Origin of the sequence: Acetobacteroides hydrogenigenes (genome assembly GCF_004340205.1) — a bacterium.
GTDB classification, from domain to species: domain Bacteria; phylum Bacteroidota; class Bacteroidia; order Bacteroidales; family ZOR0009; genus Acetobacteroides; species Acetobacteroides hydrogenigenes.
The window spans coordinates 1-57,671 of record NZ_SLWB01000007.1; the positions used below are offsets into that span (position 1 = coordinate 1).

Annotated in this window: 51 protein-coding genes (1 of these 51 running past the window's edge); 29 read left to right on the forward strand and 22 right to left on the reverse strand. The window is 44.0% G+C overall.

The genetic code is table 11. The features are described from left to right. Nucleotides 1-559 precede the first annotated feature (559 nt). Nucleotides 560-1,438 carry a DNA adenine methylase gene (locus CLV25_RS08320; RefSeq protein WP_131839182.1) on the reverse strand — a complete coding sequence of 293 codons (879 nt, stop codon included), beginning with the start codon at nt 1,436-1,438 and terminating at the stop codon, nt 560-562. Between the two features lie 85 nt (nt 1,439-1,523). Here CLV25_RS08320 and CLV25_RS08325 point away from each other — a divergent pair, with 85 nt between their 5' ends. From CLV25_RS08325 to CLV25_RS08395, 15 genes are all read left to right on the forward strand, one after another. Further along, on the forward strand, nt 1,524-1,772 hold the full coding sequence (locus CLV25_RS08325; RefSeq protein ID WP_207895607.1) for a helix-turn-helix domain-containing protein: 249 nt from the start codon (nt 1,524-1,526) through the stop codon (nt 1,770-1,772). Then, a complete protein-coding gene (locus tag CLV25_RS08330; RefSeq protein WP_131839184.1) occupies nt 1,759-2,604 on the forward strand; it encodes a DUF7687 domain-containing protein in 846 nt (281 codons plus the stop codon). The genes CLV25_RS08325 and CLV25_RS08330 overlap by 14 nt, the downstream gene beginning before the upstream one ends. Nucleotides 2,605-2,844: 240 nt before the next feature. Then, the gene (locus tag CLV25_RS08335; protein ID WP_131839185.1) at nt 2,845-3,435 is read left to right on the forward strand and encodes a Maf family nucleotide pyrophosphatase; all 591 of its coding nucleotides are present in this window, start codon (nt 2,845-2,847) and stop codon (nt 3,433-3,435) included. A 303-nt stretch (nt 3,436-3,738) separates the two neighbouring features. Beyond that, nucleotides 3,739-5,889 carry a S46 family peptidase gene (locus CLV25_RS08340; protein WP_131839186.1) on the forward strand — a complete coding sequence of 717 codons (2,151 nt, stop codon included), beginning with the start codon at nt 3,739-3,741 and terminating at the stop codon, nt 5,887-5,889. Between the two features lie 247 nt (nt 5,890-6,136). Beyond that, nucleotides 6,137-6,481, forward strand: a complete 345-nt coding sequence (locus tag CLV25_RS08345; protein ID WP_131839187.1) for a hypothetical protein — start codon at nt 6,137-6,139, stop codon at nt 6,479-6,481. Nucleotides 6,482-6,484: 3 nt separating this feature from the next. Beyond that, the gene (locus CLV25_RS08350) at nt 6,485-6,910 is read left to right on the forward strand and encodes an ATP-binding protein (RefSeq protein WP_131839188.1); all 426 of its coding nucleotides are present in this window, start codon (nt 6,485-6,487) and stop codon (nt 6,908-6,910) included. A 2-nt stretch (nt 6,911-6,912) separates the two neighbouring features. Then, on the forward strand, nt 6,913-8,289 hold the full coding sequence (locus CLV25_RS08355; RefSeq protein ID WP_131839189.1) for a [Fe-Fe] hydrogenase large subunit C-terminal domain-containing protein: 1,377 nt from the start codon (nt 6,913-6,915) through the stop codon (nt 8,287-8,289). Further along, nucleotides 8,276-8,614: a DRTGG domain-containing protein gene (locus tag CLV25_RS08360; RefSeq protein ID WP_131839190.1), complete on the forward strand. Its 339-nt coding sequence runs from the start codon at nt 8,276-8,278 to the stop codon at nt 8,612-8,614. Before CLV25_RS08355 ends, CLV25_RS08360 begins: the two co-directional genes overlap by 14 nt. A gap of 23 nt (nt 8,615-8,637) precedes the next feature. Next, entirely contained in the window at nt 8,638-9,378 is a 741-nt protein-coding gene (locus CLV25_RS08365; protein WP_131839191.1) for a PHP domain-containing protein, read from the forward strand. A gap of 70 nt (nt 9,379-9,448) precedes the next feature. After that, nucleotides 9,449-9,991 (forward strand): ATP-binding protein, encoded by a 543-nt coding sequence (locus CLV25_RS08370; RefSeq protein WP_131839192.1) that lies wholly within the window; start codon nt 9,449-9,451, stop codon nt 9,989-9,991. A 285-nt stretch (nt 9,992-10,276) separates the two neighbouring features. Further along, nucleotides 10,277-10,669, forward strand: coding sequence for a (2Fe-2S) ferredoxin domain-containing protein (locus CLV25_RS08375; RefSeq protein WP_131839193.1), 393 nt, complete (start codon nt 10,277-10,279; stop codon nt 10,667-10,669). Nucleotides 10,670-10,689: 20 nt separating this feature from the next. Beyond that, on the forward strand, nt 10,690-12,483 hold the full coding sequence (locus CLV25_RS08380) for an NADH-quinone oxidoreductase subunit NuoF (RefSeq protein ID WP_131839194.1): 1,794 nt from the start codon (nt 10,690-10,692) through the stop codon (nt 12,481-12,483). Between the two features lie 14 nt (nt 12,484-12,497). Next, on the forward strand, nt 12,498-14,282 hold the full coding sequence (locus CLV25_RS08385) for an NADH-dependent [FeFe] hydrogenase, group A6 (protein ID WP_131839195.1): 1,785 nt from the start codon (nt 12,498-12,500) through the stop codon (nt 14,280-14,282). Nucleotides 14,283-14,297: 15 nt separating this feature from the next. After that, nucleotides 14,298-14,786: an NADH-quinone oxidoreductase subunit NuoE gene (gene nuoE, locus CLV25_RS08390; protein ID WP_131839196.1), complete on the forward strand. Its 489-nt coding sequence runs from the start codon at nt 14,298-14,300 to the stop codon at nt 14,784-14,786. Nucleotides 14,787-14,909: 123 nt separating this feature from the next. Further along, the gene (locus tag CLV25_RS08395; RefSeq protein ID WP_131839197.1) at nt 14,910-15,356 is read left to right on the forward strand and encodes a peroxiredoxin; all 447 of its coding nucleotides are present in this window, start codon (nt 14,910-14,912) and stop codon (nt 15,354-15,356) included. An 86-nt stretch (nt 15,357-15,442) separates the two neighbouring features. Here CLV25_RS08395 and CLV25_RS08400 read toward each other — a convergent pair whose 3' ends face one another. From CLV25_RS08400 to CLV25_RS08440, 9 genes are all read right to left on the reverse strand, one after another. After that, the gene (locus CLV25_RS08400; RefSeq protein ID WP_131839198.1) at nt 15,443-16,081 is read right to left on the reverse strand and encodes a SagB/ThcOx family dehydrogenase; all 639 of its coding nucleotides are present in this window, start codon (nt 16,079-16,081) and stop codon (nt 15,443-15,445) included. A gap of 2 nt (nt 16,082-16,083) precedes the next feature. Next, a complete protein-coding gene (locus tag CLV25_RS08405) occupies nt 16,084-17,109 on the reverse strand; it encodes an endonuclease/exonuclease/phosphatase family protein (protein ID WP_131839199.1) in 1,026 nt (341 codons plus the stop codon). Nucleotides 17,110-17,141: 32 nt separating this feature from the next. After that, nucleotides 17,142-19,901 carry a M6 family metalloprotease domain-containing protein gene (locus CLV25_RS08410; protein ID WP_131839200.1) on the reverse strand — a complete coding sequence of 920 codons (2,760 nt, stop codon included), beginning with the start codon at nt 19,899-19,901 and terminating at the stop codon, nt 17,142-17,144. A 250-nt stretch (nt 19,902-20,151) separates the two neighbouring features. After that, a complete protein-coding gene (locus CLV25_RS08415; protein ID WP_131839201.1) occupies nt 20,152-20,793 on the reverse strand; it encodes a hypothetical protein in 642 nt (213 codons plus the stop codon). Between the two features lie 87 nt (nt 20,794-20,880). Continuing rightward, nucleotides 20,881-21,123: a hypothetical protein gene (locus CLV25_RS08420; RefSeq protein WP_131839202.1), complete on the reverse strand. Its 243-nt coding sequence runs from the start codon at nt 21,121-21,123 to the stop codon at nt 20,881-20,883. Nucleotides 21,124-21,218: 95 nt separating this feature from the next. Further along, a complete protein-coding gene (locus tag CLV25_RS08425) occupies nt 21,219-22,175 on the reverse strand; it encodes a DUF6359 domain-containing protein (RefSeq protein WP_131839203.1) in 957 nt (318 codons plus the stop codon). A gap of 67 nt (nt 22,176-22,242) precedes the next feature. Further along, a complete protein-coding gene (locus CLV25_RS08430) occupies nt 22,243-23,727 on the reverse strand; it encodes a DUF5689 domain-containing protein (RefSeq protein WP_131839204.1) in 1,485 nt (494 codons plus the stop codon). Between the two features lie 22 nt (nt 23,728-23,749). Beyond that, nucleotides 23,750-26,410 carry a TonB-dependent receptor gene (locus CLV25_RS08435; RefSeq protein ID WP_131839205.1) on the reverse strand — a complete coding sequence of 887 codons (2,661 nt, stop codon included), beginning with the start codon at nt 26,408-26,410 and terminating at the stop codon, nt 23,750-23,752. 40 nt (nt 26,411-26,450) lie between these two features. Next, nucleotides 26,451-27,932, reverse strand: coding sequence for an endonuclease (locus tag CLV25_RS08440; RefSeq protein WP_131839206.1), 1,482 nt, complete (start codon nt 27,930-27,932; stop codon nt 26,451-26,453). Nucleotides 27,933-28,158: 226 nt separating this feature from the next. On the opposite strand from CLV25_RS08440, the gene CLV25_RS08445 reads away from it, so the two are divergent. Then, nucleotides 28,159-29,022, forward strand: coding sequence for a DNA/RNA non-specific endonuclease (locus tag CLV25_RS08445; RefSeq protein WP_207895608.1), 864 nt, complete (start codon nt 28,159-28,161; stop codon nt 29,020-29,022). Nucleotides 29,023-29,115: 93 nt separating this feature from the next. Here CLV25_RS08445 and CLV25_RS08450 read toward each other — a convergent pair whose 3' ends face one another. After that, a complete protein-coding gene (locus CLV25_RS08450; RefSeq protein ID WP_131839207.1) occupies nt 29,116-30,306 on the reverse strand; it encodes a SpoIIE family protein phosphatase in 1,191 nt (396 codons plus the stop codon). A 12-nt stretch (nt 30,307-30,318) separates the two neighbouring features. After that, nucleotides 30,319-32,184, reverse strand: a complete 1,866-nt coding sequence (locus CLV25_RS08455) for a [Fe-Fe] hydrogenase large subunit C-terminal domain-containing protein (protein WP_131839208.1) — start codon at nt 32,182-32,184, stop codon at nt 30,319-30,321. 205 nt (nt 32,185-32,389) lie between these two features. On the opposite strand from CLV25_RS08455, the gene CLV25_RS08460 reads away from it, so the two are divergent. The 3 genes from CLV25_RS08460 (at nt 32,390) to hydG (ending at nt 34,869) form a co-directional block, all read left to right on the forward strand. Next, nucleotides 32,390-33,028: a redox-sensing transcriptional repressor Rex gene (locus CLV25_RS08460; RefSeq protein ID WP_131839209.1), complete on the forward strand. Its 639-nt coding sequence runs from the start codon at nt 32,390-32,392 to the stop codon at nt 33,026-33,028. A gap of 120 nt (nt 33,029-33,148) precedes the next feature. Next, the gene (locus tag CLV25_RS08465; RefSeq protein WP_131839210.1) at nt 33,149-33,421 is read left to right on the forward strand and encodes a TM1266 family iron-only hydrogenase system putative regulator; all 273 of its coding nucleotides are present in this window, start codon (nt 33,149-33,151) and stop codon (nt 33,419-33,421) included. A 17-nt stretch (nt 33,422-33,438) separates the two neighbouring features. Further along, nucleotides 33,439-34,869 carry a [FeFe] hydrogenase H-cluster radical SAM maturase HydG gene (gene hydG, locus CLV25_RS08470; RefSeq protein ID WP_131839211.1) on the forward strand — a complete coding sequence of 477 codons (1,431 nt, stop codon included), beginning with the start codon at nt 33,439-33,441 and terminating at the stop codon, nt 34,867-34,869. Nucleotides 34,870-35,280: 411 nt separating this feature from the next. Here the strand turns inward: hydG and hydE are convergent, their stop codons facing one another. The 3 genes from hydE to CLV25_RS08485 form a co-directional block, all read right to left on the reverse strand. Next, entirely contained in the window at nt 35,281-36,363 is a 1,083-nt protein-coding gene (gene hydE / locus CLV25_RS08475) for a [FeFe] hydrogenase H-cluster radical SAM maturase HydE (RefSeq protein ID WP_131839212.1), read from the reverse strand. Between the two features lie 254 nt (nt 36,364-36,617). Further along, nucleotides 36,618-36,995, reverse strand: a complete 378-nt coding sequence (locus CLV25_RS08480; RefSeq protein WP_131839213.1) for a RidA family protein — start codon at nt 36,993-36,995, stop codon at nt 36,618-36,620. A 20-nt stretch (nt 36,996-37,015) separates the two neighbouring features. Further along, nucleotides 37,016-39,595 carry a putative LPS assembly protein LptD gene (locus CLV25_RS08485; RefSeq protein WP_131839214.1) on the reverse strand — a complete coding sequence of 860 codons (2,580 nt, stop codon included), beginning with the start codon at nt 39,593-39,595 and terminating at the stop codon, nt 37,016-37,018. A 36-nt stretch (nt 39,596-39,631) separates the two neighbouring features. On the opposite strand from CLV25_RS08485, the gene CLV25_RS08490 reads away from it, so the two are divergent. The 3 genes from CLV25_RS08490 (at nt 39,632) to dnaA (ending at nt 43,725) form a co-directional block, all read left to right on the forward strand. Beyond that, complete coding sequence (locus tag CLV25_RS08490) at nt 39,632-40,870, forward strand: N-acetylmuramoyl-L-alanine amidase family protein (protein ID WP_131839215.1); 1,239 nt, start codon at nt 39,632-39,634, stop codon at nt 40,868-40,870. Nucleotides 40,871-40,910: 40 nt separating this feature from the next. Then, a complete protein-coding gene (locus CLV25_RS08495; protein ID WP_131839216.1) occupies nt 40,911-41,825 on the forward strand; it encodes an MlaD family protein in 915 nt (304 codons plus the stop codon). 472 nt (nt 41,826-42,297) lie between these two features. Beyond that, nucleotides 42,298-43,725: a chromosomal replication initiator protein DnaA gene (gene dnaA / locus CLV25_RS08500; protein ID WP_131839217.1), complete on the forward strand. Its 1,428-nt coding sequence runs from the start codon at nt 42,298-42,300 to the stop codon at nt 43,723-43,725. Nucleotides 43,726-43,786: 61 nt separating this feature from the next. Here dnaA and cysQ read toward each other — a convergent pair whose 3' ends face one another. Further along, entirely contained in the window at nt 43,787-44,608 is an 822-nt protein-coding gene (gene cysQ / locus CLV25_RS08505; protein WP_131839218.1) for a 3'(2'),5'-bisphosphate nucleotidase CysQ, read from the reverse strand. A gap of 206 nt (nt 44,609-44,814) precedes the next feature. On the opposite strand from cysQ, the gene CLV25_RS08510 reads away from it, so the two are divergent. Beyond that, a complete protein-coding gene (locus CLV25_RS08510; protein WP_131839219.1) occupies nt 44,815-46,269 on the forward strand; it encodes an aminoacyl-histidine dipeptidase in 1,455 nt (484 codons plus the stop codon). A gap of 29 nt (nt 46,270-46,298) precedes the next feature. Here CLV25_RS08510 and rd read toward each other — a convergent pair whose 3' ends face one another. Beyond that, nucleotides 46,299-46,460: a rubredoxin gene (gene rd, locus CLV25_RS08515; RefSeq protein WP_131839220.1), complete on the reverse strand. Its 162-nt coding sequence runs from the start codon at nt 46,458-46,460 to the stop codon at nt 46,299-46,301. Between the two features lie 142 nt (nt 46,461-46,602). Between rd and CLV25_RS08520 the strand changes: the two genes are divergently transcribed. Next, nucleotides 46,603-47,076, forward strand: a complete 474-nt coding sequence (locus CLV25_RS08520; protein WP_131839221.1) for a DUF4293 domain-containing protein — start codon at nt 46,603-46,605, stop codon at nt 47,074-47,076. Nucleotides 47,077-47,127: 51 nt separating this feature from the next. On the opposite strand, the gene pyrI is transcribed toward CLV25_RS08520, so the two are convergent. The 5 genes from pyrI to CLV25_RS08545 all read right to left on the reverse strand — a co-directional run bounded on the left by pyrI (nt 47,128) and on the right by CLV25_RS08545 (nt 51,645). Further along, complete coding sequence (gene pyrI / locus CLV25_RS08525) at nt 47,128-47,589, reverse strand: aspartate carbamoyltransferase regulatory subunit (RefSeq protein ID WP_131839222.1); 462 nt, start codon at nt 47,587-47,589, stop codon at nt 47,128-47,130. A 6-nt stretch (nt 47,590-47,595) separates the two neighbouring features. Further along, a complete protein-coding gene (gene pyrB / locus CLV25_RS08530) occupies nt 47,596-48,516 on the reverse strand; it encodes an aspartate carbamoyltransferase (RefSeq protein WP_131839223.1) in 921 nt (306 codons plus the stop codon). A gap of 35 nt (nt 48,517-48,551) precedes the next feature. Next, entirely contained in the window at nt 48,552-49,157 is a 606-nt protein-coding gene (locus CLV25_RS08535) for an IMPACT family protein (RefSeq protein ID WP_131839224.1), read from the reverse strand. Continuing rightward, nucleotides 49,158-49,919 (reverse strand): hypothetical protein, encoded by a 762-nt coding sequence (locus tag CLV25_RS08540; protein WP_131839225.1) that lies wholly within the window; start codon nt 49,917-49,919, stop codon nt 49,158-49,160. A gap of 268 nt (nt 49,920-50,187) precedes the next feature. Continuing rightward, the gene (locus CLV25_RS08545; protein ID WP_131839226.1) at nt 50,188-51,645 is read right to left on the reverse strand and encodes a TlpA family protein disulfide reductase; all 1,458 of its coding nucleotides are present in this window, start codon (nt 51,643-51,645) and stop codon (nt 50,188-50,190) included. Nucleotides 51,646-51,934: 289 nt separating this feature from the next. Here CLV25_RS08545 and CLV25_RS08550 point away from each other — a divergent pair, with 289 nt between their 5' ends. The 5 genes from CLV25_RS08550 to CLV25_RS08570 form a co-directional block, all read left to right on the forward strand. Then, nucleotides 51,935-53,977 carry a thioredoxin domain-containing protein gene (locus tag CLV25_RS08550; RefSeq protein ID WP_131839227.1) on the forward strand — a complete coding sequence of 681 codons (2,043 nt, stop codon included), beginning with the start codon at nt 51,935-51,937 and terminating at the stop codon, nt 53,975-53,977. 39 nt (nt 53,978-54,016) lie between these two features. Then, nucleotides 54,017-54,835, forward strand: coding sequence for an aminotransferase class IV (locus CLV25_RS08555; protein ID WP_131839228.1), 819 nt, complete (start codon nt 54,017-54,019; stop codon nt 54,833-54,835). 79 nt (nt 54,836-54,914) lie between these two features. Beyond that, nucleotides 54,915-55,700 (forward strand): amidohydrolase, encoded by a 786-nt coding sequence (locus CLV25_RS08560; protein WP_131839229.1) that lies wholly within the window; start codon nt 54,915-54,917, stop codon nt 55,698-55,700. 29 nt (nt 55,701-55,729) lie between these two features. Next, complete coding sequence (locus CLV25_RS08565) at nt 55,730-56,212, forward strand: PaaI family thioesterase (protein ID WP_131839230.1); 483 nt, start codon at nt 55,730-55,732, stop codon at nt 56,210-56,212. A 770-nt stretch (nt 56,213-56,982) separates the two neighbouring features. Continuing rightward, nucleotides 56,983-57,671, forward strand: the beginning of a protein-coding gene (locus tag CLV25_RS08570) for a M3 family metallopeptidase (protein ID WP_243649610.1). Its footprint extends 1,381 nt past the window's final position; only the first 689 of its 2,070 coding nucleotides appear in the window; its start codon is at nt 56,983-56,985; the stop codon falls past the right edge of the window.

Here is a 57,671-nt window from a genome sequence, read left to right on the forward strand (position 1 = left end):
CAAAGGAAGGCTAGGCCTCTTATCGGAGCAAGGGTATACAAGTGGCTCCGTTCCCTCGCCACCCTTGCTCCGATAAGAGGCCTAACCTAAAAGGCAGGTGTAATTCCTGCTTCCGAGAAAATATGGTAGACACAGTTCCGTGAATACTCCCATGGTAATATAAATCTTACCCCTTTTTACGCTAAAAACGGCTATTTCTACGCTGGAAATAACCATTTCTGCTCAGGAAACAATCGTTTCTAGCGTAGAAACATCCGTTTTTGCTCAGGAAACAACCATTTCTGCTCAGGAAACGACCGTTTCTAGCGTAGAAACATCCGTTTTTGCTCAGGAAACAACCGTTTCTAGCGTAGAAACAATTATTTCTACGCTGGAAACGACCGTTTCTATGCTAAAAAGAACCTTTTCTGGAGCAGAATGAGCCTTAGATGTGGTAAAAATGATATTGTGAGATATTTTATCTATTTACTTTTTCACTGCTGAACATATTTTCATTTGTTTGCTACTGAAGTTAGATTTGTAGGTAATTATTAGTTCAAATATTAATTATTATATGCATTTAAAGGGTGTAATTTAAGAGCAATCTATCTGAAACATGTTCATCTTCTAATGTTTGTCCTTCCATTTGAAATCTACGAAGCATTGAGCGACCAACTGAAATGTAGAGTTCTTCCTCAAAAAGACCTTTAGGAATAGGTAATTCGCACAAATAAGAGCCTGACTTTTTATTGCCGTCTATACTTAAAGCAACTTTTACTCCTTTAGACTTCGCAATGTCTATTGCCTCAAACAACTCAATAAGTTTAAATTCTTGAGCACCATACAAAATGCTTTGGCTATGGCTGTAAGGAGGGTCGCAGTAAATTAAATCACCGGGTTTTGCGGCCTCAAATATTTCCTTATAGTCTACATTTAAGAAAGTAACATTCTTCATTCTCCCCTTCCATTCGTTTACTCTTTTTCGAAATGTCTCAATAGGGATTGGTATATGCACACCACAAGGTGTACTCATATATCCGTCTGCTTTGCGGAATCGGATAATTCCACCGTAGCATGATCGAGTCAAGTATAAAAAATCAGCGCCATTATGATTCCTATTAAACGAAGCCTTTATGCTTTCGTAAACCTCTTCTTTACTTTCACTTTCTATCCGATTTCTCCTTTCAGCATACCAGTCAACAAGTTCTTTTGGATTTTCCTTTAACTTCTGCCATATTTGAATTAAGGGAGCGAAAATGTCTGAGCCAACGCCCACATTAGGAGCTACAGTAGCCATTACAGCTCCACTGCCTAAAAATGGTTCGTAAAAAGTACCAAATTTAGATGGGAAACAGCGAGAGATTTCTCCTGCAAACTTTTGCTTGTTACCGACCCACTTTAAAAGTTGTGACTTGGGAGGTGTATATGTGGCAAACTTTGAGTCTAAAGATAGCTGCATGATAAATGTTTTTTCAAATATAAGGATGAATGCGTTGATATCCTAATTTGGGTTATTATGTGTTGAGGGATAATTTGGCATGATGATGAAAACTATCCATAGCAAAGAATATAAAATACTACTTGAAACGCTCTATAGCTTGCGAGTTGGTAATAATCTTCTTCAATCACAGCTGGCAAATAAATTAAATGTACCGCAGTCATTTATAAGTAAGGTAGAAAGTGGTGAGCGGAGAATAGATCTTGTGGAATTGAAGATGATTGTGGAATGTATGGGGACTTCATTGCTTGAATTTATAAAAGAATATCAAAAAAGACTAGATGCTGCCAAATAACAAATTCAAAGGACTTGACTTAGAGTTTTGGGCAAATGTTAAGCTCCTTAATCAAAAATTAGGCTATACCGTAAGGCAAACAAAAACGAATCCAGATTCTGATTTTGTAGTTCCTACTAAGGAACAAATAGTAGAAGTCTTTAATGGAGAGGGTTTAAATCCTGAAAAATTAGTTTGCAATGATATGCTGACTGAATTTGGCATTCTTCTCCAAGAATATATGACCTATAGGGGTGGCGCTTTAACAGCTCAAGTTAAGCCCAACTTAATGGATAAAACTCAAGCTAAGCTACTTTTCGATACGAAGAGACAAGAGTTGAATCCTTCATGTCCGTTACCCATGAATAAACAAAAAGGTGAAAAGAAAGATTATGCTTTTCTGACAGGTTTAGTGAATATGCTGATCGAATCTAATAAAGAAAATTCTGTATGTAATTATGATCCAAGAGAATTAACCTCCATTACAATAGATGGATTCCCGATTAGAACGCTTTCTAGAAGAGTAGATGGAGCATTTCCAAGCATTAAAGACCCAAAGGCTATTTGGGAAATAAAAGAGTATTACTACACAACTACTTTCGGGAGTAGAGTTGCAGATGGCGTTTATGAAACTCAACTAGATGGTTGGGAACTTTGGGAAGCACGGACAATTTTGAATAGAGATATCAAACACTATTTGATTATTGATGATTATTATACGTGGTGGACTTGTGGGCGTTCTTATTTATGTAGGCTTATAGACTCCATGCATATGGGACTGGTTACAGAAGTATTGTTTGGTAGAGAGATAATAGATAGGATTCCTGTGTTAGTTAACGAGTGGTTAGAATAAGAGATTGGTTGAATTATAAATAATTTAGAAGGTCAGCCTTTTTCATAGCTTAAAATCGTATCGATTATTTGAGGAAGCAACCCAATTTGAGGGTTGCTTCTTCATTATACATATCAAATTCCCTATACTTTGTTCCACAACATTACCCACTCCATCTATTTTCCCTATTTTTGAGCCGCCGCACGAATAGGGTAGAAGCGCTACCCTGTTTGCAGGCTCTAACGTGTAAAACAGGATGTAATGCAGAAGAATGCAATAGCCGATAGGTTTCACCTTATACTGGCGTCGAAGTCACCCCGTAGGCGTCAGCTGCTAAGGGATGCCGGCTTCGAGTTTACCCTTGCCGACAGCTTCGAGGTGGAGGAGATCTACCCCGAAACCTTAGCCGCCGAGGAGGTGGCCGAGTTCCTTTCCAACCTTAAGGCCGATGCCTATCCCGTAGCCCTAAAGGGCAACGATGTGCTCATAACCTCCGACACCGTAGTGGTTGCCGATGGCGAGGTAATGGGCAAGCCCGCCGACTACGACGATGCCTTTCGTATGCTACGCAAGCTCTCGGGCCGTATGCACAAGGTGATTACGGCCGTATGCATTCGCACGGTATCGCAAAAGCTATCCTTCTCCGACGAGTGCGATGTCTTTTTCGACGAGCTATCGGACGAGGAGATCGACTTCTACCTGCGCCACTACAAGCCCTACGACAAGGCCGGCGCCTACGGCATTCAGGAGTGGATAGGCTACGTTGGCATATCAAGAATAGAGGGCTCCTTCTTTACCGTCATGGGATTCCCCATCCATAGGGTTTACCAGGAGCTAAAGAGGCTGGAGTAGCCGATTCAGCACTGAGGCACTGTGGTACAGAGGGCACGGAGATAGACACAAGATATAAGTATCAAGACACAAGATAAGGGATGAATTATTTAGTATTCTTTGTTGTAAAAAATAGCAGAGCAATCTGGTGCTAAAGAAAGAGTGCTTTTCATCATCAAGGCTCTTTATCCCCTCCTTGGGAGGGGTTAGGGGTGGGTTATCCTGCAATTTTTTTGTGAATTGGTTGTCTAACTATTTTAAATCGTGTAAATCCCTTTAATCAGTCAAATCAGTATTCGAATGCAATTAACTAAAACCAACAATATGAAAAAGCTGGCGATAAGCCTGCTGCTACTGGCAGCACTAGGCGGTAAGGCGCGTGCCGACGAGGGTATGTGGCTCCCCATTTTTGCCGAAAAGTACAACCTAAAGGCCATGCAGGCCAAAGGGTTTAAGCTGTCGGCTCAGGACATCTATAACGAGAACCAAACCTCCCTTAAGGAGGCCGTCGTAATCTTTGGACGTGGCTGTACAGGCGAGATCATCTCGAAGAACGGTCTGGTAATCACCAACCACCACTGTGGCTTCGACAACATCCAAAAGCATAGTAGCGTAGAGCACGATTACCTTAAGGATGGCTTTTGGGCTTACACCCAAGAGCAGGAACTTCCTAACCCCGGACTCTCTGTTAAGATCTTAGTTCGTATGCAGGACGTTACCACGGAGGCTTTAAAGGGCGTAAACGAGCAGATGGCCGAGAAAGATCGTCAGGATCTTATCAAAAAGAACAGTAAGGCTATTGTAGCCGAGGCAAAGAAGGGCAACAGCTACCTTGCATCGGTCGAGGCCATGTTCTACGGCAACCAGTACATCCTTTTCGTATACGAAGAGTATAAGGATGTTCGCCTTGTAGGTGCTCCGCCATCATCAATAGGTAAGTTTGGCGGCGATACCGATAACTGGATGTGGCCCCGCCACACTGGCGACTTCTCCATGTTCCGTATCTATGCCGACAAGAACAACCGTCCGGCCGACTACTCGCCCAACAACGTTCCCTACACCCCCAAGCGCAGCCTAAAGATCTCGCTTAAGGGAGTTAAGGAGAACGATTTTACCCTTGTTTACGGTTACCCCGGAAGAACGCAGGAGTATCTTCCCGCTTCCTCTGTCGAATTGATCACCGAAGTCAGCAATCCAAACAAGATACGCCTTCGCACCAAGCGTCTAGATATTCAGAATGCCGAAATGGCCAAGAATCAGGCTGTACGTATTATGTATGCCGCAAAGAACGCAGGTATTGCCAACGCTTGGAAGAAGTGGCAGGGCGAGCTTAAAGGGCTTGTTCGCCTAAAGGCTGTTGATAGGAAGAAAGAGTTTGAAGCTGCCTTTACCAGCTGGGCTAAGAGCATTGGAAATGCCGATTACGCCTCGGTTATCGAAAAGCTTAACGCCAACAACGAGGCTTCGAAGCAGCTAACCGTTGCTAAGGACTTCCAAACCGAGGCATTGCTTGCCGTAGAAGCCGTACGATTTGCCTCCGCATTCGATTCGCTCGTTGTTTACTCTAAGGCAAAGACCCCCGATGCTGCAAAAATCAGCAACCAGATCGATAAGCTGAAAAAGATAGCAGCCCCTTACTTTAAGGACTACTATATGCCTATCGACCAAAAGACCTTTGTTGCCATGATGGATGAGTTTGATGCCAACGTGCCCTCTAAGTTTATTCCAGCACAGGTGAAAAGCCTTAAGGCAAAGTATAAGGGCTTTGATGCAATGGCCTCAAAGGTATACGCAGCCTCTATATTTACCAGCAAGGATCGTTTCGATGCCTTTGTAAAGAGCTACTCGGCCAGTCAGTATGGTAAAGTCGAGACAGATCCATTATATGCTCTGGTAATGTCGGTTCGCGATATGTACAAGGATGCTGTTGATGCTCCTCTTAATAAGCTTCGCGACGAACAAAACCTGCTTCTCCGCACCTACATGAAGGGGCAGATGGAATACCAGCCACAAAGGATGTTCTATCCCGATGCCAACTCTACCCTTAGGATTTCGTACGGTAAAGTTGAGGGCTATAAGCCGCTCGATGCCGTTAGGTACGAGTACCAATCGACTATCGAGGGTATCATGCAAAAGGATAACCCAAACATCTACGATTACGACATTCCTGCAAAGCTGCGCGATCTTTATGCTAAGAAGGACTACGGCAGGTACGCCGTTAACGGAACCATTCCAGTTGCCTTTACCGCTAGCAACCATACAACCGGCGGCAACTCGGGTAGCCCCGTGCTCGATGCAGAAGGTAATCTTATAGGAGTAAACTTCGACCGCTGCTGGGAGGGAACCATGAGCGACATCATGTACGATCCCGAGCAGTGCCGTAACATCACCCTCGATATCCGTTATGCGCTCTTTGTGGTCGACAAGCTTGCCGGCGCAAAGCGTTTAATCGACGAGATGGAAATTGTGGAGTAGTCCGCTGTAAAGAATAGCTTTTAGAAAAGGGTGTCAAGTAGATTTGGCACCCTTTTTTATTGATGCTATACCCAGCGAAAGGTATAGGCTGTCAAATTGGTAGTGTCATTCCATTAGGCGTTAGTTTTCTGCTTTGCTTAGAAGGAGTATAAATTACAAAGATTGTTTTTGTAAATATTGTTAATAGGGTTTATTTAAGCTACATTTCGCTTGAATGTAAATGCCGAATAGCCTTAAACTGTAGTATATGAAGATATCCGAAGTAGCAAATCTTGTTGAGGCCGAAGTGCTATGTGGTGAAGATAAGCTGGACTTGGCCATACATCAGGGCTTTGCTTCCGATTTAATGAGCGATGTGCTTACGCTGTCAACCAACGATGTTATGCTAATTACAGGTCTAGCCAACTTGCAGGCCGTCAGAACGGCCGAAATGTCTGATATTCCTGTTGTACTATTTGTGCGCGACAAGCAAATTGGCGAGGATATCGTTAATTTGGGAAGGGATTTGGGCGTTATCTTGCTCCGAACAAAGTTCTCGATGTATAAAACGGCGGGTTTGTTGTTCAATGCTGGTTTACAGCCTGTGTTCTAAGCTATGAAGCTCGACTATAACGTAGAAGGAGGCGATTTTGCACGTGCCGGTTGGGCGTCCAGCCAGGTTAAAAAGGTGCTTAAGCAGCTTAATGTCGACCAAGGTGTTATAAAGCGCGTAGTGGTAGCTTTATACGAAGCCGAAGTTAATATTGTGGCTCATGCCTACCGGGGGACGATAACGGTAAACATCGATGCCGAAAAGATTCGGATGACGTTGGAGGACGAAGGACCAGGTATTCCCGATATTCCGTTGGCCATGCAGCGAGGATACTCTACCGCATCGCCTCAGGTTCGCGAAATGGGATTTGGGGCAGGGATGGGGCTTCCCAATATCGATTCTAATGCTGACAATTTCGACATTAAAACCAACATAGGAGTTGGAACTACGCTTGAAATCACAATTAATCTAAAACCGCAACAGGAGTAATAATGAGCACACCACAATTTTTTCATGCCCTGAAAATATTGGAAGATGTTTGCATCGGATGCTCGCATTGCGTGAGGGTTTGCCCCACCGAAGCGTTGCGTATCCGTGATGGCAAATCGCATCTTTATCCTGATAGATGTGTCGACTGTGGCGAGTGCTATCGCGTTTGCCCTGTTAGCGCCATAATAAACTATCACGACGATTTCGATAAGATCTTTAAGTATAAGCATCGCATTGCGCTTATTCCCTCAATTGTTCTAGGTCAGTTTAAGGATGGCATAGAACCAGAACATGTGTTTGCGGTGCTAAAAGGGCTTGGTTTTACCGATGTCTGCGAAGGGGAGGAAGGTGCTCGGCTTCTTACAGAGCTAGTTAACGAACGGGTTGCCGATAGAACCGTGGAGCATCCGGTAATATCGTCGTTTTGTCCGGCTGTTGTACGCCTTATTCAGGTAAACTTCCCTGGGCTAACCCCTAACATCATGCCTATAAAAGCTCCGCTCGACTTTTCGGCCATGTACATTCGCCAAAAATATCGCGATATGGGCATTGACGATAGCGATGTGGGCATTTTCTACATAACTCCTTGTGCGGCTAAGATTGTAGCAATTGTTTCTCCTGTTGCTGTAGATAATTCGGGAATTAACGGTTTTATAAACCTCGATTTTATCTACAATAGGGTAATGAAGGTAATTAAGTCTACAGGTGGTGTAAAGAATATCCCTCCCGATCGTAAATCGAACCTCAACGGAGCACAAACGCTTTGGGCCCTAACAGGTGGCGAAGCGGCCAGCATAAAAGGACGTTCCCTCTCCATTGATGGCATGAAGAACGTAATTGATTTTCTGGAGAAGCTCGAGAACGATGAGATTGAAAATGTGGATTTCTTGGAGCTGAGAATGTGCGATCAAAGCTGCGCTGGAGGTATACTAGCGCCTGCAAACCGATTCCTTGTAGTCGAACGTATGCAAAAGCGAGCCCGCAACGTAGATGTAAACTCGCTAAACTTTGATATCGATAGCTACCACGAGATGCTCAAGGGTAATGCATTTACCGAGGAGATTCGCCCACGAACAAGCCTTCGCTACGATGTTGATGTCAGCAAAGCTATAGCAAAAATGGAAAAGGTAAGGAGGTTGATGTGCTTCCTACCGGGTATAGACTGCTCTGTTTGTGGTGCACCTACCTGCCAGGCACATGCCGAGGATGTTGTCCAAGGGCGTTCAGTAATAACCAACTGCATATTCCTCCAAAAGAAGCTCGAAAATCAGAGGTTGCTCGATAGCAAGCATGCTCTTAGAATGATCGAGAAGATTTGGGGTAAAGATAGATTTGATAAGGATTGTACAAAACGCGGAAAAAAGAATGAAGATAACTGAGATTGTAGAGATGCTTAACCTCAAGGTTTGCTCGGGGGCTCAAGGCCTAGAAAATGAAGTAAACGGTGGCTATGCATCCGATTTGCTGAGCGATGTTATGGGGAATGCACAAACCGGTAATATCTGGATAACGCTCCAAACGCATAAGAATATAATGGCTGTTGCTAGTCTTAAAGATCTTTCGGCAGTTGTTTTGGTAAAAGGGCTAGAGCCCGATGCCGATACTGTTGCGCATAGCAACGAGGAGCGCATTCCTATACTTAGCACCAATTCTGATGCATTTACGATTATTGGACAATTGTATGAGCTGCTGAAGGAAAGATAGGATTCTTCTTATAAAGCCTTTTAATGGTCGAGTATAAAGGAGATTTGCATATTCATACCGTGATATCGCCCTGTGGCGATTTGGAGATGAGCCCAACAAACATCGTTGCAAAAGCGAAAGAGGTCGGGCTCAACATCATTGGTATTGCCGATCATAACTGTACAAAGCATGCTCCTCTTATACGTAAGCTGGCCCATAAAGAAGGAATTTTTGTACTAATGGGAGCCGAGGTAACTTCGAGAGAAGAGGCTCATTGTCTTGCTTTTTTTCCTGACGAAGAAAGGCTTGCTCTATTTCAGGAATACGTTGAAGAACGTTTACCCCATATTCCGCTTATACCTGAAATATTTGGCTATCAGGTAGTGGTCGACGAGCAGGAGGAAATTCAGGAAGAACTTCCATACCTATTAATATCGGGAATAGATGCTTCTATTGATGATATAGAGCAAGAGGTGCATAACTTAGGAGGATTGTTTATTCCTGCTCACGTAAATAGAAGCAAGTTTAGCGTAATATCTCAGCTTGGATTTATTCCGCCCGATTTAAAGTATGACGCCCTAGAAATATCAAGGCATACCACACCTTCAGAATTTTATGCGCAGCAACCGTTTCTTAGGGGCAATACGCTAATTCAAAGTTCCGACTCCCACTATATTGATGAAATAGGTGCGGTATCAACCTACTTTATAGTAGAGGATTTGACGTTCGAAGAGATTCTGCAGGCTCTACATAATGAAAATGGACGTCATGTATTCATTCCATAAGGTTGAAGAACCAGTGGTGTTGCAAGTTTGGAGAACATTTTATGGGCCAACAAGAAAATAGCAATATTGAATGAAAGACTTATCGCTTCATATTTTAGATATAGCCCAAAATTCAACTCGGGCACAGGCTACATTGGTTGAAATACTTATAGAAGAGGATCATTTAAAGAATCTCATCTCAATCACTATTAAAGATAATGGTTGTGGTATGTCTCCAAGTATGGTTAAGCAGGTTGAAGATCCATTTGTAACTTCTCGAACAACCCGAAAGGTTGGCTTAGGAATACCTCTTTTTAAGCAGAGCGCAGTTCAAGGAGGGGGAGATCTTCGTATAGTCTCGGAGGTTGGCGTTGGTACTACGATTGTAGCAACATTTAAGATGGACAATATTGACACTCCGCCTTGGGGCGACTTGCCAGGGGTTATTTCTATGCTATCGTCTGGGAATCCTAGTGTCGATTTTATTTACACCCATATTTCTAATGGGGAAGATTACACTTTTAGCACCATAGATGTGAAAGAGATTTTGGGTGATACTCCAATTAATGAGCCATCAATTGCAAATTTTTTAAAGGCGATGATTGCAGAAAACCTGCATGAAATTCGGGGATAGGATATGTTTGTTAATACAATGAGAAGTTTATTGCTGGAAGATTTGTGTAGATCATAATGTAACAAACTGTAATCATATTATTGGAAAAGCATAATATTATAAATAGGAATATCTCAAAAGGTTGTAAGATCGTAGTGAAATGTTTTGCAATACAGATTTGATTTAATCTAAATAACAACTACGCTAATTGCAAAAAAAGATTAACAATATAATCGTACCTGTTAACAATTTCACATATATTTGGCAGCAATTGGATGAATTACGACTGGAAAACGAATGTAAACTATGACTAAAGTTAAATCATTGGCAGATCTGAAGCAGATGAAAGCCAACCTTGAGGCCAAGGTAAACCTTAGGGAAAAGGCCGAAACGGTAGAAGACCACGTTCAGGTAAAGGTTGCAATGGCAACCTGTGGCATTGCCTCTGGCGCGAAAACCGTTATGGAATACTTAATTGAAGAGTTTGACAAGCGCGGAATCTCGGCGGTAGTCACTCAAACCGGATGTATGGGCTACTGCTATGCTGAACCAACTATCGAGGTAAAGCGTCCCGGCGAAGAGCCCGTTGTATTTGGCTATGTTGATAAGAAAAAGGTTGATGAAATCATCGAGAAGTACATCCGAAATGGAGAACTCGTTGATGGTATTATTCCTGTAAACTATCAGTCTATTAAGTAGTACATAAAGGAGGATTCGGAATGTCTAAGTATAAAATGCATATCCTAGTATGCGGTGGTACCGGATGTAGAGCTTCAGAAAGTGATGCAATTGTTGCAAACTTAAAAAAGGAGCTTGCAGCAAAAGAACTCGAGAATGAGGTTCAGGTTATTATGACCGGCTGCTTTGGTTTCTGTGAAAAGGGACCAATTGTTAAGATAATGCCCGATAATACATTCTACGTTCAGGTAAAGCCTGAAGATGTAGTGGAAATAGTAAACGAGCATATCATTAAAGGGCGTAAGGTTATGCGCCTTTTGTATCTCGATCCTACTAGTCAGGATCATATATCGGACTCCAAGCACATGGAGTTCTACAAGAAGCAAATTCGTATTGCACTTCGCAACTGCGGATTTATCAATCCTGAAAATGTTGATGAGTATATTGCTCGCGATGGCTACTTGGCTTTAGGTAAGGCGTTGACTGAAATGAAGCCTCAGGATGTTATCGATGAAATTAAGAAATCAGGTCTTCGTGGTCGTGGAGGCGGTGGTTTTCCAACTGGATTGAAGTGGGATTTTGCCTCCAAGAACAAGGCTGACCAAAAATATGTGGTTTGTAACGCCGATGAGGGTGACCCTGGTGCGTTTATGGACCGTTCGATTCTGGAGGGTGACCCTCACTCCGTAATTGAGGCTATGGCTCTTTGCGGATACTCGATAGGTGCTACTAAGGGCTTGGTTTACATTCGTGCTGAGTATCCATTGGCAATCCATCGTCTTAAGGTTGCTATTGATCAGGCTCGCGAGTACGGCTTGTTGGGCGATGATATTATGGGAACAGGCTTTAGCTTCGATATCGAACTACGTTACGGAGCAGGTGCGTTTGTTTGTGGTGAGGAGACTGCTTTGATTCACTCCATGGAAGGGCTTCGTGGTGAGCCAACCGTTAAGCCTCCATTCCCCGCAGAATCTGGTTATAAGGCAATGCCTACCAACGTAAACAACGTAGAGACTCTTGCTAGCGTTCCTGTAATTCTTCTAAAAGGTGCAGAGTGGTTTGCAAGCATCGGAACCGAGAAGTCTAAGGGAACTAAGGTATTCGCTCTTGCAGGCAAAATCAATAACGTAGGACTTATTGAAGTTCCTATGGGAACCACCCTTCGTGAGGTCATCTTCGAAATTGGAGGTGGTATCAAGAATGGCAAGACGTTTAAGGCTGTTCAAACTGGTGGACCATCAGGTGGTTGCTTGACAGAAAAGCACCTCGATACTCCAATCGACTTTGACAACCTTATTGCTGCTGGCTCTATGATGGGCTCGGGCGGTATGATTGTAATGGATGAAGACGATTGTATGGTTTCTGTGGCTAAGTTTTTTCTTGAATTTACCGTTGAGGAATCGTGCGGAAAGTGCGCTCCTTGCCGCATTGGAAATAAGCGCCTACACGAACTCTTAGATAGAATAACCAAAGGAAATGGTACGCTAGAGGATCTCGATCGTTTACGCAACCTATCTCATGTAATTAAGGACACTGCTCTTTGCGGGCTTGGACAAACTTCGCCAAACCCAGTTCTTTCAACGCTCGACAATTTCTACAACGAATATCTCGATCACGTTAACGAGAAGAAGTGTACAGCAGGACAATGTAAGGCTCTGATGACCTACGTTATCGATCCAGACGCCTGCGTTGGATGTACCGCTTGTGCTCGTAATTGTCCTGTTAATGCAATTGCAGGCGAACGTAAGCAGCCACATGTAATTAATCCTGCTATTTGTATCAAGTGTGGTGCTTGTATAGAGAAATGTAAGTTTAATGCTATCAGCATAAAATAGTTGAGGAATTAAAGATGGAAACTATTAAGCTAACAATAGATAACTGCCAGATTGAAGTAGAAAAAGGAACTACTATCTACAAGGCTGCAAAGAAAATTGGCATCGATATTCCTGTTCTCTGCTACATGAACTTGGAACATCTGAACATTGAAAATAAGCCAGCAGGCTGCCGTATTTGTGTTGTTGAGGTAGAGGGACGTAAAAACCTTGCTCCTTCGTGCAGCACCGAATGTCTGAACGGTATGGTTGTTAAGACCAATACCATGAGAGTGCTAAACGCTCGCAAAACTGTACTTGAACTCATTCTTTCGGATCACCCAAAGGATTGCCTCACTTGTCCAAAATCAGGAAGGTGCGATCTTCAGGATATGGCTGTCCGCCTAGGCGTTCGTCAAATCCCTGGACAGGAGTTTGCAGAAATGTCGACTTACAAGGTGGACTTCTCTCCATCCATTATTCGCGATATGGATAAGTGCATTATGTGCCGCCGTTGCGAAACCATGTGTAACGATTTCCAAACCGTTGGTGCGCTTGGCGCTATTAACCGTGGATTTATGTCGGTTGTTGCTCCTGCATTTGAGCAGGATCTGCAAAAGTCGCCTTGTACCTATTGCGGACAGTGTGTGGCTGTATGTCCTACCGGTGCACTTACTGAGGTAGATCACACTCCAAAGGTTGTTCGAGAGTTGGCTAACCCTAAGAAAACGGTAATCGTACAAACGGCTCCAGCAGTACGCGCTGCGTTGGGCGAAGAGTTTGGTATGGAGGCTGGAACCCTCGTTACAGGTAAACTAGCGGCTGCGCTTCGTCGCTTAGGTTTTGACTACGTATTTGATACCGACTTTGCTGCCGACCTTACCATTATGGAGGAGGGTACTGAGTTGCTAGGGCGTATTTCTAAGTTCATGGAAGGCGATAAGAATGTTAAGCTTCCTATCCTTACTTCTTGCTGTCCAGGTTGGGTTAATTTCTTCGAAACTAACTATCCCGATATGCTAAATGTACCTTCAACTGCTCGTTCGCCACAGCAGATGTTTGGCGCTATTGCAAAGACATACTTTGCAAATAAAATTGGCGTTAAACGCGAAGATTTAGTTGTAGTATCGATTATGCCTTGCTTGGCTAAGAAGTACGAATGTCAACGCGAAGAATTTTCGGTTAATGGCAATCCTGATGTTGATTATGCTCTTTCTACTCGTGAACTTGCTCACCTGATTAAGGAGGCAAATATCAACTTTAACGATCTACCTGATGAAGATTTCGATCACCCACTTGGCGAATCTACGGGTGCTGCTGTAATCTTCGGAGCAACCGGAGGTGTAATAGAAGCTGCTACTCGTACTGCATACGAAGTGTTTACCAAGAAAACTCTTGAGAAGGTTGATTTCCATCAGCTGCGCGGTATGGATGGTATTCGCTCTGCTACTGTTGACTTTAATGGTACACCTATCAGAATTGGTATTGCTCATGGTTTAGGGAATGCTCGTAAGTTGCTCGATAGGATTCGTAGCGGCGAGGAGCAGTACCACGCCATTGAGGTAATGGCATGTCCAGGTGGATGTATTGGTGGTGGTGGTCAGCCTTTGCACCATGGCGATGCAAGCGTACTAACCGCTCGTACAATGGCTATTTATCGTGAAGATGCCAATAAGCCAATCCGTAAGTCTCACGAGAATCCATATATCACAGCTCTTTATAACGAGTTCTTGGGACATCCAATGAGCGAGAAGGCTCACCACCTGCTCCATACTCACTACTTCGATAAGAGCCAAAGCGAGATTATCATCACAAACGAATAGGGAGGATACCAAACCATGTCACATATAAAGTTAGAGCTTAAGCAAAGCCAACTCGATAAGATTAAGTCAATTTGTAAGAACTTTCGTAACGATGAAGGCGAATTAATCAACGTTCTTCATAAATGCCAAGAAGAATTTGGATATCTGCCTGCCGAAGTTCAGGAGGTAATTGCTACTGAGCTTAACATCTCGGTTGCAAAAGTATACGGAGTGGTTACCTTCTACTCGTTCTTCAATATGATTCCAAAGGGGAAGTACCCAATCTCAATTTGTACCGGTACTGCTTGCTACGTACGTGGAGCAGAGAAGGTGCTAGATGAATTTAAGCGTGCTCTTAATATTCCGGTAGGAGAAACTACCCCCGATGGTAAGTTTTCACTAAGCTGCCTTCGTTGCGTTGGTGCATGTGGTTTAGCACCTGTTGTAACAATTGGAGAGAAGGTATATGGTCGTGTTTCGCCCGAGGGTGTTCGCGAAATCCTTGCAGAGTACGAAAACCGATAGGAATAGCTGTTTACTGCTTATATAAGGAGCCCTTTCGGGCTCCTTTTTTTGTGCTGGTTTTGGAGCACAACAAAAGGCGTTTCAGATTGTTTTTACTGTGAGAATCAAAAAACACTCGCTGTTATGAAGGTAGGTGATAAAATACCAGAATTTACGCTCCTTGATCAGGACGGAAAGGCGTTTTCGTCTCTTTCTCTTATTGGAAAGAAAAATTTTGTGCTCTTTTTCTACCCTCAGGATAGTCTTCCCATATGTATACGCGAGGCCTGTGCCTTTCGAGATGCTTACTATGATTTTGTTGAAAACAACTTTGAGGTATTTGGCGTAAGCTCTGATAGTAGAGAGGTGCATAAGAGGTTTAAGAAGTCGTACAGCTTGCCATATAGGTTGTTATCTGATGAAAAGGCGGCCGTAAGGGAGCTGCTACAGGTTCCTTCAATGCTGTTTGGATTACTTCCAGGGCGGGTAACTTTTGTTGTAGACAAAGAGGGTGTAATAAGGAAAATTTTTAACTCTGCATTCTCTGCAAGTAGCCATGTTAAAGAGGCCATTGCAACAATTCGGGGATGATTCTACTCTTTGGGATGGAATGCTCGTAAATGGGTAAAAAGAGAGGGTACCCTCTCTTTTTTGGGATACCCTCTACTTTTTTAGTGCTATTTTTTGTATCCTACCGTTTGGGTAAGGATTACTTTTTGCTGTTGCTGCAAATTCATTACATTAGAAAGGACTTTAGAATCGAAGTAGCCCCGAACTACACAGCCAAGATTCTCGGAAGCACAGAATAGGTAAACGTTCTGCGCAATAAATCCGCAGTTGGCATACGATGCGTTTATCTGCTCTGGTGTTCCGCCTTTGGGAACTCTAGAAAAGTCGGCAACGTAAATTAGGTTGACAGGTGCTTCGCCAACAAAGCTTTGCTTCCCGGTTTCTAATCTGTGGTCGCCCTGAACAACCAGGGTAAGATTGTTACCTTTGATGTCGTACTTGTATATTCCGCTTTTTAGAGCAACAAAAATGTCTATTTCCTGATAGTTCATAGAGCTTGGCGCTGTATGCTTGCCGTTTGGACGGTTAATACCGTTGGCTGCCCACAGTAAGTTTGAAAGCACTTGCAACGGTAGCTCATCTTGCTTAAAGCTTCGAGTAGTTTCCCTATTCTTTAAAGCGTCCATTAGGGGCATACCTCCGCTTGTTGTGGGTTGCGGTAGGCTAATATTCCCTTGTTGTGCTGATGCTGTACTGCAGAATGATACTAATCCTACAATAACAAGTGCTTTAAAGATCTGCTTCATACTTACTGCTGTTTTAGTAGGTAAACGATGGTTGGAAGGTGATCGCTATATCCATTTAACCAGATACCCTTCGAAAAGGTTCGCTTAGGATATCCTTTGAATTGACCGTCTTGGTTGATAAGAAAGTCTTTGTTAAAGACTTCTGCTTTCCAGAATTTTAGGTTGGTTCTGTCGGTTCCTACTAGGTTGTTCGATACCATTATCTGGTCGAATAGATTCCATGAGCCATTGTAGGCTAGTGAGCCTACGCCGCTATCGAGAATGTTCCAAAAAGGGTTGAACATACCCCCTTTTTCTACATCTGCTTGGTTTCGTTTAGCACCAATAACCTTGGATACGCTCTTATCAAACGGATCGTCGTTGAGGTCGCCCATGTAGAATACCTTGGAGTTAGGATCGACCTTGTAGAGCGAGTCGATGATGGTTTTGCCGAGGGCGGCTGCACGTTCGCGGTAGTCGCTTTGTTTTCCACCGCGACGCGATGGCCAGTGGGCTACGATTACATGGATCTTTTCTCCGGCAAGGTATCCTGTTACCAGCAACTGGTCGCGAGTTTTAAAGTTAGGGTTATCGGTAACCTTAAAGGGGATTGCTTTGCTAGATTCGACGGTGAATAGCTTTGGGTTGTAGAGTAGCGCCACGTCTATACCTCGGAAGTCTGGAGAGTCGTAGTGTACGATCCCGTATCCACGTTGGGCGAATTCGTTGGTTTTAACTAGGTCTTCCAATACCCCTCTATTCTCGACTTCGGAAACACCTATAACGGCTGGTCCTTGAGGTAGGTATTTCCCTCCTAGCTGGTTGAGGACGTAGGCCATGTTGTTGAGCTTATTCTTGTACTTGTTCTCGTCCCAAGCGTTAGCTCCTTCCGAGGTGTACTCCTCGTCGTTAATAATTGAATCCTTCTTGGTGTCGAAAAGGTTTTCGAGGTTGTAAAAGGCAACTCCGTAAACGGCAAACTTTTTCTCTTGTGCCGTTGATGTGTAGACCAGCAGTAGTGCAATAAGGCCTATTAGTAGCTTTCTCATGGTTGTATGCTATTTTATATAAGGTTTTGAGGCTAGAGAATTATGACTTTCTTTGTTTCCTCAGCTCCCTCCTTGGTTTTTATTTTGGCAATGTAAAAGCCTTTGGTGATGGCTCTATTTTGTATCTGATTCATTCCTGTTGATATATCCTGGCTATGAATCAGTGCTCCCTTAAAGTTGTAGATAAATACGGTTGCATTTTCTGCCTTACTGTACACAAAAAAGCGAGATGAGGTAGTCGGATTAGGGGCGATAGAGAATTGCTCGTCTTCTATCCGGCTTACCAATTCTAAAGCTAGCTTACTGTTGGTGCTTGTAAGGTTGTTAAGGTACTTACTTGTCGAATGGTACTTATCAGAACTTACCGTGAACGTAATGCCTTCTGTTTTTATTGGGATGTAAACGGTGAATAGGCCTTGTCCGTTGGAGGTGTACTTCTCTCCATTTGATCCGTTAACCACTATCCCTGGAATCATATTAGATCCTTGAGCGGTGTAAACATTGTATACGTTATACCAAAGCTTTATGGTATCAGCAGAGGCGGTTGACTGTCCTAAGGTTCCGCTAAATGTAGCATTCCCATTAAGCGTAGCGGAGTAGTAGACAATCTGCTGCTTAGCCATAGGAATGTAGAACGAGGTTTCGTTGGTGTTGGTTAAGGCTACATTTGCATAAATGTTGGCATCTATGCTAGCTGTGGTAATTTCCCCAATACGGCTTTTTTTACTTACTACAATTTTTTGGTAGTTGACAATCGTTGTGTTCTCTGTAGTGCTTAGCGTTATGCTGTGGCTGAATTTGTTGTTGGCGCTAAACTCAACGGTTGGCTGGATTGTAGCTGTTGATGCTCGCGGAATTTGAACGTTTCCGTTAGCATCGGAGGTAAGCGTGTTGCCGTAGAGGGTAACCTTTACGTTCGATATCGGATCAGCGCCATTCATCAATTTAATATACTTAGGATCGCCATTTCCTAGTAAGCTTACGTCTATGGTGGTGTCATCATCGGTGCCGATGGTGCCAGTGCTGTTGGTGTATCCAACTTTCGACACCACGTAATCCCTGCTTCCAAGAAGCGAAACCTCTACCTGAACGCTTCCATTCGCGTTTGTGCTGTAGGTTTTACCGTTGATGCTAATCTGAGCATCGGCTAGGGCAAGCGTTCCTTCTTTTACGTTAAAGGTAACGTACTGCACCGTTTTTGCATCGAGCGTGATGTTTCCTTCAGCTGTTTCGGTAATGTTTAGCAGTGGCATGTTTAACCCTGTTCCATCCCAGTTTTTGAAGGATGGCGTGGTGTAGGTTGTAAACGAATTCTTGCCCAACGTGCCAGGGAATGGCGACGATGCCTTATTCTGTTCGGTTCCGGCATCAACTAGCTGGAAGTACTCCTTAGTCGGGTCGTTGTTAATGGTGTTTTGGTACCACCGATTTGCGTCGTAGGTTACGTGGTATACCACCATGCCATGTCCGGGGATGTAGGCATCCCACTTTGTCTTTTGTCGGTTTTCGAAGATGTAGTACTCGTCGGTTTTGTTGGAAACCTTGTAGCCTATGCTCGAGCTATGGTGGGGGAGCAGGGTGTTGCTCTTTTTTTGCTCAAACCCCTTGAGCGTACCCCAGCCGACCATGGCCCTTGAGTAGCTGTTGTGGAATGGAGGGGTTTTGCCGTAGTTATTCCAGCTACCCGACGACATGGGGTCGAACTTGCCGAGTGCGGGCGCCTGACCATTAGACTTCTCGTAATCGGTATCGTAGTAGTCGGGTAGGCCACATACGTGCGAAAACTCGTGGCAGATAACGCCAATTGGGGTAATGATGGCGTTGGGGTTGCTTTGGGCATTGTTCATAAGTTCGGGCGAGCAGGAGTAGGAGGATATTCTTACTCCATCATAGGTTACCGCAGGGTAAACTTCCCAGGCATGCGACCAGATGGCATCGGCGGGCGCACCAGCTTCTTCTCCGTAGCCAGCAAATAGGACGTAAACGCCATCAACAACCCCATCCTTATCGTTATCGTACTGCGAGAAGTCGACATCGGCATTGGCCAAGGCAACGGCTTCTGCAACCATCTCGTCGGGGTTCGAGTCCTGGTCGTTGCTGTTGTTGCCACCGTAGTACGACATGGGGTTGGATACGGTGTAGGGGCCTACAACATCAACCGTAAGCGCCATCTTGCCAAACGAGTTGTCGGCAAAGAAGTCGGCAACGCTGCCTGTTGACCCGTTGGTTGCGTACCCCTTTTGGTTGAATAGGTTGTTGAATTCATCCTTGCTTCTTCGCATGCCTACATCGGAGAAGTTTACCAGAATGGCTATTAGCTTTCGGCTTCCTGATGTTGGAAATGCTTTTTGGGGAGCGCTGCTGCTCTTTAGGAAGCCCTTGGGCGCCATTTGGCGCTGCTGTATCAGGCTTGGGCTGTACTGGATGGTACGGCTTAGGCTGCTTACGAATGCTTTTTCGGAGGTGCTACGTGCGGCAATGTCGGTGGCCGCTACGCTAGAGGGAACCATGCCCTTGCTGGCATCGGCAACACCGTAGCAAAAGAAGCCTTTGGAGTTTTTTACCAGCTTGTAGCCGTCTTCGGTTTCGGCCCAGTGGAGGGCACCGTCGCCCTTTAGGGTAAGCGTTACCGTTTTGCCGTCGGGCTGCTCGAACCGAATGGGGTCGGGGTAGGCGGGTATTCCGTGGTCTTTTACCGCGTACCGCTGATTTTCGTTTTGTGCAAGTACCGTTGTGGTTGCAATGGCGAGCATGATTAGGGATGCTGCACCTCTAGCCAGTCTTTTTAGCATTACTAATTCGTCTTTTTTTGAGCGTTAACCTTTTTTGTTGAAGCGGCTGCCAGTAGCCGTTCTGTGTTGTGTACCCCTTACTATTTTTTTAAGCTTTTTAAAGGAGAAAGGACGCTAAAGTAGCAATAATATTTGTAGGGGAGAGGGGCGTATGCAAGAATTTTTGGGGCTGCTGCAAATTTTTGTACGATGCCGGGTGGTACGAAAAAAGGAGGGCGTCCGGCCCTCCTTTCCTGTATGCGTTGTGCGGCTACAGCTCGTCGACCAGCCGTTTAAGGGCGGGCTTGTTTTCCAGTGCAATCTTGGCAACGGTGCGGAGGTCTTTGCAGTAGGCCTGCAGCTCTTCAAATTCTTTATTGCGGATGTCGGTAGCCGTAACCGATTCTGCAAATTCCTTGTCGTGCTGGTTGTAGAGCGTAGTTAGCTCCTTCATGTCCTCGATCTTTTGTGTAAAATCTGCGGGTTTACGGCCAATTTGCAGGAGCGAAGCTGCAAGGTTAGGGTTGTTTACCAAGTTTTGGTATACAACCAATCCGGTTTTTAACAGCTCGTTAAGATTGTCGGTTTCTACGAAGGCGGGAAGCAGCTTGCTTAGTTCAGGATTGCTTCTTGCCGGAATACGAAGCAGCTTAATGTCTTTACGATAAAAATCTTCTACGTAAGCTTTCTTTTCCTGGTAGGCTTTTGTAGCGGCATACGCTTCGGCCTGTTCCTTCTTTTGCTTTTCGAAGAACGATTCTACGGCGGTGAGCATTGTCATGCCTAGATCTAGGCGTTCGTCGGTGTAGCCAAACTTTTTTAGCTCCTCACGAATTTCAGGGTTGCAGGTAATCACGGTAACGGTGTTACGAGATCGACCAAGTTGGTCTGCTAACGTGTTACTTTGTTTCATAGGTTAAGTTTAAATAGTTAATTAACGGTAAAAATAAAAATAAATGCAATATGTAAAATACATTCTGCCAAATGTTTTAAAGACAAGCTATTTCTTTTTCGCCATTTGGTGGTGCTTTTCGTCGGTTTGGCTCTGGCGGCTGTCAGTTTGGCGCTCTGTACCGCCAGTTTGGTGTTTAAGCCTGTCAGTTTGGCGTTTTACGATTCCAGTTTGGTATTCTTTATCTCTAGTTTGACGTTTATTGCTGTCTGTTTGGCGCTTGTGATGGTGAGTTTGGGTGTTCTTGCCTCCAGCTTGGCGTTGGAGGTTGTTGGTTTGGCGTATGCGCATTGGCTTGCCCTGTGGGGCTGTCGGAGTGGGGCCTATATGGCGCAAAAAAAAGCCGCCCCGGAGTGGGGCGGCTTTTAAAGGGATTATTTTTCTCGTTACTTCTTATACTCTGCAACGTTCTTGATTCCAGGTTTGCTAAAGTACTTAACAAAAGTACCTCTTACCGAAATTTGGCTTCCTACAGCAGGTACAGCAGTTCCGTTGAATAGGTTAATCTCGGTACGAACTGGTCCGGTAGGTAGTGCTACTGGAATACACTTGTTGATGTCAGTTTCATTAGCGGTAGGTGCAAGAACGATATTGGTACCATGTGCGCTTGTAAATCCGCTTGTTACTAGAGCGTATGATGGGCTTGAAACAGCTACTCCAACAACATAACCTTTTACCCAAACAAGAGAGCTGTCAATAACTCCGCTGGTGATTTCAGTTACATCTAAAGGAGTCGTTACTAGCTCACCTTTCTTGTAGGTAGCGTTATACTTGAAGTTGTCTACGCAGTAGGTGCTGTTGGCAACATCGGTACCGGTATACTTGAAACCAATGTAAACATATCCTTTATCAACGTATGGGGTTAAATCAATAGTTTGATTGTACCATCCGTATCGGGTGTCGGTTCCTACAGGAATCTTAAGATCTACCTTTGTACTTGTGCTCTTGGTAACGATCGAGTCTGTCATTACATAAACTTCAAGCGTTGAACTTGCATTGAAGTAAGTGTACATAAGATCAAAGTTTACTTTTTTCTCTTTAGCATCTCTAACGTTAAGGGCAGGAGAAACCAACCATGTTTCATAGCTTCCAGCTGTAGCTTTATAGGCAGTAGCTTGTGCGTATGTTCCCTGTTCTGATAGGTTGATTGTCCAGTTTAAGTCGCCAGTAACCTTTTGAATTGTCCATCCGTTTTTCTCAGCAGATGTTCCTTGCTTTGCAGTAAAGCTTTCAGATAACGTAAGGGCACCTTTAAGTTTTGCTTGCTCTTTGTCATCATCCTTCGAGCAAGAAGCGAAGGCAACCACGGCGCAAAGGCCAAGTGCAAATAGTTTTGTCTTCATTTTTTTGTTTTTAAGTGGGTTAAATAACTATTTATGGCCCGCCGTAATGGCGGGCTTAAAGTTAGCTTTATTTTACAACATCTTTGGTATCGATGATGAGTAATTGCCAAGTGCCGTTGTACTGCGACAGGATTGCCGTAATGGTTACGGGGCCTGTTGGTAGAGTGGTGCTGGCAAAGGTGGCGTATCCGCTAGTGTACGCTATAATTGAGTTTCCGTTGGCATCCTTAAGCTCTTCTGAAGTGTTAACCTTATCCTTGGCGTAGGTGTTTACTCCGCCATTGGTAAAGGTTAGGTTCTTAAAGGTTACCAGCTTGTCTACCATGTTGGCCGTTAAGCTTGGGATGTCGTTTACGGTAGGGGCCACAGGTTTTAGGGTGGCGTCCTTGGTAAATATGTGGCTGGTAGCAGCGGCTTCGGTCATACGGCCAATTTTACCGTTGTAGATTGCCCCAATTTGGAGAACTCCACCGTACTTGCCAACGTGCAGCCCCTTACATTCTACAAAAACTTCCTGTCCGGGCTTGTAGGTTCTGTACAGATCCTTGCCGTCAATTCCGATGGAGATGGCTCCGGTTTCGTCCTGGATGTAGATCTTCTTGTAGATGTTGCCGGTTTGGTCGGAGCTGGTAACGATGCCTCGGATTACCACATTCTCGGTAATCTCTACAAGATCGCTATTGTACTTCTCCTTTAGCTGGGCAATGGTATGGGTTGCATTTCCGTCGTAAACCGGAGGTTTTGGAGGCTCGGTTACGCTAGGGTCGAAGGTGCCAATGTCCTTACGATCTCTAATGATGAGCTGCCACTTGCCGTTGTAGGCCGATAGAATGGCGGTTACGCTGCCGAGTCCCTTAGGTAGCAAATCCTGCGAAAAACGGGCGTATCCGCTGGTGTATACAATGCCTTTTACCCCTTTAGAATCGGTGAACTCCTGAGAGGTTGGGTAGGTTGACTCCTTCGAGGCAAACTTCTCCACGCCTCCGTTGGTAAAGAATATGCCATTGATGGTAATCAGCTTGTCGAGCATGCTTTCGGTTAGCTCGCCAATGGAGTTTACAACAATAGGGGCAACCGTCTTGTCGGGATTTCCGTTACGGAATATGTGGCTGAAGGCGATTGCTTGGGGCATTCTACCAATGGCCTCTTCGCCATTTTTCAGGTAGGGGTATCCGATTTGAAGAACTCCGCCGTACTTGCCTACGTAAAGGCCTTGACATTCGATAAAGATCTCCTGGCCTACCTTAAAGTGGGTGTACAGGCTGGTTGCATCCAACGAGATCTCGATGCCTCCAGTTTCGTCCTGCAGGTAGAGCTTCTTGTAGATGTTGCCCGACTCGTCGGTAGCGTTTACAACCCCTTTCAGGATTACGTTTTCGGTAATTTGGGCAAAGTTGGTGTTGTACTTGGCCTTAAACTGCGCTATGGTATGCGTAGCCGCCTTGTCGTACGTGTACGTTTTGGCAGGTGGCTCGTCGAATTCGGGGGTACATCCCGAGAATCCTACGAAAAGCCCGCAAAGTACGGCTAGTATATTTGCTATCTTTTTCATCGTTGTTCTTGTTGGAGGTTAATTAGAATTTATATCCAATGTTTAGGAAGAAGTTAACCCCTTGCAGGTAGAAGTACTTGCCAGGGAACTTGCTTACATTTCCATCCGTGTCGTATCGGCCCTGCTCGAATCCACCGGTCTTAATATCCGTGTTGTTTAGGATGTTTTGAACCGATAGGTTGATGTTGAGCGATGTCCTATTCTTGAAGTAGATTAGCTTGCCGATTGAGGCATCCCAAACAACGTTGCTGCTGAACTTCTCTTGGGTGTCGTACTTGGCCATGATGCTCTTTTCCTTACGAACAGGAGTTAGGTCGATGTAGCTGTTGTCGTAGTAGTTTACGTTGGTGTCGAAGAACCACATCTTAGGATGGAAGTAGCTAACGCCAAGGCTAAGGGCTGTTTGAGGTTGGCCGCTAACCTTGTAGCCATCGTAGAATACGGGTTGTTGGGTGTCGGCTTTGCTGCCATTCTCGTAGCTGGTGGTACCATCGGGGTTGTTCTTGTAGGTGTACTTTCCAACGTTTCCGAGGAATTCGATGGTAACTTGCGAGGTTACTTTAGATGATAGGCCGAATTCAACGCCCGTGTGCTCCTTATCTACCCCGGTTAGGATGTAGTTAACGAAGGTTTGGTATCCATCGTGGTAGAAGTTGTTGATCTCGATTTGATCGTTGAATTGGGTGTAGTATCCGGTAACGCGACCTTTTACAATACCGTAGTTAAAAATGTAGCCAAGGTCGGTAGATAGGATCTTGCCGTTCTTCATATCGGGGATGCGGGTATCCTTGATGCGAGGCGATACGTAGGCGTTGTATGCCAATGGAGAGCGGGTTTCGTATAGGGCGTTAAGCGTAATAAAATGCTTCCCGGTTAGCTTGTATAGGGCGTTAATCTTTCCAGAAATGTCGTTAAAGGTGTGCGTGGTTCCTTTTCCGAACGAGTTCTGAGGAGCGCGTCCATTCATCATGTTACCGTTGCGGTAGAACGAGTTGAAGGTGTACTTTACGCCAGCCGAAAGCTCCAGCTTTTGGTAGCTCATTACTCCCTGAATCCAACCGTTTGCCGATGTAGAGTGAAGGTCGTAGTCGAAGCCGAAGGTGTCGTCAACGCCAACTTTACGGTTAGGGTTGTTTAGGTTGTTTTGTAGCATGTTAGGGTTGTCGGGGAAGTCGCGCTCTGCAAACTGGTCGATATCTAGCCAGTACTTTCCACCCAGCAAGTCGTTGATGGTTTTGTAGTGTGCGCCAACGTAGCTGCGGGCTTCAACGCCACCAATCATTGTAATGTTGTCGTTCACCTTACTATTAAGGGTAGCGTTAAAGGTTAGCTCCTTAAAGTCGTTGTGCTGGTCTTCTACAATGTAAATTGAGCGTAAGTCGCCGCCTTGGCTTCTGTTTACTTCGTAAAGGTCGTCCCAGTCAATCTGACGAATGCTCTTGTTGGTTCTCCATATGTTAGCCAACTCTTGGGCTGTTTGCGGATTTGTTTCGTAGCTAGGAAGCTTTCTGTAGTAGTCTGGGCGGGGGTCGTTGGCGTTATACCAGTTTAGTCCGCTCTTCTTGTACATGCTCATACGTCCGGCAATACCTGCATTTAGGGTGGTTAGCGGACTAATTTTCCACTCGTACGATAGGAGCACTGTAGGCTCGAATGATACCACAATTCTTGCATTGCGCTTTTCACCGTTTTGGTATCCCCAGTTTGGGTTGTAAAGATTATCTCCGGCAAGGTCGTAGGCTTCCTGTACGCTACCTGCGCTGGTTCCTCTTTCGGTAGGCGAGCCAAAGGTTGAGATAGAAATGCTATGGCGGCTATTAAAAATCTTTTCGGCGCTGAAAAGGTATGCCCAGCTGTTGTAGTAGGTTCCCTCAATATTTCCTTCTTTAGCCCAGCGCTGCGATCCAGAAGCGGTAAAGGCCCATCCATTCTTAAGGATACCTGTAGAGTAGGTAGCCATTGCTCGGGTAGTGTAAGCTCTGTTTGCAAAGGCGATGCTGGCCTTTGCACCAATTGCCTGGTGGCTTGGTCTTAGGTCAATGTTAGAGGCCCCACCAATATTTCCATACGAGTACGCGGTCATTTCCAATCCGTTTCCGGCATCCCTATTCCTAACGGCATCGTTCAATCCTCCAATAGACGAGTACTGGAAGTTTCCGCGCTCGGTGCTGTTAAAGTTGATACCGTTGATGTAGGTGGTGAAGTTGTCTTGGTCGTAACCACGAAGGTTAAAGCGCATGGCTCCAAACTTGAAACCGAAGTTGGTAAAGTACACATCGTCCGATGATGCTAGGAGCGAAGATACGTTTTGAGCGCCTCCCTCATCGTCAGCAACCTCTGTTTCGTCAAGCAAGATTGCGGTTTCGTCTTGTGCGCTTACCATCTGAACGGGAATGTCGCCTAAGTCTACCATCTGGTCTTGATTAACGGATACTTCCATCGTCTTGCTGACAATTTGTGATCCTGTAATAGAAAGTACTCCGCTTCCGGGTAGTACGTTGCCTAATTCGAAAACTCCCTGAGAGTTGGAGGTGGTGCTTGCTCCTGTTGATATCTTAACAGAAACACCAGCAACCGCTTTCTTGGTTTTCGAGTCTACAATCCTTCCTTTTATGACGCTAATATCGGCCATCGCGCTCAGCGATACGAATAGCGAAATAATTAGGGTGATTAACATTCTCATAATACGTGCTATTTTGATTTTTAATTTGATTTCGGGCTCGCTACTTTGCTGTAATGTAGATGTACTTTACCCCAGCTGCCTTTGATGGTGCTAGAGTCGAGGTGCTTCCCCATATCATCTCTAGAAATTCGGGGTGATCTACATAAGGGTTGCGATTCTTTTGGAATGCTTCAGCTTTGTTGTTCCTTTCAATCTCTTTTTGGCTAACTGGGTCGTTTTTGCTCCAACGGAGCATCATTGTTACAACCCACTTGTCGAGACCGTAGTCGTTGGCATTAAAAACCTCTTCGGTTTTACCTGTGTTGTCGTACGCTTTAAGCTTATCTGCGTACCTTGTTACAAAGTAGAAGTATATGCGGGCAATGTCTCCTTTGTAGGCTTCAATAGGTTCGAATACTGTTCCGCTATAGCCTAGCGTGCTTTTTGCGCTACCAAGCTTGCTCCCATTCTTAGAGGTCCATGTAGCAGTTCCTACTTCTCCGTAGGGGTAGTTGCTTCTTCTTCCGTTAACATATCCATCGGTAGGGAGAATGTGTAGGTAGTCGGAGTACATAGGCATTTCATCGTTAAACCAGCTTTTAGGAATTGTGTGTTCCCTATTGTAGCAGCTGCCTTCTCCGCTGTACGATCCGCACTGATCTTGTCCTGGTTGGTATAGGTATGGGGCTTTCCCAGAAGGAATGTCGGAGTAGATATCCCAAATGGCACCTGTTCCATCTTTACGGATATCGCCAATTTTATAGGCTTCCCATAAATCGTTGTATGTTTTCGCAATGTAGCCTGTGGTGATTATTGTAGATAGGGCCTTTTTTAGCTCAATGCCCGTTTTTCCTGATGCATTTTGGTAGTATCCTGTAAGGTCGCCTGCTACATCTTCATTCGGAAGCTTTATGATGGCTATAAGCTTCGAAGCGGGAGCAATGCTGGGATCTGAAGCTGCAATGCTGCGCACAATTGTTTGCTTTACCCCTTTGCTGTCGGTGTAGGTGGTGGTTATGGTTATAGGTCCGGCTGCAAAGAATCCGAGCCGCGTTTCGGTGCTGGTGTAGGCGAGAGCGCCTTGTGCATCGGTAATTATGGTAGAGTAATTGGTGGCTTCTGCTTTAAACTTGTCGGAATAGTTTATCCCTACGCAAAAGTTACTTTGTTTCAGGTTGATGTTAACCGAATTGGTCGAGTTGTACGAAACTGTAGTGGTGCTCGATCCTTGATAAAGCGGCCTGTCAAAAAGGGGCTTTTTCTTATTGGTCGGAATTACGCTTATATCGTAGTCCCCAATGGGGAGTGAGACTCCACTGCTAGGAATCTCTGATGTTTTACTGTAGCTTTTTACAATCTCTCCTGAACTTTTTTTGATTTCCACAGAAAGGCTGTCCGGAATAACATTTGTTGCATCTGGAAGAATATTAACTTTTATAATTCCAACTTGTGGTGCATTCTCGTCATTTTCTTTGTCGAGGTAGCAACCACTGATAAAAAATGCCAGAGACAAAATCCCTAGCAGCGCTAATCGAACCCTCATAGTACCAGCTAACTTTTTCTTATATTACAGTTTGTTATGCGTCTATTCCTTTCGTTTTTTTGTATGCCTTTGCTCCAAAAAAGTGAAGAGGAAAAGGCCATAAAGTTATATAAAAAATGTGATTTGGTTAATTTTAAGTAAATAAATATTTTGTTTTTTACTTATTGTTAATTTTGAAGGGCTGTTGTGCACGTAATTTATAATTGACTATATACTCTTATTCGAAGTGAAAAAAGTTTCGATACTGTTGATTAGCATGTTATTGTTGTCCTCGTGCTATATTCACGAGGGGCAAGAAGATGCTTCAAAACCTATACCCATTGGACCTTCAGTTAAGGGCGATCATTTGGCAATGGGCAATCCTTCCAGTGCCACGAATAGCATTGCTAGTGCAGATAACTACTTAATGGTAAAAGACCAGTATGCTCTATCGTACAATAATGCGAAGAGAACGGCAAATTGGGTAAGCTGGCATTTAAGCACGGCTTGGATTGGTCCTATTGATAGGCAAGATGATTTTAGGGCAGACCTGTCTTTACCTTCTTCTTGGATAATGGTAAATGAGCGTAGCTATAGTGGTTCTGGTTTTGATAGGGGACATATCTGTCCTTCGGCTGACCGAACTCTTTCTATAAGTGATAACTCAGCAACTTTTTTGATGACCAATATGATGCCTCAGGCTCCTGAGAATAATCAAAAGACTTGGGCCGATTTTGAGAACTACTGCAGATACGTTGCTAGTAAAGGGAACGAACTTTATATAATAGCAGGACCTAATGGAGTTGGAGGCTCAGGTCGCTATGGGTATAAAGAAAAAGTAGGGAATGAAGAAGTTGTTGTTCCTAAGTACACATGGAAGGTTGCAATTATTCTGATGAATGGGGAAAATGATGTTGTAAGGGCAGATGCCAAGACTCGGACAATTGCTATATGGATGCCAAACGATCAAACAGCCTCTAGCAAATCGTGGTATAACTATCGAGTATCGGTAGACGATGTCGAATCAAAAACGGGATTTGACTTTTTCTCTAACTTGCCGGATGATGTTGAAAAAGTGATAGAGGCAAAGGTGGATAATCTTCCTATTTAGGAATGCTGTTTTTTGCTACCCGATGAAAAAACTAACGCCGGCTTTGACCGGCGTTTTTTGTTCTCTGCCAATATGCTTACTATTGGGGAACCATTAGATAAATTCTACGTCAACTTCCTTTAGGTATTTTTGCTCGAGTAGATCCTTAATTCGCTTAATCAGCGAGCGTCTCATCTCAAGTTCAACCGGAAGTCTGGGGTCTTGGTTTGCTTCGTTAATTCGCGTACCAACAATGAAGGTTATTTCGTCGCTATCAAGTATTAGCTTGGCAAGTTCGTCGGCTGGTCCGTTGCTAAGGGGGGATTTGTCGCTGTACCTGTCGAGAAGGAGGAATGTTTTGCTAAGCGTGAGTATTCCTTCCGTAATTAAATCAACCCCCCGCATAGACGATGTTGGTGGTAGCTCATGGTCATTGGAGGTGATGTTGTCAACAATGGGTAGTCGGAACTCGCGCGATACAATATCGGCAGTTGTTGCTCCACATATTGCCTTTTTTCCTTCAAACTCTTTGATTTTGCTGGCTAATATTGAGTCGTTTTCGGGGTTAAAAGGTGGCCCTGAGCAAACCAGCAGTTTCCTAGGCGTTCTAAAGTAAATAACCACGCATGATGTGTCGTCTTTAAGCAAACCCTCGTCGTTTACGGCTGCCATGTTGACCAACTTTGAGGCTAACTTTTGGGCTGATATTTGAGGCTCTGATGAGACTATTTTATGCACGAACTTTATGGCATTCTTAATTCCCCAGCCTGTGGGGTAGTCGTCAGAGCCTATGCCGCTTTGGGTTATCCCATCCGACCAGAATACGATTCGATCTTCTTTCTGCGGGTCGAAGTTGCAGGTTAGTATTTCTTTGTTGATTTTTCGGCGTTCGCCTTCGGTGACAATACAGTGCCATTCTGGCTCAAATATTTCTTTTCCTCTTAGAATTAGGGTTTGTGGGTTGTCGAATTCAATTATTGATACATCTTTGTTAAGATCAATGTCTACAATGGTAAAGGTTGAGTAGCTGATCTGCCGCTGGCTGCAAATGGGCAGCGTTTTCATTATTATGTGGGCAATGGAGTTGGGGTTTTTATGCTCTTCGGTAAGGCTTAGCGCCATTGTAGAGGTTAGGGTTGCTAAGATGTTTGCTTTTACCCCATGTCCCATACCATCCGAGAGTGCTGCTACAACACGTTGTTTGCCTTCTGTTTTTTTTGAGAGAAACACATCGCCGCAAATACGCTCTTCAAAGTGCGATTTTTGGCTGCATGCTACTTCTATGAAGAAAGGAAAGTTGTTCATGGTATAATTTGTCTAAAGATCTTCCTCCTTGGGTGTTTGCTTAAAGGTCTTGATTATGGAGTTCAGCATGCGTTCCGATTCCGCTGCACCTTCGCCAAGCAGAAATCCTATCTTTTGAACAATAGAAAGGTTTTTGTCGATTACCTCTGTTATGCGTCTTATTATTTCTTCTTTTTGTATTTCGGGCATCATTAGGTCTCTAAAGATTCCACCAACAAGATTCCCTTTCCCCATGCTGAAAATTTGGACGTTGAGTAACCGCTCTTTGTACTTGAAGTCTTTGTTGACGCTTTCGTTGGGGTTGTGGGTAACAAGGTGAAACTGGTTGTAGATATCTTTCGGTAGAAGCGATTTTACCTGTGCTCCAATCAGCCCAGGAACAACCTCGTTTATTTCCATAGCATCTTCGCCTAGTAGCTCTACGAAACTTTCGTTTGAGTAGGTGATTTTTAAGGCCTTGTCAACAAATACCACCCCAAAAGGAAGCTTTCGAATGGTTGCGTAAAGGCTATCCTGTGCTTCTTGGGCAACTATTCTTGCTTGATTGGCTTGTGCTTCCGATTCGATAAGTGCTTCCCTTGTTTTTGTGTACTTTTCGGCTTCTTGCTTTAGCATGTGACGCTGTTTAGCAATAGTTTTTTTATTGCTTAGCAGACAGATATCTGGCGTTGATAGACCGCAATAGCAGGCAATGGCCATCTCTTTGCACGAGTTGAATCCGCAAGCCTTACAGTCTAGATTGGGACTTTTTAGGTCCTTGTTGATCTCGCGGTATATGTCTTCAGCGATGTTGTCGGGGATATAATCTATTCGTTGGTTGTCTTCGCTAAATGATGTTTTTAGGGATATGTACTTGAACTTTCTTAGATTTTCGTGCCATTCATCTCGGTTTAGAGATTGGATTCTTTTTCGGGCAAACTTAATTACATCCGATCGTCGCATTTGGTAGTTTCTCCCCTTAGTTGTACCTGGGCCCATTAGGCAGCCATGGCACATGAAGCAGTTAAAATGGCTTTTTATATTGTCAATGTTTCGCTCAAACGAGTCGAGCATGCTAATGAGGTTTGTACTTTCCGATACGGTTGTTATTTCGCCGGTAAGCAGCTCTTGCGAAATGTTTGCGGCTTCCAAAAAGCCTGTTCTAATGGGGTAGAGTTCTCCTTCTGCTCCAAAGGGTGCGTCAAAGTCGGAGTATTCCAGCGTAGTTTCTTTGATATTGAGGTCGTCGAAGATTTCGCGCAGCTCCCTAAAGGTAATTACAGCGTCTACTAGACCAGGATAGCGCTTGGCTTCGTTCTTGCTCTCTACACATGGACCAATGTAAACAACCTTGATTTTGTTGGAGTGTATAAGCTTTACCACTTTAGCCGAGGCTACCATGGGAGTGGCTATAGGGGCAAGGTTTGGAACTAGTTCGGGGTAGTACTTTTCGACCAGCGATACCATCGACGGGCATAACGAGGTTATAAAGTATTTGCCCCTAAACTCTTTTAGGAGGCTGTTGTACTCTTTTGCAACTAAGTCAACTCCAAACGAAACCTCGTAAACGTTGGTGAAACCAACGGCACGAAGCATTTGCGAAAACTTACGATAGTCGGTAATGTCAGGAAACTCTGCCGAGATGGATGGCTCGCAAAGTGCTGCTACTAGCCCTCCCGAATTGATAAGCGCAAAGCATTCCTCAATAGACTTCCTATAGCTGATGGCATCTACCGGGCATGCTTCTTCGCAGAGCCCACATCCAATGCAGCGCTCCTTTATGATTTGAAGGTTTTCGTTGTTTTGTCCAACTTCAATTGCCTTTACGGGGCATGCCCTAATGCAGGCATAGCATGTCACGCACTTGTGCTTATCTATAGTATAGAGTTGGTTTTCCATCTTCTGTTTTTTTAGTAAGCGCAATGCACTTTCTAGTGCCAATTTTTCTGTTTAACATTGTGAATGAGATAACAACATTGTCGAAATTTTCATATATTGCGCCTATCTTCAAAGTTAGCTAATATTCTAATGTATTATGTTGTCGAGCTAGCTTTTGTTCGATTGTGTTGAATCTTTTTATTGCTCTTTTTTATAAAATTGATTTATGAAGTTGCCAGAAAAAACCATTGAAAGGCTTAGTGAATATCGACGTACACTTTTTAATTGCCTCTCTAATGGCAAAACGCATATATACTCGCACGAGTTGGCTAATTTGCATAGCAATACAGCCGTTCAGGTTCGTCGCGATTTGATGCTGATTGGCTTCTCTAGTATGACAAAAAAAGGGTATGATGTTAAAGAACTAATTGATCTTATCTCGCGTATCCTCGATAGTAAGGATGGACAAAATGTGGCAGTTCTTGGAATGGGTAATTTGGGGAAAGCTATAACAACTTACTTCAATGGTAAACGTTCGAAGCTTAACATTAAGGCTACTTTCGATGTCGATCCCGAGAAGATAGGGACCTTTCAATCGGGGGTGATGTGCTACAGCATTAACGAATTTGAGGAGGTGGTTAAGCGCGAGAATATTACCATTGCAGTAATTACAGCATCGCCCAATGCAGCACCTGTTCTTGCTGGAATAATTGAAAAGGCGGGTATAAAAGGCGTGCTGAGCTTTACCTCTACGCCCATCAACTTTTCCGATAACATATACTACGAGGGATACGATATGATTACCTCGCTGGAAAAGGTGGCCTACTTTGTTAAGGAACGATCGCTAAAGAAGAAGTCAAACTAGCATCTTTCCTCTACATTATTGTAAATTTAGCGTCTAGAGGCGCAACAACCGATCTGAAGGGCTGGTCTTTTCTGGCTCGAGGATCTCATAACATAAACGTCTAATCCAAAGGTTTGTCTAATGGAGAAGAGAATTGGGGCAGCACTCATTGTTGTCGACGATCGTAGGGCTGTAGAGCAGCTCAATATCATTATTTCTAAGCATTCCAACATTATCTTGGGGCGTCAGGGGCTTCCCCTTGCCGACCGATCTATAAGCGTTATCTCGCTGGTGCTCGAGGGTACTACCGACGAGATTGGTGCCTTTACCGGGCCTGTGGGTAGGCTCAAAGGGGTAGCCATTAAGTCTATTATGCTTCCGGCTACGTCAACTTCGAACCGCAGTAATTTCTAAAACCAACATAAAAAGAGATGAAATTTACCCCAGAGCAATACCGTATTGCAGACGAAAAATCGAGATCGTTTATTGATCCCGACGAGATATGGAGCTTCATCAATAGCGCTGAGCCAACGCCAGAGCGGGTTCGTGCCATTATTCAGAAATCGCTCAACAAGCAACGCCTATCGCTTGCCGATACCGCCGTGCTCGTTCAAACCACCGATCCGGTGCTGGTAGAGGAGATCAAGGAAGGTGCCCGCGAGCTTAAGCGCCGCGTTTACGGTAACCGTATGGTGCTTTTTGCGCCTCTTTACCTGGGCAACCTCTGCCAGAACAACTGCCAGTACTGCGGTTTCCGATCGACCAACAAGGAGCAGAAGCGCGTTACGCTAACCCAGGAGCAGATCGTTAAGGAGGTTGAGGCGCTCGAAAGCGTAGGGCAGAAGCGCCTTGTGCTTTCGCTAGGCGAGCATAAGAGCTACGATGCCGAGTTCTTGGCCCAATGCGTACGCACCGTTTACTCGGTGAAAAAGGGTAACGGCGAGATCCGTCGCGTTAACCTGAATGCTGCACCGCTCGACCACGCAGGCTTTAAGCTGGTTCACGAGGCAGGTATTGGAACCTTCCAGATATTCCAGGAGACCTACCATCCCGAAACCTACCTACGCTACCATTTATCGGGACCTAAGCGCGACTTCGATTGGCGCTTAACGGCGTTCGACCGTGCGCAGGATGTGGGCTTGGACGATAACGGCTTTGGCGTGCTCTTTGGCCTATACGACTGGCGCTACGAGGTGCTGGCGCTTATCCGTCATACCAACCACCTAGAGGCGTGCTACAACGTAGGCCCACATACCATATCGTTCCCCCGTATTAAGGACGCATCGGCTATGAACGTGTCGCCCGAGTATATGGTGAACGACGAAGATTTTGTGAAGCTGATTGCCATTCTTCGCTTGGCGGTACCCTATACCGGCCTAATCCTAACGGCGCGCGAGCCATCGTCCATCCGCAAGGCGGCCCTCGAGTTTGGCGTATCGCAGCTCGACGGCGGCACAAAGCTTGAGATTGGCAGCTACGCCGAGGAGGAGCATCCCGACAACCAGGATCTCAAGCGCGAGCAGTTTAAGATTAACGACGACCGTAGCCTTGCCGAGGTAGTCGACGATCTGCTCGACAATAAGTATATCCCCTCGTTCTGTACCGCCTGCTACCGCAGGGGTAGGACCGGGGAGCACTTCATGGAGTTTTCGGTTCCCGGCTTCATCAAGCGGTTCTGTACGCCTAATGCGGTGCTCACGCTGGCCGAGTATATCGTAGATTACGCATCGCCGGCTACGGCAGAGAAGGGATGGCGCCTCATCGACGAGACCATCGCCGAGCTCGATGGCGACAAGTTTAAGGACGAGCTGGTAACCCGCCTCGAAAAGATAAAGCAGGGCGAACGCGACCTGTACTTCTAGCATAAAGGGCTGCTTCCAAAAACGGAGCAGCCTTTTTCTTCGTATACCTTATATATATGTCGAATTGGCGATGGCAGAACTACCATTCTTCTGCTGGAATGCTGCCTATCGGCACGTTCCCTTTCCTGGATTGCCTAGACGTAAAACCTCATTCAAGGTTTTCTACTCTAGCTGGCTCGGAGGCAAAACCTCACGCGGGGTTTCCTATTCTAGACGGCTTGGAGGCAAAACCTCACACGAGGTTTTCTATTCTAGGCGGCTTGGAAGCAAAACCTCACACGAGGTTTTCTATTCTGGAGCACTCGGACGCAAAACCTCACATGGGGTTTTACACTTTATTTCACTAGAGTATAAAACCTCACTCGGGGTTGGCTTCACGATCGATATAATGGGGAAAGATAGCCGATACGGCTACCTCTGCTTCTTGCCGAAGTGCTGCGAGTCGCCCCAGGCATCGTAGCCAATCTCATCGCCGGTTAGGGTGATGCGCGCATCTAGGCATCCGGTGCACTCCTCGGCTGACTCGTCGGTGCAGGGCTTGTTCTCGTACAGCTTGTAGCTGTCGCGGTACACCCCCGGGGTGATGTTGGGCATAATGATGTTGGCGCCTACCTTGATGGCCTTCTCACGTCCAATCTTATCGATGGCCTGCAGCGCTGTGGCTGCGGCAATGTTAATGTCCTTCATGTACACGCGTAGCGTGGCAACCATCTTAAGGGCAAGATCAAACCGATCCTGAAGCGGCATCAGGCTTTCGCGCTCGGCGTATAGCGGGGTTTGATGATGCTCGATGTAGGGCCCCATGCCGCACATGTCGATATCGATCTCCTTAAAGAACATCAGGTCGCGCGCCAAATCCTCGAGGGTTTGGTGGGGGAGGCCGATCATTACCCCGGTTCCCACCTGGAAGCCCACCTTTTTGAGCAGGCGCAGCGCCTCCAGCCTATCCTCGTAAACGTGATTTTCGTCGTTGGGGTGTATCCTATTGTAAAGGCTTTTTGTTGACGATTCGATGCGCAGCAGGTAGCGGTGCGCGCCGGCATCGAACCAGCGCTGGTAGGTATCTTCGCTCTGCTCGCCCAGCGATAGGGTGATGCCCAGCTTGCCGTCCGAAAGCGCCTTAATCTCGTTTAGAAGATTCTCGATTCGTAGGGTAAATGCGGGCGAGGTGATTTCGCCTCCCTGTATCACAATCGATCCGTATCGGTTTTCGAGGGCAAACCGAGCGGCGGCAATAATCTGTTCGTCGGAGAGCGTGTAGCGCTCAACCTCCTTGTTGTCGAGCCTAATTCCGCAGTAGAGGCAGTTCTTACGGCATACGTTCGAGAACTCGATGAGTCCCCTCAGGTAAACCACGTTGCCAACGTGCTCGGCCTTTGTTCGGGCAGCAGCCTCGAACAGCGCCTTACGGTCGTCGCCCGTAGCGGCGAGCAGCGCTACAAGATCGTTGAACTCGAGTTCCTGCTTAGCCAGTATATCGTGTATGTTTGCCATTCGTTATTATCGGTATTTTGATGCAAATATATACCTTCTATTCAATCCGTAAGGCGATTTCCGATCTTTCCAAAAAGAAAAGCCCCGCGTTGGCGAGGCTTTTTATTCGGGTTGATGGAAGACCTACATATTGCAGATGCTATTAGGTCCTTCATCGATAATTTTTGAAAGATGGTGGAGATGAGTGTCGTTTTATGCTACCGTTAAAACGTCCAATCTTGCAATCTCATAACTCACATCTCAAATCGAGCCGTCTACTTTACAGCAATCGTTTCAATTTCGACAAGGGCGCCCATTGGCAGCTTTGCCACTTGGTAGGCAACTCTTGCAGGTTGATCCTGGGTGTACACCGATGCGTAAACCTCGTTCATGGCGGCGAAATCGTTCATGTCGTTCAGCAGAACGGTCGATTTTACCACATCGTTGTAGTTATATCCGGCAGCCTCTAGGATAGCGCCGATGTTCTTGAGCGCTTGGGCGGTTTGCTCCTTTACGCCACCTTCAACAAACGCTGCCGTTGCAGGATCGATAGGAAGCTGGCCAGATATGTATAGCGTTCCGTTTGCTTCAACCGCTTGGCTGTATGGGCCTACTGCCTTAGGAGCGTTCTCGGTGTTGATGATTCTTTTCATTGTCTAAGCGTTTATAATGATTAGTAACCGTACTGTCTATCGATGTAGCTCTCGTTCTTCTTGTACTTAAGGGCATCGCGGAGCGCTCCTTTGGTAACGTTAATGGAGAAGTTCCAGCTTTGGAATTGTCCAATTGGAATCCAGCTAAAGCTCATGGTCCAGCAGTGTAGATCTCGGGTTATTCCTATTTGGGTGAACGAAACGTTCTTCATGGTGAAGTCGTAGCCCGAGCTGGCGTTAATAGCCCATTTGGGCGTAATGCGGATGTTGCCCGATGTGTTTAAGATCTGGCTGGTTGTAGATAACTTTCCCGGCTTCGAGTAGTTAAACGTGTAGCCAAATCGAATATCCCAAGGTACGTTAAAGTTGGCGTAAGGGATGTATGCCGGCATTCCAGCCTCGATGCTTCGTTGGCTGACTATTGGGTTTTGGCTGGCATTCGCGGTGTTCACGTTGTTCGATTCGGCTCCCGAAAGCGACCAATCGAGCGTAAACGAGAAGTTGGTTAACCTTGCCAGCTTTTTATCCTTATGGTAAAGGTACTCTTTGGTGATTTGCCCGTTAGGAGCAATGGCGTAGGGCGAAAATGTTCCTCCAAACGATACCGAAAGCTTTTCGAAAAGCTGTGTGTTGCCGTTAAAGCTGATGTTCGAGAGCTTCATCGAGTCGGCCAAGAAGTTGTACGACCCCGAGAACGAGAGGTTCTCGAGTATCTTTATCTTACGGTATCCGGTTAGGGTATCCTTTTTCGAGCGAACCTTCATCTCGAGGTTGTTGCCAAGCGAGAAGCTAAGGGCGCTGGAGTTTCCTGCCGAAGGGCCTCCGTATATACCTTGTTCAAAGATCGAGTAACGTTGGGTGTGGCCAAGCGTATCTGTCTGAACAGATTTAAAGAATCCATATTTTGGATTTGCAAAGTCTGGAGTGTACGAGTAGCTAATAGAGGGCGTTATCTTATGTCGGATTGCTTGTATCGCCTTTCCCTTCTTAAAGGTAAACATTCCGTACAGGGTAGTTGAAGTTCCAACACCAAAGTTATAGTCGTAGGCTCGTTTGAAACCTTTAACGGTGTCAATCTCTAACCTTTTGGCGCTGTTGTTCCATCTCTTTTGGATGGTGCTAAAATACCAGCGCTCGTTGTAGCTGGCGCTAGGCGAAAAATTGAGGTAGTTAAACAGGTTAAAGTTATACGAAAGGGGAACCGAATGTCTGATCCCGTTCTTGAACTTGTTCTTAAAGTTGCCATCAAAAAGGTCGCGCTCTTTAATGGTAAGCTGGTTGTTAAGTTCTCCCGAATACGAAAGACCAAATCTCTCGTACCATCTAACCTTACCATCGGTATTCTTCTTACGCAGGAATGGTTGAATGCGATTTACGTTAAACGATAGAGTTGGTAATCCAAAGGTATAAACGCTATCCGTATTATTCTGTGAGTGAGTAAGACCAACCGAAAGGTTGAACGGCTTGTCGGTCCAAGATTTAGCGTAAGAGATGCTCGAGCTTGCCGATGTCGAAAGATTTTGCTTAGGACTTTGGTAGGTAAAGTAGCGTGCTCCCGAAGTGCTAAAGTTTACCGAAGCCGAAAGGGTTGTTCCTGGATGAGCTTTAGGGTCTTGTGTGTGAGACCAGTTAAAGGTATAGTCGTTGCTCTTAAAGTAGTCTGTAGAACCCTTATCCCCAATAACGTTGTGCATTACTTGAAACTTAAAAGATCCAGAGTAATGATACCTTTTATTATAGCGTGTAGTTGCGCTGGCTTGCCAAGAACCCAGCGTGTATATTGAACCTCGGAGTTCTAGATCCCATAAGTCGTTAATTCCAAAGTAGTATCCTCCGTCACCGATGTAAAAACCTCGAGTGCGCTCTTCCCCATAGGTTGGGAGTAGCACGCCAGAAGCTCTTCCTTTGGTGTTTGGAAAGAAGCCAAAAGGGATAAATAGCGGAAGAGGTACGTCTTCAATCACAAGGTTCGATGGTCCAACAACAATTCGGTTATTAGGTATAACCTTTGCTTTCGATACGTTAAGGTAGTAGTGCGGATGCTCGTGCTCGCAGGTGGTAAACTTGCCGCTTGCTATGTTGATGCTGTTGTCGGGCATCTTCTTGGTGATAGAACTGTGCAAGTATCCTTCTTCCTGTTCTGTAACAATATTGGTGATTTTTGCCTTCTTCGTGTTGAAGTTGTAGAATATGGTTTCCATGTTAAAGGTTTCACCATTATCTGTAAAGACGGGTTTTCCTGCTAATCGTCCAGTACTGTCGGGTGTTCCTTTGGCAAAAACAACCTTATTGGTGGTGTTAAGTTCTATGAAATTTGCATCAAGTTGCGATTTTTGGTACTTCACCTTAGCCTTTCCATAAAGGCTCATTTTCTTATCCTTGAAGTTATACGCAATAGAGTCTTCGCTATTTGAGTATATTGGATCATCAATTTCTTCCTTTTTTTTACTAGCGGTGTCAGCCGAAGTAGTATCAGCGCCAACTGAAGCCCTGTAAGTTATGGGCTTCTCTACCGTTATGCCACTCGCGGCATAAATTGAAGGCAGAAGTACTAGCGCAAATGCTAATTTTCTAACAGAGTTTAAGGTCGTCCTGCTCAACTTTATAAATATTGATTAAATTTGCTCTATGTCATTATGGAAACGACCCTCAAAACTAAACAAAAATCAAATATTACTCTAATGCTTTGTGTAAAGAATAGAGCATTTTTTACCAGACATTTAGTCTTGTTGTTGGTATGTGTATTTGCCATAGGACTTTATAGTCATAAAGGGTATGGGCAAAGCAGCAATCGTACTTCGCTAACAAAAGTTGTTATAGATGCTGGTCATGGAGGAAAAGATCCAGGCGCAAAAGGGAAAAATGCGTTGGAAAAGGATGTAACTTTAGCTGTAGCGCTAAAGTTAGGTAAGTTAATTTCCGAAAATCATAGCGATGTAAAAGTGGTCTATACGCGTGATTCGGACGTGTTCATTCCTCTTGACGTTCGAAGTAGTATTGCAAACAAGAGCAATGCGAATTTGTTTATTTCTATACATGCAAACTCGAATAGGAGTACAGTTCCTTACGGTGCCGAAACCTACGTAATGGGATTACATAAAAGTGCCGATAACTTTGATGTTGCTGCTACCGAAAACTCCGCCATAATAATGGAGGATAACTACAATTCGAAGTATGAAGGTTTTAATCCAAAATCTGTAGAATCCTACATCATCTTTTCTATGATGCAGAGCAAATTTTTAGATCAAAGCTTGTTTTTTGCTCAGCTAGTCCAGAACCAGTTAACTAACGTGGCCAGTAGGGCAGATAGAGGTGTAAAACAGGCTGGTTTCCTTGTGCTTTGGAAAACCGCCATGCCTAGCGTATTGGTTGAACTAGGCTTCATATCCAATTCCAAAGATGAACAGTACATGCTTACAGAAACAGGCCAGAACGAGCTTGCTGAGGGGATATACCGCTCCTTTAGAACCTATAAGGCAAACTATGAGATGAAAAACTACGTAGAACTTCCTCCTAGGGAGTCAGCCTCTCCCAAAAAGGATTCCACGACGGCTTTTGTTGCAAGGAATGCTGTTTCAGAAACATCTTTAGTAGCTAAAAGAGATTCGATAGAAAAATTACCTGTCGTTTTTAGAGTTCAAATAGCGGGTTCAAAGGGTGTTCCTTTGACGAAATCTCAAAAAAGGAGCTTGGGGGAAGATGCTGAAGAGTTTCTTGTTAATGGGGTTTACAAGTATTGCATAGGCTCATTTAACAATCTGACTGAAGCGAATGTTTATTTGAAAAAGGTAAAGAGAACCCATCGAGATGCTTTTGTAGTTGCGTTTGAAGGCGGTAGTCTTATAACGATTAAAGAAGCTTTGCTTAAAATGTAGTAGTGGTCTATGGTATGTTTTTGTTAAATTCCAGTGTGTTATGCAGATTTCTAGAGAGATAAAAATTGGTATTGCTATAGTTTTAAGCTTAGTCGCTATTTTTTGGGGGACTAATTTTCTGAAGGGGCGTAATATTATTGGCTCAACAAACTCTTACTACGTACTATACCAGCAAATTGAAAACCTTCAAACGTCGGCCCCTGTTTTTGTTCATGGGTATAAGGTTGGAGTTGTTGATGGCATAACCTTGGATGAAAATGACCCCAATAAAATTGTTGTAGAGTTGGCTATTGATAAACGAATAAAGATTCCCAAAACGGCTGTTGCCGAAATTTTCAACACTGACTTTATGGGTTCTAAAGCAATTCGGCTACAGTTTGAAGGCTATAATGTACCAGCCGTACGAGGTGATACTTTAATGGCTTCTTTTGCACCTTCTATTCTTGACGATCTATCTCCTATTTCAAAGAAGGTAGATGTAGCAATACAGGAGTTGACACAAACATTGGTGAACGTAAACACGTTGCTTGATGCACAAACTATTAACGATGTAAAATCAACTCTGGCCAATTTAGATGCAGCATCTCAAAATGCAAGTTATATTCTTGATCAAAACAAGGATAAGGTGACTAATGTTATAGACCAGGCAAGTCAACTAGTTGCTTCTTTAAATGTAGCCGCTTCTGATGTTAAGGATATGGCGAATAACTTTAAAAACGTTTCAGATTCTCTATCTGTGAACGACCTTAATGCCGCTATTAAAAATTTGGAAGGCTCTTCGAAAGAGTTGAAAGATTTATTGGTTCACATTAATAGTAAGCAAGGTTCTTTGGGTAAGTTCGTATACGAATCTTCAATTCACGACCAGGTGTTAAAGTTGGCGATTTCTATAGATTCTTTAGCCGTAGACTTAAAAAGGAACCCTAAGCGATATGTTCGTCTTTCTTTGTTCTAAAAGTAATACTCGTGATTATTTTTGAATTTTATATATAACTAATTTATTATTAGTTATTTATGTAAACGTCTGACAGCAAGTATTTAATGGTTGTTTTATTTGTTAGTATCCGTTTTGTTTTTCGTTTTTTTACAAAAATCACCCTTTGTACTTATTTGTAATGATTTGTTTTGTAATCTTTTAAGATCTGATTGATTTTTTGATAACCCTATAATGTTAAAGTGGTTTTTATATATCTTTACTATATTTAACTTAAAAGTCCGATTGCGTCGAATTTGATGTTGTCGTAAGTTGTTTATACCGTCAATTATTTATTGAGCATTACAGGAAGTTGCAAGGATTTCGAAAAAATCAAGATGTACCTCCTTTTTTTTTCGAAATTGTTTTATACATTTTTGTATGCAATTTTTTTGTTTGCTCTTTAAAATAAGGGCGTCATTAAATATTGTAAAAAAAATTCAAGGTTCGTAACATGAACACCTATAAAGAAGTCTGGACTAATTGTTTGAAAATTATCAAGGATAACGTGCCGGCAGTAAGTTATCAAACTTGGTTTGAGCCTATTGTGCCCGTTAGGCTGGATAGTAATGTTCTTACAATTCAGGTACCTAGCCCGTTTTTTTATGAATACTTAGAGGAGCGCTATATCGATATTTTGCGTAAAACTTTAAGGAAAGAGTTAGGCCCTGATGCAAAACTTGAATATAGCATTGTTATGGACAATAATAAAGTGTCTAATAGCAAGCCTTTTACAGTAAGATATCCAGCTCAAAATAAGACAGAACTCAAAAATAAGCCAGTTCCATTCCCTATCCAGAGTGAGGGAGGTTCTATCAAGAATCCTTTTATTATTCCAGGATTGAAGAAGTTGGAGATAGACCCTCAACTTAATCCTGATTATACTTTTGCGAATTTTGTAGAAGGCGATTGCAACAAACTTTCAAGATCTGCAGGTTATGCAGTTGCTCAAAATCCAGGGAAGACTGCTTTTAATCCTCTTTTCATCTATGGGTCATCCGGTTTAGGGAAGACGCATTTGGCTCAATCAATCGGAATAGAAGTAAAGGAACGTTTCCCGGATAAGCTTGTGCTTTATGTGAATGCGAATAAGTTCCAAAATCAGTATGTTGCTGCAGTAATCAAGAATGAGGTTAACGATTTTCTTCATTTCTATCAAATGATAGATGTGCTCATTATAGATGATGTACAAGAGTTTGCAGGAAAAGAGAAGACTCAGGACACCTTTTTTCATATATTCAACCATCTACACCAATCGGGTAAGCAGTTGATTTTAACTTCGGATAAAGCTCCTGTTGAACTTCAAGGTCTAGAACAGCGCCTTTTAACTCGTTTCAAATGGGGTTTGTCGGCCGATCTTCAACAGCCAGACTTTGAAACACGAGTGGCAATTCTGAAGCGGAAGATTTACAATGATGGAATTGTAATTCCTGATGAGGTAATTGAATATCTTGCAAGTTCTATTACATCTAATATTCGGGAACTAGAGGGGGCTCTAATTTCGTTGCTTGCCCAGGCAACGCTTATAAAGCGTGAGATAACAATGGACTTGGCTGCTCAAGTTGTTGAGCGCTTTGTAAAAGATCATGCAAAAGAGTTGTCTGTAGACTATATTACGAAGTCTGTTTGCGATTACTTTAATATTCCAACAGACTTACTCAGTTCAAAAACTCGAAAACGAGAAATAGTTCAAGCTCGTCAGATTGCAATGTATTTTTGCAAGAACCTAACGAAATCATCGCTTTCGACAATAGGCTCAACAATAGGAGGTAAGGATCATGCAACGGTACTGCATGCTTATAGGACAATTTCAAACCTTATAGAAACGGATAAATCTTTTAAGCTTCAGATGGACGAAATTGAGAAGAGGATAAAGTATTAAACTTACGCATAAAAAAGGGAGCGGACCTTAGAATAAGGTCCGCTCCCTTTTTTATACAGAACTATTTACAGCATACGAACCAAGGATTATTGAGCTCTTCTTTGTTATAGTGAAGGCGTTCTCCATCAATGGCTGAAATGACTTTCATTCCAGCACCTTCTACAATGGCTTGTCCTGCTGCTGTATCCCACTCAGAGGTTTGTGCCAAGCGCGGGTATAAGTCTGCAATGCCTTCTGCTACAAAGCACATTTTTAATGAACTTCCTTGTGGTATTATCTTTAGATCAGGGTGCTCTTTTTTCTTATTCTCAATAAAGATTTCGGTGTCGGAGGTGAGGTGAGATCTGCTAGATGTAATGGTAAACCGATCTTTACTTTTAACAATAGGGAGACGATCTGATTGTCCTATTAATTCGTCCAGATTAAAGCTTAAAGGTTTATTTGGTTTTACACTACAGAGTTTATAAGAGCCGTAGTTGGTATATCCAAAGTATAGTGTTTCAAATATTGGGGAGTAAATAACCCCCATGATAGGGTAGTTGTTTGCTATTAGGGCTATATTTACCGTAAACTCTCCATTTCTCTTTATAAACTCCTTTGTGCCATCAAGCGGGTCTACAAGCCAAAATAGGTCCCATCCTTTTCGTTCTTCATAGAGTAGATTGCGTCCTTCTTCGCTAAGACTTGGAATGTGCGTTTTGCTTAGATGCTTTTTAATGACTTCGTGGGCCTGCCTGTCTGCTAAGGTTAATGGAGTCTTGTCGGATTTGAAGTTAACTTGGAAATCGTCAGAATGGTATACGTCTAGAATTGCTTGCCCTGCTTGGACAGCTGCTTGAATGGCAGCTAAAAGGAGGTGCTTAATCTCTACTTCTTGAAGCATAATAAGAATATTTCGATGATGCCCTTTAAAGTAAGGCTATGTGGCAAAATTACTATTAAAAACATTAAGACATCATGTTTTTATTTTTTCGAGGGGGAAAATCTATCGCGTTATACGGTCAAAAAAGTCAAAACATGATATTCAACATATTTTAAGAGTTAAAAAGTTTATATGTTTACCCGGTTAACTAAATACAACTAAATACGATGTCTGAAATAGAAAAATTACATCCGCACTTACTTTGGAAGTATTTTCTTGAAGTTTGCGCCATTCCTCGTCCTTCTAAAAAGGAGAATAAGATAATTGCATACCTACTTGATTTTGCCCAAAAGAATAAACTTGAGGCTAAAAGAGATGAAATAGGGAATGTGGTAATCTTTAAGAAAGCAACAAAGGGTAAAGAGAGTCTACTACCTGTTGTACTCCAAAGCCATATGGATATGGTTTGTGAGAAACATAGCGATGTTGTGCATGATTTTGAAACAGATCCAATAATACCTCACCTTGATGGTAATTGGATAAAGGCTAATGGAACAACGCTTGGTGCTGATGATGGGATTGGCATTGCATCTCAGCTTGCTCTTTTGGCTAGCGATGATATTGAGCATGGCCCCATAGAGTGCCTTTTTACCGTTGATGAAGAAACAGGCTTGACTGGTGCTTTTGAGATGAAACCTGGATTCTTTACAGGAAAAACTCTTATTAATTTGGACTCAGAGGATGAAGGTGAACTCTTTATTGGATGTGCCGGTGGAGTAGACACATTGGCAACTTTTGATTACGATAATCGTCCAATACCGAGTGGCTATGTAGCCTTTAGGATGGACGTTAAAGGTCTTTTAGGAGGTCATTCGGGTGATGATATTCACAAGGGACATGGGAATTCGATAAAGATTCTCAATAGATTTTTGTGGAAGTCTACAATGAAGTACGACCTATGCCTATCGGAGATTAATGGAGGAAATCTTAGGAATGCTATTCCACGCGAAGCCTATGCCATTTTTACCATTGATCCTGCTTGTACTGCTAGCCTTGTTGCCGATTTTAAGGAGTTTGAACAAGATGTGAAGTCAGAACTATCACTTACAGATGGTGGTGTAGCCCTTTCTTTGTCAGAGGTTGAAATTCCCGAAAAAGCAATATGTGAAAGTGTACAGTTCGACTTGTTAAATGCGCTGTACTCCTGTCCTAATGGCGTTATTGCTATGAGTTTTGAGATGCCAGGTTTAGTTGAGACGTCAACTAATTTGGCCTCAGTAAAAATGGTAGAAGGGGAGAAGATTGTAGTAACAACCAGTCAGCGTAGTTCTGTGAATTCGTCGAAGGTTGATATTTCTCAAATGGTTGAAAGCGTATTTCGTCTTGCCAATGCGTCAGTAGTTCATTCTGATGGTTATCCTGGATGGAAGCCAAATACAAATTCCGAGATACTTAGAATAACTGAGCATGCCTATAAGAAACTTTTTGGAGAGAAGCCTATTGTTAGAGCGATACATGCAGGTTTAGAGTGTGGCTTATTCTTAGAGAAGTATCCCGATCTGGATATGATCTCTTTTGGCCCAACAATCCGCGGCGCTCATTCTCCAGAGGAGCGTCTTGATGTTCAATCGACTCAAAAGTATTGGGATTTACTGCTGGAAGTTCTTAAAGATCTAAAATAGAAAAAGGACCTTGTGGTCCTTTTTTATTATCATTCAATTTCAACAAAATCATCTTTCGTTACGCCGCATATTGGGCAATGCCACGTGTTCGGGATGTCTTCAAAGGGCGTATTCGGGGGGATGTTTGATGCAGGATCTCCTATGGCAGGATCGTAAATGAGTCCACAGACCTTACAACGATACTTTTTCATTGCGCTAATTTTATGTGTGCTTGCGTTTGTTTTCTTATTTCAACATAAAAGTAAACCTAATGTTTTATGTTCCTATTGCTGATTAAATAAAAATGAAGTTGGAATGGTTATATTTGTGCCTACAATTAAACGACTATAACCAATGATACAACGTATTCAAACCCTCTATCTTTTAGTAGCAGAGGTAATAACCGTAATCCTTTTTTTTTCGAAACTTGCATCATTTTTGACAACTGATGGGCAGGAATTAATTCTAAAGTACAATGGTTTATTTCAGATTGGCAATGGGCTGCTAGAAAAAATGGTTAGTACTTGGCCGTTGGCTGTAATCCTTATAGCAACCGCTGTTGTTGGCTTTTTAGTTATATTTCTGTATCGTCGTAGAATGTTTCAGATTAGAATCTGTTTTTTTGCAATGTTCCTGAACTTTGGTATTCTTATTCTTATGGGATACTATATTTATTCCATAGCTGTGGTTGGAAATAGTACAATGGCTCTATCGGTGGTTGATGCGTTTCCTCTTCTCTCGATTGTGCTCTACTATTTAGCGTATAGAGGAATTGCAAAGGATGAGGCGATGGTTATTGCATCGTCTTTTAGAACCCGAAAAAAATAGGATGTTAGACTCTATAGTAAAAGAAAAAGGGGCCTTAGGCCCCTTTTTCTTTTATGCGATAACAACAATTTGATCTTGTTCGGTAAGCTTTTCGCAGTAGTGGCAACGTAACGAGATTTTCTTTTTATCTTCTACCATAAATCGAGTTTTTACATTCTCGACGTTGGTTACGCACTTAGGGTTTGCGCATTTGCATATGCCTACGAGTTCGTCGGGAATGGAAACTTCTCTTTTTTCTACAACCTCGTAATCTTTAATGATATTAAGTTTTACGTCGGGAGCAATTAGCGCAATTTTGTTGGTTTCTTCTTCCTCAAAGAATTTATCGGATATCTTAACGATGGCTTTTGTTCCGAGCTTCTTGCTTTCGAGGTTTGTTCCAAAAGTTATTTGGTTGGCACATTCGTCGAGATGAAGGATCTTGATTACCTTAAAAAGATTTGCAGCAGGAATGTGATCTATAACAGTACCATCCTTGATGGCGCTTACTTTTAGCTGTTTTTCGGTACTCATTGCTAGTTACTTTATTTCTTTTTCCAATCCTAGTATTGAACACATAATTGCCATACGGGCATATACTCCATTTAAAGCCTGAGTAAAATAGTATGCATGTGGGTTGTCATCAACATCCTCACTAATTTCATTTACACGGGGAAGTGGGTGTAGAATTTTCATGTTTGGTTTTGAACTAGCAAACATCTCGTTCTTTAGAACGTATACGTTTTTAACTTTTTCATATTCCATTAGATCTGAGAAACGTTCGCGCTGTACCCTAGTCATGTAAACAATGTCTGCGTCGTCAACTGTTTTCCCTATTTCTGTTTCTTCAGTAAAAGAAAGCCCTCTTTCTTTTAAGTATAGCTTGTACTCGTTGGGTAGCTTTAGTTCTGGGGGGGATACAAAGGTGAACTTTGTGTTGAAGTGTGACATAGCTTGAAGGAGAGAGTGTACCGTTCTGCCGTACTTTAGGTCTCCGATCATTACAATGTGTAGGTTGTCAAGTGTTCCCTGTGTTTTTCGGATAGAGTATAGGTCGAGCATGGTTTGGGTTGGGTGCTGGTTGGCCCCATCACCCGCATTGATAACAGGAACACGTGCAACTTCACTAGCAAAACGTGCACTACCTTCTATTGGATGGCGCATTACGATTAAGTCGCTGTAGTTTGCTACGGTAAGAATGGTGTCCTTAAGACTTTCTCCTTTTGAAACAGACGTGTTTGAAGCTTCGGAGAATCCTATCACTCGGCCTCCAAGACGATTAATGGCGCTTTCGAAGCTTAAGCGAGTTCGGGTTGATGGCTCGAAGAATAGCGATGCAACTACTTTGCCTTCGAGTACTCTTTGCGACGGATTTTTCTCGAACTTTTCGGCTAGTTCGAGAATCCGAATGATTTCATCCTTGCTGAAATCGTTAATAGATACTAGGCTCTTGTTTTTCATTACCTGGTTGCTGTTGTGTTTCTTATAATGATTAACTATTTTCCAACTATATCGAGGCTAAGTCCTTCGATGTTGCCAAGTTTGGCTTCGAGTACCTCTGCTCGACTTTTGCGTATGCTCATCCGAATGGTGCAGCTGTTGTCAAAATTTTGGTGCTCAATCTTGGGCTGCTCATCTTTAATCACCTTCATTACTTCGTTGAGCATTGGATAACCAAACTGGGCGGTGAATGTTATGTCAACAGTCTTCTCAACAATTAAAGCATTTTGTAGCGCGTCGCTCGTGGCTGATTGGTATGCATTTATAAGCCCGGATACGCCGAGTTTAGTTCCTCCAAAGTAGCGGATTACCACTACAAGAATATTAGTAACATCGTACGACAGGAGTTGCCCATATATCGGGCGCCCTGCGGTGCTTGATGGCTCGCCATCGTCGTTCATTCGGAACGATTCGCCTTTTGCTCCAATCCTATAGGCGTAACAGTGATGGCGGGCATCGTAGAATTCTTTCTTTAAACCTTGAACAATCTCTTTGGCCTCATCCTCGCTTACAATAGGATAGGCGTAAGCAATAAACTTACTGCCTTTCTCCTTGTATATTCCTTCAGCCTTTTCTTCTATTGTTTTGTAAGTATCGTCCATTTAGATAGATGCTAAATAAATTAGGCTGATTATAGATGCAAAAGCACCTACTATATTTATTGCAGATAGCTTTTCCTTGAAAAATAGTATGCCTATTGTAATGGATAGTACTACAATGGATACATTGTTAATACCAAAAATAATGGAACTTGCTACTTTTGAGTTTAGTGCATATAGGAAAAATAGCAGAGAACCAAAGTTTGCAATGCCTAGTGCAGTTCCAAATAGTAAGGTGTTTCTATCCTTTAACTTGCTTGATTTACCTGTCACAAGGATTATTGAGAGGCCAATAAATCCGGCAATTCCAAATGCAATTGCCGAAAAATTGGAGCTGTATTGGCTTGGAACAGCTGTAAGCTGCGCTAGTTTTACCATAGAATCGGTTAATCCCATCGAAACGAAGAGCGCTACAGGGAGAAGTATTGCCGCTAGGTCTTTATCTTTTTTGTCGTTTTTTTTGAAGGTGGTAAGCACAACAGCAACAATAGCAAGGCCTATGCCTATAATTTTATTTGATGTAATGCTATCTTGATTGTCAAATATGAATGAAATGCTAATGGGTATAGCTAACGACATTTTGCTGGCAATAGTGGTGATGCTCATGCCTGCTTTTGCCGTGCAAGTTCCAACAAGGTTAAAAGTGAATATAAATAAAATGCCGACGACAACGGCGGCACTTACGAGTTTTGGAGTCAAAAAAAAGCCTCCTGAAAAATTTGCGAAAACAAATCCGAGGAGGCTGGCTATTGGATAATTTACCACGATGCAACTAAAAATATCAATCTTCCGTCGTGAGACCAACTTAAAAACTAGAGTGATAAGGGTAGATGATATTATACTTAGCAGCAAAAAGCCCATCGTCTGTTTTGTTTGTGCGAAGATAGGGAAAATGCTGTTTCGCTATCACTTTTTTTGAAATTATTTATCAACAGATAGCATAATAGTCGATGTATGTGGTTGAAATATAAGGGTGAAGTGAAGCAGTTTAATTGCAGAGTTAATAAAAAAGCGACCAATATTGGTCGCTTTTTTATTGCTTAGAATTAAGTTCAGAAAGAATTTTTTCCAGCGTTTCTACGCTTATGCGTTTTGCTATAATCTTTTTGTCCTTGTCGAGAAGGTAGATTGTAGGGGTAGATGTTATGTCGTATAGAGTACGGAAGTTGGAATTGTTATTCGAATCCCAAACGTTGAGCCAATCATACCCTTTTTCGGTAAGATACTTTGTCCACTCATCTTTCTTATATTGGGTGTAAATGGCGTAAACCTGAACTCCATTGTTGCGTGTCTTATTGTATAGATCGTATAGTTTAGGGGTTTCTAGTTGGCAGTGGCTGCAGCCTGGTTCGAAGAAGTAAACAACGGTAAACTTGCTTTTCACCTGGTCTAAAGCAAGATATTCGCCAGTTTCGCTCTCAAGTACAAGGTTTGGAGCAGCTTTTCCGATAAGATTAGGTCGTATTCTATCCGCGCGTTCGGCAAGTTTTGAGAGGAGGTCCTTTGTAGCCCAAGGAGCCTTACCAGAAAGATAGTACTTGTCTGCAATATGTAGAAATACATCATCATGGCTCATGATGTTTGACTTGTTGTAGTAGTTCAGCAGGTAGCTGACGCAGTACTGATAAACGTCTTTGTTTCCAGTAGTTTTTGCTAGAAACTTGTCGACCTCTGGCTTTAGGCTATCTGGAGATTGTATAAGAATATTGGTAAAGTAGTTGCGAAGTCGAGAATTAAATATAGGCGTTCTGAGAAGTCTAGGATCTGAAAGATTTATGTTATCCCAGTAGTGCTCTTTCTGGTAGAGGTATCTTTTTGACCAAAGAATAGAGTCCTTTTTGGGCTCATTCTCTGGAATGTTAAAATCGGGCATAGAAGGAGCCTCTACAAGTGAAACTAGTAGTGCAAGAAGGTTGCCATTTTCTTTTGTCCGGAGTTCTGCCCATTTTGCTCTTACCTCGCGATCTATGGATTTAAGGTCGTCTGATACTTGTTTTTGAGCCTCTGGGTTCGCTTGGTTTTCTCTTCCTTTTTGTTGAATAGCTACGACTTGTTGTTGTTTTTCTTTCATGTACTTTTGGTACGATATGAAGTCGGAGTTTATTTTGCTATTGTTGAACTTAAGAGTTCCCCAAAGGTCATCCTTCGATGTTTCAACCGTGAATTCTTGGTTGTCCTTATCTATTAGGAAATCAAAATTGGACATGTCTGGCAAAATAGCAATGTACACACCGGGATAGATAAGCGAGTCCCCTTTAAAAACAGCCACCCCTTCGTTGTTTATAGGTACCGTGTCCATTACATATTTTGACGAGTCGAAGTAGTACCCCAGCATAAGCTTTGCATTCTTTATGCCGTTAATCTTAATTTCGATACGATGCTTTCCTTTGCTTGCTGATTCGGTACTTTTTTTATTGCTCTGTATAGTAGCAGCAAGTATTCCACTAGCAAGGGAAAGGCAAATTAGTAGTGATGCTATGGTTTTCTTCATGGCTTGTACTTGATGATATGTCTTCTCACAAAAATAGGGGTTTTATTGGTTCATTTACGCCCCTTTTTTCTAAACAATTCTCTTGAAGAAATGTTAATATTGTCGATATAATTAAGCTGGCAGTATAGTGTTGGAGGGATTCTTCCTGGCAATCATTGACAACGGTTTTTTTATACATAAAATATCAGCTTAAGCTACTGTTAATAATTTGGAAAAACACCTTAGGGCAATGCACGAAGAGCAACTTAAGCCTTTAAAGGTTGTTTAGACAACATTTTAAGTTTGTAAAATGAATGGTTCCTTGCATACGAATAGTTTGATCGACGAGACAAGCCCTTATTTGTTGCAGCATGCTCATAATCCTGTCTTGTGGTACACGTTGCGCGATTCTGTTTTTGAAAAAGCAATGGCGGAAGATAAGCTGATGGTTGTCAGCATCGGTTATTCTGCTTGCCACTGGTGCCATGTTATGGAACGAGAATGCTTTGACGACGAAGAGGTAGCCTTGGTAATGAATAGCCACTACATCTCGGTGAAGGTGGATAAGGAGGAGCGTCCCGATGTCGATCAGCAATATATGAGTGCGGTAAGGATAATTACCGGAAATGGAGGGTGGCCTCTTAATGTTATATGCTTACCTAATGGCCGGCCTGTTTTTGGAGGAACCTATTTCCCAAAACAGCAGTGGATTTCCATCCTCGAAAAGGTGAATGAACTTTTTCGTTCCGACAGGAGAAGGCTGGAAAAGATGGCGGATGATCTATCAGAGGGTATAAAAAGCGTAGATATCATAAAGGAAAAGCGTCAGGGGCTCGACTACCTTCCGAAGTTCCTTCGCTTAATCGTAGAGCCATGGAAGCGAAAGTTCGACACTCATTGGGGGGGGACTCTATCGGTTCCTAAGTTTCCAATGCCATCTTCTTTAGAATTTCTGCTCTCGTATGGCTACCATATGCGCGATAACGAGGTTTTGGCACAGGTATTCCTGACTCTCGACAGAATCAGTCAAGGGGGGATTCTCGATCATGTAGGCGGTGGTTTTCATCGCTATGCCACCGATGCTCAGTGGTTTCTCCCACATTTCGAAAAGATGCTTTACGATAATGCATTGATGGCGCTGGTTTACATGCATGGCTATCAGCACACCCAAAACGATCGATATAAGCAGGTAGCGTTGAGAACCCTTGAGTTTTTACTGCGAGAGCTATATTCGGAGGATAAGCTTTTTTATTGCTCTGTAGATGCCGATTCTGCCGATGGAGAAGGGGCTTACTACCAGTGGACCTTTAGCGAAATATGCTCGGTGTTGGATGGAGACTCCAACTTGTTCTGCGATAGGTTTGGCATTCGGAGAGCTGGCAATGTAGAATGCAACCGAAATATTCTTAACGTTGCCATGTCGGTCGAGGAGTTGAGCGTAAAGTATTCAATGACCAAAAAGCAGGTTCTTGATCGGTTAGATCTTTCGCTACGAAAGCTCTACTGTTTTCGTTCTTTGCGCCAGAAACCAAGTGTTGACACTAAGCTGATTCTTTCGTGGAATGCTTTAGCAATAAAGTCATTTGCGCTTGCCTCGGCGGTATTCGATGAGCCCAGATACTTGGTGGTTGCCGTTGAGTGTATTGGTAGGATAGAGCAAAGCATGATACGTGATGGAAAGCTGTTTAGAACATCACCTATCCCAAATAAAGAGATTGCCGGCATGCTCGACGACTATGCCTTTCTAGTAGATGCATATATTTCGTTGTACTCAGTAACATTCGATTTTGACTACATCGAAAAGGCGCGTAGGTTGGTCGATGTGTGTCTTTCCGATTTCTTCGATGAAAAATCGGGGATGTTCTTCTATACTTCTTCGGAAGTGGAACTCCCACTCGGGCGTAAGATGGATGTTGTTGATGGTGTTATGCCATCCTCCAACTCGTCGTTGGCTAGGTCGCTTTTTTACCTTTCAATAGCGTTGAGCAATACGAAGTATAGGCAGATTGCCGTGCAGATGCTTGCCAACATGCAGGATCAGATGTCTGGGGCAGGTCCTTTTATTGCTAACTGGGGAATGCTTCTGCTTAACCTTACGTTTGCTCCTGCCGAGGTAACGCTGGTTGGTTCAGATGCCCTTACGCAGAAGCATCTGCTTGATAAGGCATACCTGCCCAATACGCTGTTTTTTGGATCAACAAGCCCTTCGGATGGAGCCATATTTAAAAATAGATGGAAAGAGGGGGGGACCTCCATCTACTTATGCATTGATAGCGTTTGTCGAACTTTCGAAGGCAGCATATGCGACCTTAAGGAGGACGCCCTTGAACTACGAAACTGCTATATTTTATAACTTGATTTTATAACTTGCTGGGGTTATAAAATTTCGATAATGTTTGAGTTTTCCTACATCGTAAGAAACGATTCGATAGTTGATATTCAGCCTTTAGAGGTTTCTAAAAAACAAGTTTACGAGGTGATCCGTTTTATTGACGGGTTGCCTGTTTTTTTTGACGAGCACTTCGATCGGTTTCTTTCGTCGTGCGCCTTGGCAGGAGTTTCGTATGGCTTCGACAGAGAGCTGCTGGCTAAGCTGCTGGTTGGTCTTGCCCAGAAGAATGGCGTGCAGAGCTGCAATCTGAAGTATCTGATAAATGTATTTGAAGATAGTGTGGACTTTTATGCCGGTTTTATTGGAAGCCATTATCCATCGGACGAGATGTACCGTAAAGGAGTGTCGGTTGGGCTGCTGTACGAGGAGAGGAATAATCCCAATGCCAAAATTCTAAATCAAGGTTTGCGCAGCCGGGCCGATGCTGCTATTGCCGATGGGGGGTACTACGAGGTTGCCTTGGTAAACCATCAGCAGAAAATAACCGAGGGTAGCCGTAGCAACCTCTTTTTTATTGATGGTGCAGCTGCCGTGCTAACGGCTCCGCTTGGCGATGTGCTAGGCGGCATAACCCGTCAGGTAATCCTAGAGGAGCTGCAGAGGCTCAACCTTCCGTTTGTAGAACGAGCCGTTGGCGTTGATGAACTCGGTGAATTGATGGGCGGATTTATCTCGGGCACTTCGCCATCGGTGCTGCCTATTGCCCAAATTGCCGAGCATCATCTTTCCTTACCGATTCCGATTGTCGAGGTGATATCCCAATGCTATCAGGGTCGAATTGCACACGACAGAGCATCTTTTCGGCATAAATACCTTTAAAAGGTATCGTATTGCCCGTCGAACAGGATTTGGCGAACCCCGTTTTTTGCTATTTTGCAAGCTATAAGAAAACGATAGAATGGAACAACAGGATTTAAAGGTGTGCCTGGTTCAGGCCGACGTAAAGTGGCACGATGTGGATGCTAACCTGCAGATGTTTGATGCGATTGTCGATCAGAATGCAGCTAATGCCGACTTGGTTGTGCTTCCCGAAATGTTTACCACCGGATTCTCTATGGCTCCAGAGGTCCTTGCAGAGGGAATGGACGGTAAGGCTGTTGCCTGGATCACCCAAAAGGCGCAATCGGCCAACGTTGCCATAATGGGTAGCGCTATTATTAAGGAGAACGGCGCGTACTACAACCGCCTTCTTTTTGCAGAGCCTAACGGCAGCCTACATACCTACGACAAGCGCCACCTGTTTAGGATGGGCAACGAGCATAACCACTATAACGGCGGAAGCCAGCGGCTAATTGTTTCGTATAAGGGCTGGCGCATTTGTCCGCTTATCTGCTACGATCTCCGATTCCCGGTTTGGAGCCGTAACCAGAACGAGTACGACCTGCTAATCTACATCGCCAGTTGGCCTGCCGCCCGCAGCTTCCCTTGGAAAACGCTGCTGCTGGCCCGCGCCATCGAGAATCAGTGCTACGTGGTGGGCGTAAATAGGGTAGGGGTCGATGGGGCCAACCTTACCTATTCGGGCGATTCGGCCGCTATCGATTCGCGCGGAGGGTACCTTTCCAATTTGACGCCAAGTGTCGCCGGAGTCGAAACGGTTACGCTTTCGATGGCAGATCTGCTCGACTTCAGGAAAAAGTTCCCTGTAATGCTCGATGGCGATCGCTTTCAGATACTAGACTAAGCCGATCTGGTGTACCTTTTATACTGCTGATGAAAAAGATTGTAAACCCATTTGTAAAGCATCACCCAAAAGACTACCGCTGCTTTGGCTGTTCGCCAGCCAACGAGATTGGGCTACAGCTGGAGTTCTTCGAGGATGGCGACTGCATTGTTGCCACATGGGAACCCCAAAAGCGTTTCGAGGGCTACTTTAACGTGCTGCACGGTGGTGTTCAGGCAACGCTGCTCGACGAGGTGGCCGCCTGGGTGGTAAACGTAAAGTGTAAGACGGCCGGGGTTACCTCGTCCATCAACGTAAAGTACCGCCAGCCTATCTACCTCGATGGTGGGGCTTTAACTATTAAGGGTTGGGTCGATTCGGTAAACCGACGGCTTGCTACCATCAAGGCTCAAATTTTAAATGGAGAAGGAACGCTGATGGCCGAAGCCGAAGCCGTTTACTTCATCTTTAACGAGCAGGAGGCCAAGGAAAAGTTCTACTATCCGGGGATCGAAGCCTTTTACGAGGAGTAGTTAACAGGTTTAGGCTGCTAGTTGGACTATGGCGTATCCCATACGAGCCGCCAAGTTAAGTGATAACTAGTAATATTTTTGAAAGAAAAGGATTGATAGTACGCATCAACGCAAGATTGAAACTGGTTATCCCCTCCATTGGAGGGGTAGGGGTGGGTTAAGAATGCAAAGTGGAGTGAAAATGGTGATTTAAACGAACAAACCCACCCCTTGCCTCCCGTCAAAAACGGGAGGATAACATGCTGCTATTGGGCGTTTATCCTTTTGAATTCAGGCTAGCATCCCCTCTGCCTGCTACAGACGCCCCCTGAAGGCCTTGAGGTAAATTTCCTCTCGGAAAAATGTACGCCGCTGCGCTGGTATGTTAAATTCCTCGAGGAAATTTGTATGCCGCCGCAGCGGTGCGTTAAATTCCTCTCGGAAAAATGTACGCCGCCGCGCTGGCACGTTAAATTCTTCTCGGAAATTTGTACGCTGCTGTGCTGGCGTGTTAAATTCCGATCGGAATTTTGCACTCCGGCGTACCGGCGTGACAATTTCCTCTCGGAATTAAGCGTCCGGGTGTACTGGCGTAGGTTTTTCCAATCGGAAATGCCGTTTCGAGTATCCAAAGCTCCATTTTTCTTGTGATAAAACCTTGTTGATGAGAAGTTAGCGGTCTAGCTGGCGCAAGTTGGTTCGTAAAATCCAAGTTGCTACCTTTGGCTCTCGAACCACATAACTTTTTTATGAAGAAAATAGTTTTACCAACAATCTTACTGCTATTTAGTATGAGTACAATTGCTGAAACAAAGGAGAAGGAAAAGGTTGCCAACCCGCTGCTTGTGGAGTGGAATACTCCCTTTCAGACCCCACCCTTTGAACAGTTTAAGCCCGAGCACTACGTTCCTGCTTTTAAGGAGATAATTGCAAAGGCGAAGAAGCATGTTGATAATATCGTGGCAAGCAAGGCCGCACCAACGTTCGAGAATACCATTGTTGCCCTAGAGCGCAGCAGCGAGGACTTGGAGCGTGTTGCCAACGTGTTCTTCAACCTCAACTCGGCAGAAACCAGCGAGCAGCTACAGGCCGTAGCTCGCGAGGTTGCGCCAATGCTGTCCGACTTTTCTAACGATATCAGCCTAAACCCAAAGCTTTTCGCCAAGGTAAAGGCGGTGTACGACAAGCGCAGCACCCTTAAGCTCGACGACGAGCAGCAGATGCTGCTCGAAAAGACCTACAAGGGTTTTGTGCGTAGCGGTGCCAACCTCGATGAGAAGAGCAAGGAACGCTACCGCCAGATCAGCAAGGAGCTGTCGGATCTGTCGCTTCAGTTCGACGAGAACGTGCTTGCCGAAACCAACGGCTTTGTGCTTCACATTACCAACGAGGCCGATTTGGCCGGTCTTCCCGAGGGTGCCCGCGAAATGGCAAAGGGAATTGCCCAGTCGAAGAACCTCGAAGGATGGGCTTTCGACCT

Excerpts from the sequence above, each read along its gene's own strand:
- CLV25_RS08320 (WP_131839182.1), bottom strand. The coding sequence starts at position 1,438 with ATGCAGCTATCTTTAGACTCAAAGTTTGCCACATATACACCTCCCAAG.
- CLV25_RS08325 (WP_207895607.1), top strand. The coding sequence starts at position 1,524 with ATGAAAACTATCCATAGCAAAGAATATAAAATACTACTTGAAACGCTC.
- CLV25_RS08330 (WP_131839184.1), top strand. The coding sequence starts at position 1,759 with ATGCTGCCAAATAACAAATTCAAAGGACTTGACTTAGAGTTTTGGGCA.
- CLV25_RS08335 (WP_131839185.1), top strand. The coding sequence starts at position 2,845 with ATGCAGAAGAATGCAATAGCCGATAGGTTTCACCTTATACTGGCGTCG.
- CLV25_RS08340 (WP_131839186.1), top strand. The coding sequence starts at position 3,739 with ATGAAAAAGCTGGCGATAAGCCTGCTGCTACTGGCAGCACTAGGCGGT.
- CLV25_RS08345 (WP_131839187.1), top strand. The coding sequence starts at position 6,137 with ATGAAGATATCCGAAGTAGCAAATCTTGTTGAGGCCGAAGTGCTATGT.
- CLV25_RS08350 (WP_131839188.1), top strand. The coding sequence starts at position 6,485 with ATGAAGCTCGACTATAACGTAGAAGGAGGCGATTTTGCACGTGCCGGT.
- CLV25_RS08355 (WP_131839189.1), top strand. The coding sequence starts at position 6,913 with ATGAGCACACCACAATTTTTTCATGCCCTGAAAATATTGGAAGATGTT.
- CLV25_RS08360 (WP_131839190.1), top strand. The coding sequence starts at position 8,276 with ATGAAGATAACTGAGATTGTAGAGATGCTTAACCTCAAGGTTTGCTCG.
- CLV25_RS08365 (WP_131839191.1), top strand. The coding sequence starts at position 8,638 with ATGGTCGAGTATAAAGGAGATTTGCATATTCATACCGTGATATCGCCC.
- CLV25_RS08370 (WP_131839192.1), top strand. The coding sequence starts at position 9,449 with ATGAAAGACTTATCGCTTCATATTTTAGATATAGCCCAAAATTCAACT.
- CLV25_RS08375 (WP_131839193.1), top strand. The coding sequence starts at position 10,277 with ATGACTAAAGTTAAATCATTGGCAGATCTGAAGCAGATGAAAGCCAAC.
- CLV25_RS08380 (WP_131839194.1), top strand. The coding sequence starts at position 10,690 with ATGTCTAAGTATAAAATGCATATCCTAGTATGCGGTGGTACCGGATGT.
- CLV25_RS08385 (WP_131839195.1), top strand. The coding sequence starts at position 12,498 with ATGGAAACTATTAAGCTAACAATAGATAACTGCCAGATTGAAGTAGAA.
- nuoE (WP_131839196.1), top strand. The coding sequence starts at position 14,298 with ATGTCACATATAAAGTTAGAGCTTAAGCAAAGCCAACTCGATAAGATT.
- CLV25_RS08395 (WP_131839197.1), top strand. The coding sequence starts at position 14,910 with ATGAAGGTAGGTGATAAAATACCAGAATTTACGCTCCTTGATCAGGAC.
- CLV25_RS08400 (WP_131839198.1), bottom strand. The coding sequence starts at position 16,081 with ATGAAGCAGATCTTTAAAGCACTTGTTATTGTAGGATTAGTATCATTC.
- CLV25_RS08405 (WP_131839199.1), bottom strand. The coding sequence starts at position 17,109 with ATGAGAAAGCTACTAATAGGCCTTATTGCACTACTGCTGGTCTACACA.
- CLV25_RS08410 (WP_131839200.1), bottom strand. The coding sequence starts at position 19,901 with ATGCTAAAAAGACTGGCTAGAGGTGCAGCATCCCTAATCATGCTCGCC.
- CLV25_RS08415 (WP_131839201.1), bottom strand. The coding sequence starts at position 20,793 with ATGAAACAAAGTAACACGTTAGCAGACCAACTTGGTCGATCTCGTAAC.
- CLV25_RS08420 (WP_131839202.1), bottom strand. The coding sequence starts at position 21,123 with ATGCGCATACGCCAAACCAACAACCTCCAACGCCAAGCTGGAGGCAAG.
- CLV25_RS08425 (WP_131839203.1), bottom strand. The coding sequence starts at position 22,175 with ATGAAGACAAAACTATTTGCACTTGGCCTTTGCGCCGTGGTTGCCTTC.
- CLV25_RS08430 (WP_131839204.1), bottom strand. The coding sequence starts at position 23,727 with ATGAAAAAGATAGCAAATATACTAGCCGTACTTTGCGGGCTTTTCGTA.
- CLV25_RS08435 (WP_131839205.1), bottom strand. The coding sequence starts at position 26,410 with ATGAGAATGTTAATCACCCTAATTATTTCGCTATTCGTATCGCTGAGC.
- CLV25_RS08440 (WP_131839206.1), bottom strand. The coding sequence starts at position 27,932 with ATGAGGGTTCGATTAGCGCTGCTAGGGATTTTGTCTCTGGCATTTTTT.
- CLV25_RS08450 (WP_131839207.1), bottom strand. The coding sequence starts at position 30,306 with ATGAACAACTTTCCTTTCTTCATAGAAGTAGCATGCAGCCAAAAATCG.
- CLV25_RS08455 (WP_131839208.1), bottom strand. The coding sequence starts at position 32,184 with ATGGAAAACCAACTCTATACTATAGATAAGCACAAGTGCGTGACATGC.
- CLV25_RS08460 (WP_131839209.1), top strand. The coding sequence starts at position 32,390 with ATGAAGTTGCCAGAAAAAACCATTGAAAGGCTTAGTGAATATCGACGT.
- CLV25_RS08465 (WP_131839210.1), top strand. The coding sequence starts at position 33,149 with ATGGAGAAGAGAATTGGGGCAGCACTCATTGTTGTCGACGATCGTAGG.
- hydG (WP_131839211.1), top strand. The coding sequence starts at position 33,439 with ATGAAATTTACCCCAGAGCAATACCGTATTGCAGACGAAAAATCGAGA.
- hydE (WP_131839212.1), bottom strand. The coding sequence starts at position 36,363 with ATGGCAAACATACACGATATACTGGCTAAGCAGGAACTCGAGTTCAAC.
- CLV25_RS08480 (WP_131839213.1), bottom strand. The coding sequence starts at position 36,995 with ATGAAAAGAATCATCAACACCGAGAACGCTCCTAAGGCAGTAGGCCCA.
- CLV25_RS08490 (WP_131839215.1), top strand. The coding sequence starts at position 39,632 with ATGGAAACGACCCTCAAAACTAAACAAAAATCAAATATTACTCTAATG.
- CLV25_RS08495 (WP_131839216.1), top strand. The coding sequence starts at position 40,911 with ATGCAGATTTCTAGAGAGATAAAAATTGGTATTGCTATAGTTTTAAGC.
- dnaA (WP_131839217.1), top strand. The coding sequence starts at position 42,298 with ATGAACACCTATAAAGAAGTCTGGACTAATTGTTTGAAAATTATCAAG.
- cysQ (WP_131839218.1), bottom strand. The coding sequence starts at position 44,608 with ATGCTTCAAGAAGTAGAGATTAAGCACCTCCTTTTAGCTGCCATTCAA.
- CLV25_RS08510 (WP_131839219.1), top strand. The coding sequence starts at position 44,815 with ATGTCTGAAATAGAAAAATTACATCCGCACTTACTTTGGAAGTATTTT.
- rd (WP_131839220.1), bottom strand. The coding sequence starts at position 46,460 with ATGAAAAAGTATCGTTGTAAGGTCTGTGGACTCATTTACGATCCTGCC.
- CLV25_RS08520 (WP_131839221.1), top strand. The coding sequence starts at position 46,603 with ATGATACAACGTATTCAAACCCTCTATCTTTTAGTAGCAGAGGTAATA.
- pyrI (WP_131839222.1), bottom strand. The coding sequence starts at position 47,589 with ATGAGTACCGAAAAACAGCTAAAAGTAAGCGCCATCAAGGATGGTACT.
- pyrB (WP_131839223.1), bottom strand. The coding sequence starts at position 48,516 with ATGAAAAACAAGAGCCTAGTATCTATTAACGATTTCAGCAAGGATGAA.
- CLV25_RS08535 (WP_131839224.1), bottom strand. The coding sequence starts at position 49,157 with ATGGACGATACTTACAAAACAATAGAAGAAAAGGCTGAAGGAATATAC.
- CLV25_RS08545 (WP_131839226.1), bottom strand. The coding sequence starts at position 51,645 with ATGAAGAAAACCATAGCATCACTACTAATTTGCCTTTCCCTTGCTAGT.
- CLV25_RS08550 (WP_131839227.1), top strand. The coding sequence starts at position 51,935 with ATGAATGGTTCCTTGCATACGAATAGTTTGATCGACGAGACAAGCCCT.
- CLV25_RS08555 (WP_131839228.1), top strand. The coding sequence starts at position 54,017 with ATGTTTGAGTTTTCCTACATCGTAAGAAACGATTCGATAGTTGATATT.
- CLV25_RS08560 (WP_131839229.1), top strand. The coding sequence starts at position 54,915 with ATGGAACAACAGGATTTAAAGGTGTGCCTGGTTCAGGCCGACGTAAAG.
- CLV25_RS08565 (WP_131839230.1), top strand. The coding sequence starts at position 55,730 with ATGAAAAAGATTGTAAACCCATTTGTAAAGCATCACCCAAAAGACTAC.